This is a genomic window from Clostridium sp. K04 (assembly GCF_019734375.1).
Classification (GTDB): domain Bacteria; phylum Bacillota; class Clostridia; order Clostridiales; family Clostridiaceae; genus Clostridium; species Clostridium saudiense.
In genome coordinates this window covers 1-57,671 of the sequence record NZ_JAASHD010000023.1, presented here as the reverse complement: position 1 = coordinate 57,671, position 57,671 = coordinate 1, and the positions used below count along the sequence as shown (strand labels likewise).

Annotated in this window: 49 protein-coding genes, 1 pseudogene and 2 riboswitches (1 of these 52 running past the window's edge); of the genes and pseudogenes, 46 read left to right on the top strand and 4 right to left on the bottom strand. The window is 26.8% G+C overall.

Annotation, left to right across the window (positions count from 1 at the left end):
- From HCG70_RS10900 to HCG70_RS10860, 10 genes are all read left to right on the top strand, one after another.
- A protein-coding gene (locus tag HCG70_RS10900) for a hypothetical protein (protein WP_042402994.1) crosses the window boundary here: on the top strand, nucleotides 1-291 show its 3' portion. It extends 138 nt beyond the left edge of the window; the window shows 291 of its 429 coding nt (coding positions 139-429); its start codon lies off the left edge, out of view; it ends in the stop codon at nucleotides 289-291.
- Nucleotides 288-893, top strand: a complete 606-nt coding sequence (locus tag HCG70_RS10895; protein ID WP_042402996.1) for an EFR1 family ferrodoxin — start codon at nucleotides 288-290, stop codon at nucleotides 891-893. Before HCG70_RS10900 ends, HCG70_RS10895 begins: the two co-directional genes overlap by 4 nt.
- A 420-nt stretch (nucleotides 894-1,313) precedes the next feature.
- Nucleotides 1,314-1,820: a GNAT family N-acetyltransferase gene (locus tag HCG70_RS10890; protein WP_042400186.1), complete on the top strand. Its 507-nt coding sequence runs from the start codon at nucleotides 1,314-1,316 to the stop codon at nucleotides 1,818-1,820.
- Nucleotides 1,821-2,186: 366 nt separating this feature from the next.
- Nucleotides 2,187-2,294 carry a CarD family transcriptional regulator gene (locus tag HCG70_RS17785; RefSeq protein ID WP_341349578.1) on the top strand — a complete coding sequence of 36 codons (108 nt, stop codon included), beginning with the start codon at nucleotides 2,187-2,189 and terminating at the stop codon, nucleotides 2,292-2,294.
- Nucleotides 2,275-2,586 carry a hypothetical protein gene (locus HCG70_RS10885; RefSeq protein ID WP_242833260.1) on the top strand — a complete coding sequence of 104 codons (312 nt, stop codon included), beginning with the start codon at nucleotides 2,275-2,277 and terminating at the stop codon, nucleotides 2,584-2,586. The genes HCG70_RS17785 and HCG70_RS10885 overlap by 20 nt, the downstream gene beginning before the upstream one ends.
- Nucleotides 2,587-2,849: 263 nt before the next feature.
- On the top strand, nucleotides 2,850-3,833 hold the full coding sequence (locus tag HCG70_RS10880; protein WP_042400188.1) for a LacI family DNA-binding transcriptional regulator: 984 nt from the start codon (nucleotides 2,850-2,852) through the stop codon (nucleotides 3,831-3,833).
- 168 nt (nucleotides 3,834-4,001) lie between these two features.
- The gene (locus tag HCG70_RS10875; RefSeq protein WP_042400191.1) at nucleotides 4,002-5,240 is read left to right on the top strand and encodes an MFS transporter; all 1,239 of its coding nucleotides are present in this window, start codon (nucleotides 4,002-4,004) and stop codon (nucleotides 5,238-5,240) included.
- An 18-nt stretch (nucleotides 5,241-5,258) separates the two neighbouring features.
- Complete coding sequence (locus HCG70_RS10870; RefSeq protein ID WP_042400194.1) at nucleotides 5,259-6,737, top strand: glycoside hydrolase family 32 protein; 1,479 nt, start codon at nucleotides 5,259-5,261, stop codon at nucleotides 6,735-6,737.
- A gap of 430 nt (nucleotides 6,738-7,167) precedes the next feature.
- The gene (locus tag HCG70_RS10865) at nucleotides 7,168-7,476 is read left to right on the top strand and encodes an MGMT family protein (RefSeq protein WP_042400197.1); all 309 of its coding nucleotides are present in this window, start codon (nucleotides 7,168-7,170) and stop codon (nucleotides 7,474-7,476) included.
- Between the two features lie 9 nt (nucleotides 7,477-7,485).
- Nucleotides 7,486-8,568 carry an HRDC domain-containing protein gene (locus tag HCG70_RS10860; RefSeq protein WP_042400200.1) on the top strand — a complete coding sequence of 361 codons (1,083 nt, stop codon included), beginning with the start codon at nucleotides 7,486-7,488 and terminating at the stop codon, nucleotides 8,566-8,568.
- 281 nt (nucleotides 8,569-8,849) lie between these two features.
- On the opposite strand, the gene HCG70_RS10855 is transcribed toward HCG70_RS10860, so the two are convergent.
- Nucleotides 8,850-9,728 carry an AraC family transcriptional regulator gene (locus HCG70_RS10855; RefSeq protein ID WP_052330715.1) on the bottom strand — a complete coding sequence of 293 codons (879 nt, stop codon included), beginning with the start codon at nucleotides 9,726-9,728 and terminating at the stop codon, nucleotides 8,850-8,852.
- Nucleotides 9,729-9,893: 165 nt separating this feature from the next.
- On the opposite strand from HCG70_RS10855, the gene HCG70_RS10850 reads away from it, so the two are divergent.
- From HCG70_RS10850 to HCG70_RS10780, 15 genes and pseudogenes are all read left to right on the top strand, one after another.
- On the top strand, nucleotides 9,894-11,531 hold the full coding sequence (locus HCG70_RS10850; protein WP_042400203.1) for an alpha-glucosidase: 1,638 nt from the start codon (nucleotides 9,894-9,896) through the stop codon (nucleotides 11,529-11,531).
- Nucleotides 11,532-11,645: 114 nt separating this feature from the next.
- On the top strand, nucleotides 11,646-13,082 hold the full coding sequence (locus tag HCG70_RS10845) for a sucrose-specific PTS transporter subunit IIBC (RefSeq protein WP_042400207.1): 1,437 nt from the start codon (nucleotides 11,646-11,648) through the stop codon (nucleotides 13,080-13,082).
- Nucleotides 13,083-14,573: 1,491 nt separating this feature from the next.
- Nucleotides 14,574-17,744, top strand: coding sequence for a DEAD/DEAH box helicase (locus tag HCG70_RS10840; RefSeq protein ID WP_042400210.1), 3,171 nt, complete (start codon nucleotides 14,574-14,576; stop codon nucleotides 17,742-17,744).
- Between the two features lie 11 nt (nucleotides 17,745-17,755).
- Nucleotides 17,756-18,160, top strand: coding sequence for an 8-oxo-dGTP diphosphatase MutT (gene mutT, locus HCG70_RS10835; RefSeq protein ID WP_055276185.1), 405 nt, complete (start codon nucleotides 17,756-17,758; stop codon nucleotides 18,158-18,160).
- A 78-nt stretch (nucleotides 18,161-18,238) separates the two neighbouring features.
- Nucleotides 18,239-18,613, top strand: a complete 375-nt coding sequence (locus HCG70_RS10830) for a DUF2809 domain-containing protein (protein WP_042400217.1) — start codon at nucleotides 18,239-18,241, stop codon at nucleotides 18,611-18,613.
- A 20-nt stretch (nucleotides 18,614-18,633) separates the two neighbouring features.
- Entirely contained in the window at nucleotides 18,634-19,083 is a 450-nt protein-coding gene (locus HCG70_RS10825) for a metallophosphoesterase family protein (protein ID WP_055276187.1), read from the top strand.
- A gap of 164 nt (nucleotides 19,084-19,247) precedes the next feature.
- A pseudogene (locus tag HCG70_RS10820) lies at nucleotides 19,248-19,934 on the top strand (manganese catalase family protein).
- An 82-nt stretch (nucleotides 19,935-20,016) separates the two neighbouring features.
- Nucleotides 20,017-20,718, top strand: coding sequence for a hypothetical protein (locus HCG70_RS10815; RefSeq protein ID WP_055276190.1), 702 nt, complete (start codon nucleotides 20,017-20,019; stop codon nucleotides 20,716-20,718).
- A 239-nt stretch (nucleotides 20,719-20,957) separates the two neighbouring features.
- Complete coding sequence (locus tag HCG70_RS10810) at nucleotides 20,958-22,019, top strand: AEC family transporter (protein WP_042400224.1); 1,062 nt, start codon at nucleotides 20,958-20,960, stop codon at nucleotides 22,017-22,019.
- A 114-nt stretch (nucleotides 22,020-22,133) separates the two neighbouring features.
- Nucleotides 22,134-23,132: a 2-hydroxyacid dehydrogenase gene (locus HCG70_RS10805; protein WP_042400226.1), complete on the top strand. Its 999-nt coding sequence runs from the start codon at nucleotides 22,134-22,136 to the stop codon at nucleotides 23,130-23,132.
- 100 nt (nucleotides 23,133-23,232) lie between these two features.
- Complete coding sequence (locus HCG70_RS10800) at nucleotides 23,233-24,783, top strand: ATP-binding protein (protein ID WP_055276192.1); 1,551 nt, start codon at nucleotides 23,233-23,235, stop codon at nucleotides 24,781-24,783.
- A gap of 2 nt (nucleotides 24,784-24,785) precedes the next feature.
- A complete protein-coding gene (locus tag HCG70_RS17675; RefSeq protein ID WP_242833261.1) occupies nucleotides 24,786-25,457 on the top strand; it encodes a response regulator in 672 nt (223 codons plus the stop codon).
- A gap of 68 nt (nucleotides 25,458-25,525) precedes the next feature.
- Nucleotides 25,526-25,699 (top strand): DUF3796 domain-containing protein, encoded by a 174-nt coding sequence (locus HCG70_RS10790; protein WP_144266752.1) that lies wholly within the window; start codon nucleotides 25,526-25,528, stop codon nucleotides 25,697-25,699.
- 231 nt (nucleotides 25,700-25,930) lie between these two features.
- Nucleotides 25,931-28,018, top strand: coding sequence for a diguanylate cyclase (locus HCG70_RS10785; protein WP_221697718.1), 2,088 nt, complete (start codon nucleotides 25,931-25,933; stop codon nucleotides 28,016-28,018).
- 161 nt (nucleotides 28,019-28,179) lie between these two features.
- Nucleotides 28,180-29,007 carry an alpha/beta hydrolase gene (locus tag HCG70_RS10780; protein ID WP_078061362.1) on the top strand — a complete coding sequence of 276 codons (828 nt, stop codon included), beginning with the start codon at nucleotides 28,180-28,182 and terminating at the stop codon, nucleotides 29,005-29,007.
- A 66-nt stretch (nucleotides 29,008-29,073) separates the two neighbouring features.
- On the opposite strand, the gene HCG70_RS10775 is transcribed toward HCG70_RS10780, so the two are convergent.
- Nucleotides 29,074-30,588 (bottom strand): bifunctional UDP-sugar hydrolase/5'-nucleotidase, encoded by a 1,515-nt coding sequence (locus HCG70_RS10775; protein ID WP_042400231.1) that lies wholly within the window; start codon nucleotides 30,586-30,588, stop codon nucleotides 29,074-29,076.
- A gap of 176 nt (nucleotides 30,589-30,764) precedes the next feature.
- Here HCG70_RS10775 and trxA point away from each other — a divergent pair, with 176 nt between their 5' ends.
- Together trxA and HCG70_RS10765 are read left to right on the top strand one after the other, a co-directional pair.
- Nucleotides 30,765-31,070, top strand: coding sequence for a thioredoxin (trxA, locus tag HCG70_RS10770; RefSeq protein ID WP_042400232.1), 306 nt, complete (start codon nucleotides 30,765-30,767; stop codon nucleotides 31,068-31,070).
- Nucleotides 31,071-31,147: 77 nt separating this feature from the next.
- Nucleotides 31,148-31,552 carry a hypothetical protein gene (locus HCG70_RS10765; RefSeq protein ID WP_042400236.1) on the top strand — a complete coding sequence of 135 codons (405 nt, stop codon included), beginning with the start codon at nucleotides 31,148-31,150 and terminating at the stop codon, nucleotides 31,550-31,552.
- A gap of 51 nt (nucleotides 31,553-31,603) precedes the next feature.
- Here HCG70_RS10765 and HCG70_RS10760 read toward each other — a convergent pair whose 3' ends face one another.
- Entirely contained in the window at nucleotides 31,604-31,837 is a 234-nt protein-coding gene (locus tag HCG70_RS10760; protein WP_042400237.1) for a hypothetical protein, read from the bottom strand.
- A 713-nt stretch (nucleotides 31,838-32,550) separates the two neighbouring features.
- On the opposite strand from HCG70_RS10760, the gene HCG70_RS10755 reads away from it, so the two are divergent.
- Nucleotides 32,551-33,219 carry a response regulator transcription factor gene (locus tag HCG70_RS10755; protein ID WP_055276197.1) on the top strand — a complete coding sequence of 223 codons (669 nt, stop codon included), beginning with the start codon at nucleotides 32,551-32,553 and terminating at the stop codon, nucleotides 33,217-33,219.
- Nucleotides 33,209-34,729 carry a cell wall metabolism sensor histidine kinase WalK gene (locus HCG70_RS10750; protein WP_070098829.1) on the top strand — a complete coding sequence of 507 codons (1,521 nt, stop codon included), beginning with the start codon at nucleotides 33,209-33,211 and terminating at the stop codon, nucleotides 34,727-34,729. The genes HCG70_RS10755 and HCG70_RS10750 overlap by 11 nt, the downstream gene beginning before the upstream one ends.
- A 96-nt stretch (nucleotides 34,730-34,825) precedes the next feature.
- Here the strand turns inward: HCG70_RS10750 and HCG70_RS10745 are convergent, their stop codons facing one another.
- Entirely contained in the window at nucleotides 34,826-35,971 is a 1,146-nt protein-coding gene (locus HCG70_RS10745; protein WP_154820806.1) for a DEAD/DEAH box helicase, read from the bottom strand.
- 360 nt (nucleotides 35,972-36,331) lie between these two features.
- Between HCG70_RS10745 and HCG70_RS10740 the strand changes: the two genes are divergently transcribed.
- From HCG70_RS10740 to HCG70_RS10665, 17 genes are all read left to right on the top strand, one after another.
- Complete coding sequence (locus HCG70_RS10740; protein ID WP_154820805.1) at nucleotides 36,332-38,479, top strand: YhgE/Pip domain-containing protein; 2,148 nt, start codon at nucleotides 36,332-36,334, stop codon at nucleotides 38,477-38,479.
- 169 nt (nucleotides 38,480-38,648) lie between these two features.
- On the top strand, nucleotides 38,649-39,740 hold the full coding sequence (locus tag HCG70_RS10735; protein ID WP_052330718.1) for an acyltransferase family protein: 1,092 nt from the start codon (nucleotides 38,649-38,651) through the stop codon (nucleotides 39,738-39,740).
- Between the two features lie 191 nt (nucleotides 39,741-39,931).
- Nucleotides 39,932-40,831, top strand: coding sequence for a 3'-5' exoribonuclease YhaM family protein (locus HCG70_RS10730; protein ID WP_154820804.1), 900 nt, complete (start codon nucleotides 39,932-39,934; stop codon nucleotides 40,829-40,831).
- Nucleotides 40,832-40,867: 36 nt separating this feature from the next.
- Nucleotides 40,868-41,044: a hypothetical protein gene (locus HCG70_RS10725; RefSeq protein WP_156327403.1), complete on the top strand. Its 177-nt coding sequence runs from the start codon at nucleotides 40,868-40,870 to the stop codon at nucleotides 41,042-41,044.
- 119 nt (nucleotides 41,045-41,163) lie between these two features.
- On the top strand, nucleotides 41,164-41,415 hold the full coding sequence (locus HCG70_RS10720; RefSeq protein ID WP_154820803.1) for a hypothetical protein: 252 nt from the start codon (nucleotides 41,164-41,166) through the stop codon (nucleotides 41,413-41,415).
- A gap of 241 nt (nucleotides 41,416-41,656) precedes the next feature.
- The gene (gene scfA / locus HCG70_RS10715) at nucleotides 41,657-41,794 is read left to right on the top strand and encodes a six-cysteine ranthipeptide SCIFF (protein ID WP_003371542.1); all 138 of its coding nucleotides are present in this window, start codon (nucleotides 41,657-41,659) and stop codon (nucleotides 41,792-41,794) included.
- A gap of 376 nt (nucleotides 41,795-42,170) precedes the next feature.
- The gene (gene scfB, locus HCG70_RS10710; protein WP_042400256.1) at nucleotides 42,171-43,523 is read left to right on the top strand and encodes a thioether cross-link-forming SCIFF peptide maturase; all 1,353 of its coding nucleotides are present in this window, start codon (nucleotides 42,171-42,173) and stop codon (nucleotides 43,521-43,523) included.
- 142 nt (nucleotides 43,524-43,665) lie between these two features.
- On the top strand, nucleotides 43,666-44,877 hold the full coding sequence (locus HCG70_RS10705) for a pitrilysin family protein (protein ID WP_042400259.1): 1,212 nt from the start codon (nucleotides 43,666-43,668) through the stop codon (nucleotides 44,875-44,877).
- A gap of 12 nt (nucleotides 44,878-44,889) precedes the next feature.
- Nucleotides 44,890-46,296 carry an aminotransferase class I/II-fold pyridoxal phosphate-dependent enzyme gene (locus tag HCG70_RS10700; protein ID WP_042400263.1) on the top strand — a complete coding sequence of 469 codons (1,407 nt, stop codon included), beginning with the start codon at nucleotides 44,890-44,892 and terminating at the stop codon, nucleotides 46,294-46,296.
- 84 nt (nucleotides 46,297-46,380) lie between these two features.
- The gene (locus tag HCG70_RS17410) at nucleotides 46,381-46,503 is read left to right on the top strand and encodes a hypothetical protein (protein WP_260457808.1); all 123 of its coding nucleotides are present in this window, start codon (nucleotides 46,381-46,383) and stop codon (nucleotides 46,501-46,503) included.
- 174 nt (nucleotides 46,504-46,677) lie between these two features.
- The gene (locus HCG70_RS10695) at nucleotides 46,678-49,401 is read left to right on the top strand and encodes an SH3 domain-containing protein (protein WP_221697717.1); all 2,724 of its coding nucleotides are present in this window, start codon (nucleotides 46,678-46,680) and stop codon (nucleotides 49,399-49,401) included.
- A 163-nt stretch (nucleotides 49,402-49,564) separates the two neighbouring features.
- Nucleotides 49,565-50,386 carry a Cof-type HAD-IIB family hydrolase gene (locus HCG70_RS10690; RefSeq protein WP_042402104.1) on the top strand — a complete coding sequence of 274 codons (822 nt, stop codon included), beginning with the start codon at nucleotides 49,565-49,567 and terminating at the stop codon, nucleotides 50,384-50,386.
- A 399-nt stretch (nucleotides 50,387-50,785) separates the two neighbouring features.
- Nucleotides 50,786-52,315, top strand: a complete 1,530-nt coding sequence (locus HCG70_RS10685) for a sodium-dependent transporter (RefSeq protein ID WP_042402107.1) — start codon at nucleotides 50,786-50,788, stop codon at nucleotides 52,313-52,315.
- Nucleotides 52,316-52,317: 2 nt separating this feature from the next.
- Nucleotides 52,318-52,416: a MetS family NSS transporter small subunit gene (locus HCG70_RS10680; RefSeq protein WP_154821263.1), complete on the top strand. Its 99-nt coding sequence runs from the start codon at nucleotides 52,318-52,320 to the stop codon at nucleotides 52,414-52,416.
- Nucleotides 52,417-52,739: 323 nt separating this feature from the next.
- Complete coding sequence (asnB, locus tag HCG70_RS10675; protein WP_042402108.1) at nucleotides 52,740-54,581, top strand: asparagine synthase (glutamine-hydrolyzing); 1,842 nt, start codon at nucleotides 52,740-52,742, stop codon at nucleotides 54,579-54,581.
- A 198-nt stretch (nucleotides 54,582-54,779) separates the two neighbouring features.
- Nucleotides 54,780-54,877, top strand: a riboswitch (purine riboswitch).
- A 123-nt stretch (nucleotides 54,878-55,000) separates the two neighbouring features.
- Nucleotides 55,001-56,071, top strand: coding sequence for a BMP family protein (locus HCG70_RS10670; RefSeq protein ID WP_042402110.1), 1,071 nt, complete (start codon nucleotides 55,001-55,003; stop codon nucleotides 56,069-56,071).
- 214 nt (nucleotides 56,072-56,285) lie between these two features.
- Nucleotides 56,286-56,383: riboswitch (purine riboswitch) on the top strand.
- A 120-nt stretch (nucleotides 56,384-56,503) separates the two neighbouring features.
- Nucleotides 56,504-57,577, top strand: a complete 1,074-nt coding sequence (locus HCG70_RS10665) for a BMP family protein (RefSeq protein ID WP_042402112.1) — start codon at nucleotides 56,504-56,506, stop codon at nucleotides 57,575-57,577.
- The last annotated feature ends 94 nt before the right edge of the window (nucleotides 57,578-57,671 follow it).

Genomic DNA, 57,671 nt, shown 5'->3' with positions numbered 1-57,671 from the left:
AAGGAAAAAGATATTGTAAATCGCATTATGATGCACAATGAAATAGATGGTAAAATGGCAGAATTGTTGAAACGCTTCATGCTTTTAAAAATAAGAGAAATAATATCTTCATGCGAATGTGTTGAAAAGCATAGTATGCAATTAGAAATTATAATAATGCATTACAGTAATACTTTACAAATGGTTTTAGAATTTTGCTTTTTAAGGAAAGATTCAATTTCAAAAGAAGAAGCTAGAATAAGTATTGATTATTTATTAGGATCATTAGAAAAGAAAGGAAAGTTATTATGATACTATATTTTTCAGCAACAGGAAATTCTAAATATGTAGCAGAAAGAATTGCAAAAGCAACAAATGATGAATGTATATTTATACTGGATATTATGAAAGATGAAAAATGCTTTTTATCTATCAAGGAAAATGAAAATGTAGGAATAGTTTCACCAACATATGCATGGGGATGTCCTTCTGTAATTATAGATTTTTTGAATAAAGTTTCTTTTAGTGGAAAAAAGAAGAGTTATTTTTACTATATAGCAACTTATGGAACAACACCAGGTAATAATGGCTATTTGGCTGATAAAAATCTATCGCAAAATACAGGTATAAAATTTTATGCTTTTTTTAGTGTGAAAATGCCGGATACATGGACACCTATATTTGATTTATCTAATAAAGAAACGGTAGCTGTAATAAATAAGAATGCTGAACCGCAGATAGATGAAATAATTCAAAAGATACAACAGAAATCTTCTGGAAATTTCATGAGAAATAAACTACCTAAATTTGTAGCACCATCTTATAAGCCATATTATGAAAATATGAGAAAAACTAAGCATTTCACTGTGGATGATAGCTGTATTGGATGCAGATTGTGTGAGAAAATGGGATAAATAGATGATTTATTAAAAGGATATTAAGGGATAGATTTATAAAGTAGTTAATTTTAAAGGGCGTGATTAGATACCAACATAAAACAATAAGTGTTAAATTCAATAGAGCATAAAGCATTTTAAACATAGTTCTTAGATTTCTTTATAAAGTTTTCTTAATAACGTATATATACTTAAAAATGTAATAAAAATCCTTTTAATAACTTTAAGTGGAAATTAAATGCTAAAAGTGGAAAATATAACTTGTTAAGAAAAAGAGTCAAAAGTTAAGATAAACACTTAAAAGATAAGTTAAACTTAAATAATTAAAGATATAGCTTTTTACTTATATTCACATTAGTAGTAATATTTATAGCAAGACTAGTCAAAAAATAATTTTTAAATTTTAAAATTAACAATAAAAGTTAAGGAGTGTAACTAGTGGAAACTATTGGTATAAAACTAAGCCGAGAAGTATATAAATCAGATGCAGAAAAAATGGCTGATTGGCTTAGCGATAAAGAAATATCAAGTAATTTAAATGAAGGAGTAAATGCAAAGGAAAATCTAATCAATATTATAAATAGAATAGATATGCCTATATTAACTCATTTATTTAATAATAATTGTAGTTTTTTTACTATTAAAAGCGCATATGAAACAATAGTTTTTTTAAGGTTAATACCAAAGAATGATGGAGTTGAGATAGTAATTGCTGTTGGAGAAAAAGAGTTGTGGGGGAAAGGTATAGGGCATAAAGCTGTGCTAGAAGCCTTAAAAAAAGCTTTTTTTGATATGAGAACAGAGAAGGTAGTTGCAAAAATAAAAAAGACAAATAAAAGATCAAGAAATTTATTTAAAGGAATTGGATTTATGGAAGTTAAAGAGTTAGAAAGAGAAATTGAATATAAAATAACTAAAGAAACTTTTTTTAAAATAGCTTCATAATATTATAAATTATAGGTATGACTTTGATGACACATATAGTAACTTCTGAATAAGTATCATTACTATGTAAATACTAATATGTGTTTATAAATATAAATATAAAACTTTTGAATACTTAAATTAATTAATGATAACGATTTAAACCATATCGAATGAGAAGATATTACCATTAGATGGGAGTGGCGAAAGCCACCTTTTTTTATAAGTAAAGAAAATGTGATACATCTAATGCTAGTAATTAAAAAGAAGATTTTATTAAGGATAGATTTTTAAATCTATACCTGAACACTAATATAAATTATATATAACATTAAAAAGTGTAGGAAAATCTACACTTTTTAATATTATTGAGGAGGATGATTTTTCATGTTTAAGATTGATGATTATATAATGTACGGTATGACAGGGGTATGTAAAGTTATAGATATAACTAATGAGAAATTTTTAAATTCCAATGCGAAAGATAATTTCTAAAGGATATATGACTTCATTAATAAATGATATGACTAATATGGAGACGTTATGGATAGATGATGAAAAAACAAGAAATAAGCAATTCAAAACAATGCTTAAAAGTGGTAAATGTGAGGATTTAATTAAATTAATATTTAATAAAAGGTATTCAAAATCTATTAGTAAAAAATTAAATAAGGCTGACAAGGAGATTATAAAAGAAGCAGAAAGATTATTAAATGAAGAGTTTGCAGTTATTTTAAATATTTCTCCTAATGAAGTAAACTCATATATATCAAGTCAAATATCTTAATAAGGTATTTTTATACTATGTTGGTATGTGTTTTGAGAATTATCTTCACCATAAAATTTACGATAGAAATATCGTGTATTTTTTAATTGTTAAAATATATTACTTTCACAACTTCATTTTATACCCAATATTATGTAAGAAAATATTTAAAAATATTATAAAGCAGGTTTTGAATAAGAGAAAATAAGAGAATTATAAATGATAAAAGAATCTGTATATGTGATATAATTTATTTAATGTTAGTAATTAAGAAGGGAAAGTATATGAAAGTTAAAATACAAGATGTAGCTAAAAAGGCAGGGGTTTCACCAACTACTGTATCAAGGGTTCTTAATAATAGAGGATATATAAGTGAGGAAACAAGGGAAAAGGTTAATAGAGCAATGAAGGAACTTAATTATGTTCCAAATGATGTTGCACGTTCATTATTTAATAAAAGAACTAATTTAATAGGATTAATTATACCTACTGTAAGTAATCCTTTTTTCGGAGAACTCACTTTTTATATAGAGACTATTTGTAATTCTATTGGATATAAAGTTTTGATTTGTAACAGTCTTAATAATATTGAAAATGAAAAAAAATATTTAGAAATGCTTATGAGAAACCAAGTTGATGGAATTATAGTTGGAACACATAATCAGGGGATATTAGATTATAAAAATGATAATTTAGCTGTTGTATCTATTGATACATATTTATCAGAAAATATACCAATCATAGGATCGGATAATTATAATGGAGGAAAGATAGCAACAGAACTTTTATTAGATAAAGGATGTAGGAATATAATTAATATAGATGGAGAAGTTAATTTAAGAACACAAGCAAGATTAAGAAAAATTGCATATGAAGATGTAATGAGGGCAAGTAATCAATTACCTATAACTTATGAAGTTATGGGGGCATTTGATAGTAAAAATCAAATTGAGATTGCAAAGCAAATCTTAAATGAACATCCAGAAGTAGATGGAATTTTTGCAACAAATGATTTATTTGCAGCAGCCTTTATAAATGAAGCTAGAAAGCGTGGCAGAAAAATACCAGAAGATATAAAAGTGGTGGGGTATGATGGAACTGAGACAAGTAGAAGCTTGTTGCCAGATTTAACAACTATAAAACAACCAATAGAGCTCATAGCAAAAACATCAATTGATGTATTGATAAAGGAAATTGAAGGAGATTTCTCCTGTAAAAAGTCTCAGATAGCACTTCCAGTATCACTTTTAAAGGGTAAAACCACATAAAATTATAAAAAATTTATATTTATGGATAACATACTAAAAGATATTAATAGGTTTTAGTATGTTATTTTTTTACAAAAAAATATATGAAACCGGTTGACATATGAAAGCGGTTGACATATAATTTATTTAACAAATAAAAATGTTTACAAAAAGAGGGGGATTTTAAAAATGTCAAAATCAAAAGTAGTGTATTTAAAATTGAGTGCTTATTTCTTTTTCTTCTTTGTAACTTGGTCAGCAAGTTATTCATTATTCTCTATTTGGCTTGGACAAGAAATAAATTTAAGTGGAGCAGATACTGGTATTGTATTTTCTGTAAACGCTATCTTTGCTTTATGCATGCAACCTTTATATGGTTATATTTCTGATAAGATAGGATTAAGAAAAAGTATACTTACATTTATAAGTGTATTATTAATTTTTGTGGGACCATTTTATATATATGTTTATGGACCTTTATTAAAATACAATACAATTTTAGGTGCAGTAGTTGGTGGAATTTATTTAGGAACAGCATTTTTAGCTGGTGTTGGAGCAATTGAATCTTATGTAGAAAAAATAGGGCGTAAGTATAATTTTGAATATGGACGTTCTAGAATGTGGGGGTCATTAGGATGGGCTGCTGCTACTTTTTTTGCTGGACAGTTATTCAATATCAATCCTAATATTAATTTTTGGATTGCATCTATTTCAGCTATCATATTATTCTTTATAATCTTATCTATATCAATAGAAATGAGTGATGAAGATTTAGAAAAAGCTCAATCTGTCAAAATAAAAGATGTGTGTTTGCTTTTCAAATTAAAAGAGTTTTGGCTTTTTATACTTTATGTAATCGGTGTAACTTGTTTCTATAATGTTTATGATCAACAATTTCCGTTATATTATTCATCTATGTTTAGTTCAAAAGAAATAGGTAATCAGATATTTGGTTACTTGAATTCATTGCAAGTATTTTTAGAAGCAGGAATGATGTTCATGGCACCATTTATAGTAAATAAAATTGGTGCTAAAAAGGGATTAATTCTTGCAGGATTGTTAATGAGCTTTAGAATTATAGGTTCAGGATTAGCAACAGAGCCAATATTAATATCATGCATGAAATTACTACATTCAGTTGAATTACCAATAATGCTCATTGCAGTATTTAAATATTTAGCAGCTAATTTTGATACTCGTTTATCTTCAATACTATATTTAGTTGGTTATCAGTTTGCTTCTCAAGTAGGTGCAACAGTATTATCACCAGTAATAGGTAGATTTTATGATACTGTAGGTTTCAGCAGTACTTATATTATAATGGGATGTATAGTTTTAGTATTTACAATAATATCAATGTTTACTTTAGCTAGTACAAAAAAAGAAAATCTAGATACGACAAAAGTAGGAAACGTAAATAGTTTATAAAGTGGAGGGAAAATAATAATGTTAGATAAAAGAATTTTAAAAGCAGAAGAAGTTTTAAAAAAGGAAAAAGAAAATGTAAATAAGGAATATAGACTTGGATATCATATTATGGCACCAGCTAATTGGATTAATGATCCTAATGGACTTATTCAATATAAAGGAGAATATCATGCGTTTTATCAACATCATCCTTATGATGAAAACTGGGGGCCTATGCATTGGGGACATGTTAAAAGTAAGGATTTAGTAAATTGGGAACATTGCCCTGTTGCATTAGCACCAGGAGATGAATTTGATAAGGGAGGGTGTTTTTCAGGAAGTGCAGTAGAGGATGATGGAAATCTTGTTTTAATTTATACAGGACATAATTATATAGATAAAGAAAAAGATATATTTTTCGAAAATCAAAATATTGCAGTAAGTAAAGATGGTGGAATTACTTTTGAAAAATATGAAAACAATCCTGTTATAGCTAAACCACCTGTAGATAGTATACATCACTTTAGGGATCCTAAAGTTTGGAAACATGAGGACAAGTGGTACATGGTTGTTGGAAATTCTACAAAGGATAATATAGGAAGAGTAATATTATATACTTCTTCAGATTTATATAAATGGGATTATGTTGGAACACTTGCAACAAGCAAAGGTGAGCTAGGGTATATGTGGGAGTGTCCTGATTTCTTTAAGCTGGGAGATAAGTATGTATTGAGTTTTTCACCACAAGGAATTGAAAAGAAAGATGGCAAATATCCTAATTTATTTCAAACTGGATATATAGTTGGAGATTATGATTATTCTAATAATAAATTTGAACATGGAACATTTAATGAATTTGATAATGGACATGATTTTTATGCTGTTCAAACATTTTTAGATGATAAAGGACGCAGAATTGCAATAGGATGGATGGATATGTGGGAATCTGATATGCCTACTAAAAAAGATGGATGGTGTGGAGCATTAACCCTTCCACGTGAATTAACATTAAGCTCTGATAATAAGATAATGATGAATCCAGTTGAGGAATTAAAAACACTAAGAGAAGAGTGTATTTTACAAGAAGAAAATATAGATGTATATGAAAATAAGAGTTATGAATTAAAAACAAATGAAAGAATGATGGAACTTAACATTACATTTGATTTATCTGAATTTGATGCAGATAAAGTTGGAGTTAAGATAAAAGGAAGTGAGGAAGAAGAATTAAGTTTAAATTATAATAAAGATATTTCAGAGTTAATTCTTGAATGCTCTAAATGTGGTAAAAATAAGGATGGGGCTAGAAAGGCTATTTTAAATAAGCAAGAAGAATTTTCATTAAGAATATTTATAGATAGATCATCAGTTGAAGTATTTGTTAATAATGGAGAGGCTACAATGACAAGTAGAATTTATCCTAAGAATAAATTTGATGAACTTGAAATTTACTCAAATGGTAATGGAGCAAAAATTAAATGCATAGAAGTATGGAAATTAAGAGATGTATGGAAATAATTTTATAATTGCTTTTATTAAAGGATGTTTATTTTAATTAAGAATTAATAGATAATGTTATAAGTAAATTTAATACAATAAAAAGAGCAACCAAGTTGATATGATCTCTTTATAGTAGACAGTTTAAATAATAAAACTGTAACTATAGAGGGAGCATATCACAAAGTAGTTGCTCTTTTATTTTACATTATAAAAATTAAATTAGTTATTAATATTATCTATTTTTATAGGATTAAAACATACTTCAAAGTCTTTACAATGGAATAGGATATACTTAGAGAATATAACATGGTAAAAGAGTTACCAGTAAGTGAACATGGTGGAGTGATGCTTTATTTATAATAATGAAATGATAGAAGAAGTAATTATTAAAAAACAGTGCAAAATATAATAATATCTTAAAGTAAGGAGTTGTATCATAGGTGAATATATGAAAAAGGTTATTAATGAACAATTAATTTATGAAATACTTTCTGTTGTAGAAGAAATCCCTGAAGGGAAAGTAGCTACATATGGACAAATTGCTAAACTTATTGGCAGAGACAAAAATGCACGTCTTGTTGGGAAGGTTCTTAGCCAGGCAGAATTTTATGGGAAATATCCATGCCATCGTGTGGTAAATTATGCTGGCAGACTAGCCCCGGGGTGGAAGGAACAACGATTTTTACTATTAGGAGAAGGTGTATCTTTTAAGGATGAGAATCATGTTGATATGAAGAAAAATCAGTGGGATTATTAGGAGTTAGGTATGGCGATATTTAAAAATTTACTAGGAATAAGGGAAATTAAATCTCCTATATTTTATAAAGAATTTAAAGAAGAAAATAGACAATTATTTGATTTAATAGAGTTAAGGGATAAAGTTAAATCAAATAAAAAAGAATATATAGAAAGGGATATAACATTTTTAAAAGCAGGAATTCAGGGAGAAAGGAATGTATATTTTGAGATTAAGAATTCCTTTATTCCTATGATATGTCTACATGATATAAGGATACAAGATGGAGATTATGTTGCGCAATTAGATTTTATACTAATAACAGCACAGTTTATTATGATTTTAGAAACTAAAAAGCTTAATGGTGATATATACGTAAATCAATCAGGAGACTTTATTAGATACATAAAAAATAGAAATGGAGAAGTTATTAAGAAAGAAGGAATTTATAGTCCTATAGCGCAAAATGGTAGGCATGTAAGAATAGTGAAGAATATGCTTATTAAAAATGGCATTATTAAGAATTTACCTGTTATATCTGGTGTAGTTATAGCTAATCCAAAGAGTATAGTTAATAAATCGAAGGCTCCAAGTAAAATTAAGTATGAAATCTTTAGATATGATCAATTGACTGATGTAATAAGTAATAAAATTAATTATTATAAGAAGGATTATAATATATTTGAGGATATAATGAAGAATATAGGTGAGTTTTTCATTAAAAATAATAAATCAATAACATTTGATTATAATAAAAAGTATTCTTTAACAGAAGAGGATTTTATTAAACAAGGTGTTGAAGAAACATTTAAGGAAAGTGTTAAAGAGGAGATTGTGGAAAGTGTTATTGAGAAAGTAGTAGAAGCTAAAATAGAAGTGGGAGTTAAAAAAGAAAAATCATATGAAGAATTGGTTGATGAATTAAAGCAGTATAGGTTAAATAAAGCAAAGGAAGAAAAAGTGAAACCGTATTTTGTTTATAATAATGAAATGATGGAAGAAATAATTAAGATGAAACCTAAAAATGAGGAAGAACTTATTGCTATTAGAGGTTTTGGACCAGTTAAAATTGAAAAATATGGACAGGATATAATAGATATAATTAAATTATAAGTTTGGATAGAAAATATTTTGAGAATGTATAATGAAATAAGGGATAGGGGTAAGGAACGCATTGACTACACCATTAAACCAATGAAAATAATTTCAGTGTATTATATAATGATTTAGAATTGGTAATAATGAACCGTATCATAAATAAGTGAGGTTTTTACTGAAATTGGATTATTAATATAGGTGAGAGCTTATTTATGATTCGCATCAACAATAAAATCCACTAAAATATAAGAAATGTTTTAGTGGATTTTTTAATTTGTAGTATAAATATATTATTGTTATAAAGATTTTCTGTATTGGGAAGGTGTACAGTTTTTATACTTTTTGAATTGCTTTACAAAATAACTAAAGTTATCTATTCCAACACTTAATGCAATATTAGAAATTGAGAGTGTTTCAGTTTGCAGAAGTTCTGTAGCTTTTTCGATTCTATAACTATTAATATATTCTACAGGTGTTTTTCCAATTACACTTTTAAAAAACCTACAAAAATATTGAACATTCATATTTGCTTCTAAAGCTAAATCTTCAATATATATTTTATCATTGTAATTTTCATGAATATAGTTAAGTATTTTTTTTATTAAATCTATCTTATAATCTTTTTTTATAGATTTAATATTTTTCTTATTTAATAACATATCTTCAGAAATTAATAGTGAAATTATCTTGTATAAAGATGATTTGATATTTAACTGCCATCCATTATTAGAAGTTTTATATATATTTATCATATCTAAAATCTCTTTAAGTATTTTTTTTTTAACTTTACTGTTTTTCGGAAGTGATGTTGGAAAACTAATTATATTATTTAATATAGGTATAATATAATTTATTTCACAATAGTCGAAATATGAACTACTTAATATTTGGGGTGAAAAAACAATAGCATGATGTAAAGATGCTTTATTATCTACTGAATTAATAAGATGTAATTGTTCTGAATTTATAAAGAAATAATCTCCAGGTTTTGCAATTATAGTAACCATATCAATATCAATTTTTAATTCACCCTTTTCTATATATATAATTTCAATTTCATTGTGCCAGTGAAAAGGGACAGAATAATTTCCTATTGAATCTAAGTGACTGTATATGTGAAAAGGAAACATAGCAGTTCCATGATTGGATTTTTCTTTTAAGTTTATATTTGCCATAAAAATAAACCTCCTTAAAAAAGTCAAAATAATGTTATTTTAGGATAAAATAGAGCAAGTTTAAAAAAAAAATAGTATGTATAATACAATTATAGATTGATATAAATGAAAATCAATATATATTTTTAGCATAAAAGAAAAAGTTATAAATAGGTAGGTGATTTTATGGAGCGCAAGTGGTGGCATGACTCAATAGTATATCAAATTTATCCACGTAGTTATATGGATAGTAATAATGATGGAATTGGAGATTTGAGAGGAATAATATCAAAGTTAGGTTATTTAAGAGATTTAGGTATAGATGTAATTTGGCTTAGTCCAGTATATAAATCTCCTAATGTAGATAATGGTTATGACATAAGCGATTACTATGACATAATGGATGAATTTGGAACAATGGATGATATGAAGGAATTAATTAATAAGGCTAAAGAATTTAATATTAAAATTCTTATGGATTTAGTTGTTAATCATACATCTGATAAACATAAGTGGTTCATTGAGGCAATAAAAGGAAAGGATAATCCTTATAGAGATTTTTATATTTGGAGAGACCCAGTAGATGGGGGTGTTCCAAATGAACTTCAATCAAATTTTGGAGGACCAGCATGGACTTATGATGAGGCATCGGGTCAATATTATTTCCATTTACATGATAAGAGACAACCAGACTTAAATTGGGAAAATCCCTTAGTAAGAGAAAAAATATATGAAATGATTAATTTTTGGTTAGAACTTGGAGTAGGTGGATTTAGATTAGATGTTATAGATTTAATAGGTAAAGATGTAGATAAACTAATAACTAAAAATGGACCTAAGTTACATGAATATTTACAAGAGATGAATAAAAGAACTTTTGGAGGATATGACTCATTAACTGTTGGAGAAACATGGGGAGCAACACCAGAAATAGCTAAGTTATATAGTTCACCAAATAGAAAAGAATTAAGTATGGTATTCCAGTTTGAAGTTATTTCATTAGATAAACAAGAAGGTAAAAGTAGATGGGATTTAGCACCTTTAGATTTCATAAAGTTTAAAGAAACTTTTAAGAAATGGCAAGTAGAATTATACGAAGAAGGTTGGAATAGTTTATTTGGAAATAATCATGATCTTCCAAGAATGGTTTCAAGGTGGGGAAATGATAAAGAATTTAGAGTTGAAAGTGCAAAAATGTTAGCTACTATGTTGCATATGCAAAAGGGGACGCCTTACATTTATCAAGGTGAAGAAATAGGAATGACTAATATAAGACTTAATTCTATAAAAGATTACAATGATATAGAAACTTTAAATGTTTATAAAGCGCGAAGAGCTTTAGGATATAGCGAGCAAGATGTTATGAATTCTATTTATGCAAAGAGTAGAGATAATGGAAGAACTCCAATGCAATGGAGCAAAGAAAAAAATGCAGGTTTTACAGAAGGAAAAGCATGGTTACATATAAATGATAATTATCGTTATATAAATGTAGAAGATTCAATTAATGATGAAAATTCAATATTAAATTATTATAAGAAACTAATAAAACTAAGAAGAGAGAATGATGTAATTAAATATGGGACTTTTGAATTGATTTTAGATAATCATAAAGAGGTATTTGCATATATAAGGAAGTATAAAAATATAGAACTTTTAGTAATATGCAATTTCTATAGTAATAATATAGAAATTGAATTACCAAATGAATATAGTGAGTATTCCTATGAAACTTTATTAACAAATTATACTGATAGTGCAAAGTTTAGCAATGTTATAAGTTTAAGACCATATGAAACAATAGTTTATAAGTTTAAAAAATAATTTTGGAGCGGCTATTGATAATACATCAATTAAAGATTTATTATCAAAGCCAATCTATAAAATAAATTTATATAATTAATGAAAACGATTTTTAAGAAAGGTGGAGAGAAAAATATGGCTACAGAGCAAAAAATAAAAACTAGCTCAAAAGAAATTTTAGACATAATTGGTGGAAAGGATAATATTATAAGTGCAGCTCACTGTGCAACCAGATTAAGATTAGTTTTAAAAGATGAAAGTATAGTTGATTTAGATAGGTTATCAGATGTTGAAATAGTAAAAGGTTATTTTTCAAATTCAGGTCAATTTCAGATAATAATTGGTAGTGGAACTGTTGATGAAGTATATAAAGAAATAATTGCTTTAGCAGGAATAACAGAATCTAGCAAAGAGGAGATTAAAAAGAAAGCAGATGAGAAATTGAATCCTCTTCAAGCATTAGTTAAGACATTATCTAATTTATTCGTTCCAATATTACCAGCATTAATTGCTAGTGGTTTATTAATGGGAATAAATAATGTGCTAACATCGCAAGATTTGTTTATTCAAGGTAAATCTATAGTAGAAGCATATCCTCAAATTGCAGATTTAGCTAGGCTAATAAATACTTTTGCAAATGCAGCATATGTATTTTTACCAATATTAATAGCATTTTCAGCTACTAAGTTATTTGGAGGAAATCCGTATTTAGGAGCAGTTATTGGAATGATAATGGTTCATCCAGATTTATTAAATGGATATAGTTATGGGGCTGCAGTTGTTGATGGAACAATTCCAACTTGGAATATATTTGGATTAAGTATAGAAAGTGTAGGTTATCAAGGTACAGTATTACCTGTAATTGCATCTTCGTATATTTTAGCTAAGATTGAAAAGCTTTTAAGAAAGGTAATTCCAGAATTCTTAGATAACTTATTAACTCCGTTATTTACAGTATTTATTACAGGACTTGCAACATTTATGGTAGTAGGACCAATAATGCGAGGCGCTGGTGAAATCATAACAAATGCTCTTATGTGGCTTTATAATACTTTGGGATTCCTTGGAGGAGCAGTATTAGGATTTATATATGCACCTCTTACAATGACTGGAATGCATCATAGTATACTTCCAGTAGAAATGCAATTATTCGCTAATATAGCAGTAACTGGAGGTTCATTTTTCTTAGCAATTGCATCTTGTAACAATGTAGCACAAGGTGCAGCGTCATTAGCATCAATTATTACATCAAAAAATAAAAAATTAAGAAGCATAGCATTAACATCAGGTATATCAGCATTATTAGGGATTACTGAACCAGCTATGTTTGGTGTTAATTTAAAGTTAAAAACACCCTTCTATTCTGCTATGATAGGTAGTGCTTTGGGTTCTGCATATTCGGTATTTACAAATGTATTAAATGTATCTCCAGGGCCAACAGGGATTATAGGTTTTGTAACAATAAGACCTCAAAATATAGTAAACTTCTTTATCTCGCTTGGAATAGCTTTTGTGGTTACATTTATATTAACATTAGTTTTATCTAAAAAAAATAAAAGTATAACTATTTAGAGAGATATTCAAGGAGAAAGAGTTAAAATATATCTACAAATTTAGTATAAAAATTAAAATTAAAAATAATAAACAAGGTGAAATACAATGGTAAAGTCTTGAAATGCAAAGATTTTTCCGTTGTATTTTATTATATTTTGAATAATACATGTTAGATTTGTGATTCTAAAAAGATTCTTTAATGGTGAGTAGAAATAAAAAATCTATTAAATATACGATAAAGATAATTTATAACGATAACACTATATTTAGTAAATAAAACAAAAGATATGTATAGAGTTGTTAAAATTATAATCATTTAGTATAAGGAAGTATGTTGGAAAATAGAATTATAGTTTTATCTGAATTAAAGCTAATTATAAATATATATTATATATAAAATAAGAGTTTTTACATATTTTCCAATGTGTAGCACACTTTTTTGAGAAGAGGAGTTTAAAATGGAAAAATTTATTTAAAAGAACAATTAAAGCAATTAAAAAAGTATAAAATTGAAGTTATTAAAAGTATACATGATACTGTTAATATACTAGAGAAAAATTATGGTATTAGGGATGTAGAGCAAGATTTAGGTGGATATGTAGTTATAGCAGAAAATATCGTAGATATCGAAATAATGAAACAAGATAAATTACAGGTTTAATACCAGAATATACCAATGTAATTAAAATACTCAATAGAGAAAATTTATATCAAGGAGCTAAAGAGAGATGAAGTAAGGTTCTGTGTCTACAAGGCCACTAGAGAGGTGATGAAACATACATTCCAAGAAGTCTTGATGTAACAGAACTAGAATTAATAGAGCTAATAAAAGAAAAAACTAAGTTAAGAGAAAGATTGAAAAAGCAAGCTAATTTAATTACACAGATTGAAGCTTTACAGTATAAATCATAATATAGTAGTCTAGAGGAAATAAAAAATGAAAACTTTACTAAATATAAAGAATATTCGTTAGTAGCTTATAATTTTGATACTATAGGTTTTGAAAAAAATTAAAGAGTATCTACTAGATGAAATAAAGCAAATAAAGGATAATGGAGAGATAACTGTAGAGACGAGTTTAAGAAGATTAGCATTAATATATGATTGAAAGAATTTTGAAAATTATTAAAAAAATAAACCTCACTTAATACTGATACGGAGAACCGTATCATAAGTAAATGTTAACTTTACTAAAGTTGTATAAGTAATTAATAGAAGATACCTTACAAAGACGGTAGATTAAAATCCATGCATAATTTTATGGGAAATATCCATACCATCGTGTGGTAAATTATGCTGGTAGACTAGAGCTAAGGGGAAGAACAACGATTTTTACTCTCAAAGGAGTGATAAGATAATAATGGTTGATAAAATATAGTGTACTGCAAAGGTGAAGCTTCGATTTTATCAAATAAATAAAAAGCTACATAAAACTGTAGCTTTTTATTATATTCAAATATGCTAAAATTAAATAATAAACTAATTTTCATTATATTGGAGGGAGCAATATTGAAAGAAGGACTCTATGAGCAAGTAATAAACAAAGAAATACTACAACAATTAGAAAACATAGAACAAGAAAACTTCATTATAGATAAAGATAAAATAGATAAAGAAGAAGCTAAAGCAATACTTTCACAATACATATCACAAGTAATAAGAAAATCCCTTAACTACATTAGAGACAAAGAAAAAGAAGATAGCGAAAAATTAATAAAACAAATACAAGCCTGTAATGACATAATTAACATATTAAGCCAAGTGTCAAATGAAGAAGATATTAAAAAATATGAAATAGATAAAAATGGAGAAATGCTTAATGCTCTATACTCAAAAATAAATAATAAAAGAGCAATTAATAACAAAGCAGCAATAAGACCAATAACTCCATTATCACAAAGTTCGCTATTTACAGGTTCAGGTCAAGAACCCAATATGTTAGGTGAATTAAATAAGGAAATACTATCATGTGATTCAATTGATTTGCTAGTTTCATTCGTAAAATGGAGTGGTATTAGATGTATAATGGACAGTCTTACAGAAGCAACTAGAGAGCAGAATAAAAAGTTAAGAATAATTACAACATCTTACATGGGAGCAACGGATGAAAAGGCTATACAAGAATTAAGTAAGTTGCCTAACACTGAAATAAAGATTTCATATGATACAAAAAGGACAAGACTTCATGCAAAGGCTTATATGTTTAAAAGAGATACAGGATTTACTACTGCATACATAGGATCATCAAATTTATCAAATGCAGCATTAACTTCAGGGTTAGAATGGAACTTAAAGGTTACAGAGCAAGATTCATTTGATATTATTAAAAAGTTTGAAGCTACTTTTGAAAGTTATTGGAATGATTCAGAATTTGTATCTTATACTGGAACAGAAGAAGATAAAAAGCAATTAAGAATTTCTTTAAAATTAGAGAAAAATTATAATGATGAAGATACGTCATTTGGATTTGATATTAGACCTTATGCATATCAAAAGGAAATATTAGAAACTCTTAAAGTTGAAAGAAAGATACATAATAAATATAGAAATTTAGTAGTTGCAGCTACTGGTGTAGGTAAAACAGTTATTTCAGCATTTGATTATAGAGATTTTTGTATAGAAAATAGGGGAAAAGCCAATAGACTTTTATTTGTGGTTCATAGAGAAGAAATATTAAAGCAAGCTAGATCAACATTTAGAGCGATATTAAAAAATAATAACTTTGGAGAATTAATGGTTGGTGGAAGAAAACCAGAAAGCTTAGATCATTTATTTGTTTCTATTCAAAGTTTAAATAGTAAAGATTTATGTGAAATAACATCAGAAGATTATTATGACTTCATAATAATAGATGAATTCCACCATGCTGCGGCACCATCTTATCAAAGGTTATTAAGTTATTATAAGCCTAAGGTATTATTAGGATTAACAGCAACACCAGAAAGAAATGATAATCAAGATATATTTAAATTTTTTGAAGATAGAATATCAGGAGAAATAAGATTACCAGAAGCTATAGATAGAAAGTTATTAAGTCCATTCCAATACTTTGCAGTATCAGATACAGTTGACTTATCAAAGCTAAAATGGCAAAGAAGAGGATATAGCATAAGTGACTTAAATAATGTTTATACTGGTAATGATAAAAGAGTTAGTGATATTTTAGTTGCTTTAAATAAATATGTTACTGATATAGATGAAGTAGTAGGTTTAGGATTTTGTGTTAGTAAAGAGCATGCTAAATTTATGGCAAACAAATTTAATGAGGCAGGAATAGAATCAATAGCATTAACTTCTGAAAGTAAAAAGGAAGAAAGAGATAATGCTAAAGAAAGGCTTGTTAAAGGAGAAATAAAGTTTATTTTTGTAGTTGATATTTATAATGAGGGTGTGGACATTCCTGAGATTAATACAATATTATTTTTAAGACCAACTGAAAGTTTAACAGTGTTCTTGCAGCAATTAGGAAGAGGATTAAGATTACATGATAAAAAAGAATGCTTAACGGTTCTTGATTTTGTAGGTCAAGCACATAAAAACTATAATTTTGAGGATAAGTTTAGGGCGTTAATAGGAAAAACAAATAAGCCTGTAAAAGATTATATTGAAAATGGATTTTTAACACTACCAAAAGGATGTTATATTCAACTAGAAAAGGAAGCAAAGGAATATATATTAAGAAATATTAAATCAGCTAGTAATACAAAAGCAAATTTGTTAAGTAAGTTAAGAAGTTTTAAAAATGATACAGATTTAGAGTTAACATTAGAAAATTTCTTAAAATATCATAACTTATCATTAGTAGATTTCTATGGTAAAACTAAAGATAGAAGTTTTTCAAGAATGTGTGTAATAGCAGAGCAAAGAGATGATTTTACAGAAGAAAATGAAGTAGAAATAACTAAAAAGTTATACAACTTGTTGTTTGTAAATTCAAGAAGGTTTATTGAATTTGTTATAGGATTAATAAAAAATAATGATGATATTTCTAATGTAGAATTTACAAATGAAGAGTCTTTAATGCTAAATATGATGTATTATATATTCTATAATGATGCACCAGAAAAGATAGGATTAACTTCAATAAAAGAAGGTATTAATAAGCTATTAAATAATAAAGTAATGATGAATGAAGCTTGTGAAATATTAAAATATAACTTTGATCATCTTAACTTTGTAGATAAGAAAGTAAACTTAGGATTTGATTGCCCTTTAGATTTACATTGTGATTATTCAACAGATGTTATTATGGCTGCCTTTGGATATTATAATGAAGAAAAGAAACCAGCCTTTAGGGAAGGAGTTAAGTACTTTGAGGATAAAGGAATTGATATATTTTTTATTACATTAAATAAAAGTGATAAGGATTTTTCACCATCAACTTTATATGAAGATTATGCAATCAATGAAAGGTTATTTCACTGGCAAACTCAAAGTAAAACTTCAACAGAAAGTGCAACGGGGAAAAGATATATTAATCATTTAAAAACAGGAAATAAGATTGCTCTTTTTGTTAGAGAATATAAAACTAGAGATGGACTTACATCACCATTTACTTATTTAGGAACTTGTGAGTATAGAAGTCATAGTGGAAATAAACCTATTAGTTTTATATGGGAACTTAATGAAGAAATTCCACCAAGTATGATTAATAAGGCAAACAAGACAATAATTATTTAGGAGAAAAACATATGAAGACAATAGAAGTAGTTGCAGCAATAATAAAAAAACAAGATAAAATATTCATTACAAGAAGAAGCTATGGAGAATTTGCAGATATGTGGGAATTTCCAGGTGGAAAAATAGAATTAGGAGAAAGTAGAGAAGAGGCATTAATTCGAGAAGTAAAAGAAGAACTTGAACTAGATATAAATAATTTAGAATATCTAACAACAGTAGAGTACGATTATCCAAACTTTCACTTAACAATGCATTGTTTTATTTGTGAAATATGTGGTGGAGAGTTAGTGTTAAATGCCCATAATGATGCTAAATGGGTTTCCTTAGAAGAACTATCAACACAAAAATGGGTACCAGCAGATGTTGAAGTAGTTGAAAAGATACTAAATGATTTTAAAATTAATAAAATAGATTAAATAAGTGAGAGTTTGGTAGAAATTTCTATTAAGCTCTTATTTATTTTAGTATAATATTGGTATAAGAGAGGAAAGATTATGAGAAGAAATAGAATTTTATATTTAATTTTAACGATAATTACAATAATACTAGGTTTGTTATCAAGAAAGGTTCAGGGATTACCACAAATAATATCATCTTATTCAGGAGATGCTTTATGGGCACTTATGGTATTTTTCTTATTTTCTTTTTTATTTAACAAAAAATCTACTATATTCATTTTAGTAATATCAATAATATTTTCCTATGGAATAGAAATAAGTCAGCTTTATCATGCACCTTGGATTGATTCAATAAGAGCTACAACTTTAGGTGGGCTAATATTAGGATTTGGATTCCTATGGAGTGATTTAATTTGTTATACAGTAGGAATTGTAATTGGAGCAATAATAGATAAGATTATAAATAATTAATTATAGAGAGGAGAAGTTATATGAAATTAGGAGTTATTTCAGATACACATGGAGTATTAAGAGAAGAAGTAGTTGAACGTCTTCAAGAATGTGATTACATAATTCATGCAGGAGATATAGGGAATAAGGATATAATCGATAAATTAGAGAGTATAACAAAAACTTTTGTTGTAAGAGGAAATAATGATGACGATGAGTGGGGTCTTACTCTTCCAGAATATAGAGAAATAGAAATGGATGAAATATTAATTTATCTTGTTCATGATAAAGCAGATATTCCAAAAGATTTAAGGGAAGTAGATTTAGTTATTTATGGTCATTCACATAAGTTTAGCAATGAAAAGATTGATAATATTATATATCTAAATCCGGGTTCATGTGGAAGAAAAAGATTTTCACTACCTTTATCTATGGCAATAGCTGAAGTAAATTTAGATGATATAAGAATTGAAAAAATAGATTTAAATTAAAGTTTATTGAAATAAGAGTATACATAACAAAATATAAATTAATTAAATGATACCTAAGGTATTTGAATAAAAAAATTAATAAATTAGCATAAGATTAATGAACTAAGAAAAACTAATAAAGAACATTTAAAATAAGTTTAATATTAGTGAAAGAAGGAGAGAATATGTTTAAGCATGAGAAACATTTAATACGTGAAGTAAAGGTTGAGAAGCCTAATTAAACATATGCTAATTTAATGTAGGAGCAATTAGGTGGAGCTAATGGAGAGTTAACAGCAGCATTAACTTATTTTATTCAAAGCTTTAGAGTTGATAATAAAGAAATAAAGGATTTATTTTTAGATATTGCTGCTGAAGAATTTGGTCATGCAGAAATGGTAGCAGAAACTATTAATTTATTAAATGGTAAAGATGTAACAGCACCACCAGCACAAGTTGGAGCAGTTGAAGCAACTACTACTTCAAGATTAACACCAATGCTTGCTAATTCTTCAGGATATTTATGGACAGCTGCATATGTAAATGAAACAGGTGACTTAGCAGCAGATTTATTGACTAATATAGGTAATGAGCAAAGAACTAAAACAACTTATGAAAATCTTTATAGACAAATAAAAGATAAGTATGTTAGAGAAACTATTCAATATTTATTACAACGTGAAGAAGCACATAACACAATGTTTAGAGAAGCATTTAATAAAATGCTTGGAACAGGTTCATTAAAGGATTGGGGAGATACAAAAGATGCTAAGATTTATCTAAATTTATCTACACCAGGTCAGTATTTTGGTGATTTAAAAGATCCAAAAGCACCAGCATTTGAAGAACCAGATCCAGGTGAAAATAAGTAAACTACTACTTTATTAAAAATTTACTAATGATATACCTATTTGTGATATAATTAACATATAAATCAAAATTGGGGTATTAGTAATGAAAATTAAGATAATTAGTCTAGAAGATGAAAAAAGTATTAGTTTTAAGAATTCTTCATTAGGATTCGAAATAGTAGATAATAATAGTAAATATTATAAAGTCGAACAAGATATAGTTGAAATTTCTTATTTACTAGAAAAGGATGTAAATATTGAAAATTATAATTTGAAAAATAATTCAGATATAATTTTAATAGTAGCAAAAAGTTTTGAAGGTAAAAATATAGAAATTATAAAAAAAATAAAAAGTAAATATAATATTATAGTTGCAATTGGTGATGTAAATTTATCAGATAAATATACAAGAGATGAATTTAATAAATTAAATAATGTATTAATTGTAGCTGAATTAAAAAAAGAAAATAAAATAGATTTAAAATTATTAAGTTTAATTCTTAAAAACAAAGAAATATTTAACAAATCAAGTATTGAGAAACAAAGAAGTACTATTTTAATAGATAGCAATGAAAGTATTGGCAAAGTAGTATTATCTTTATTAGAACAGTTTAATTATATTCAAAATAATAAAGAATATAATTTATATCTATATTCAAAAGACGAGATTGGATTGCAAGAGCTAGCATATTTAGAAGATCCTATAAGAGAATATATTTATGATGAAGCCACATTGAAAATAGATACATTTACTAATGAAGATATTACTGATAAAAATTATTTTGTAGTATTTGAAGCTAAATAAATTAAATAAAGTAAGTAGTTATAGGTGAAAGTCTAGTTAATTTATACAAAAATGTATAATTAACTGGACTTTTTAATGTTTAAATAAATTAATTGTTAAATTTATAACTTAAATAACTTAAATAATTATTTAAAAAGTTAAATAAATTGTAGGAAAAAGTCGAAGCTTGTACAATAATTCTTGTGAAAGAGATTAAACATAAAAATGAATGTTAAAAAATATACAAGGAGAAAAGTTATATGTTAGAAATAATTAAAAACACATTAACAGACAATGCGATTTTAGGAGCTATATTTTCATCAGTAGCAATAATTCTTTTAGGATTTTATTTAAGAAAAAAGGAAATTTTAAATTCAAATGCTTCTAAAATGTTAACAAAGCTTGTTCTTACAATTTCATTACCTGCATTAGCATTTACATCATTTATGAAAGATATAAACGGAGAGCAGTTAAAACAAGGTATGAGTATATTAGTTTGGGGATTTGCAATTTATATTGTATTAATACCAATAACTAAAATAATGTATGCAAAAGTAAAAGGCGATAAACAAGATGTTTATAGAGTACTTACTATATTTGGTTCAACTACATTCTTTGGTACACCGATAGTTACTGCAGTATATGGTGCAGTAGGTACTATGTACTCAAACATATTTAACATTGCATATAGAGTATTTTTATATTCATATGCCTTTGTAAAAATGTCAGGCACAAAAATGGATAAAGATAATTTTAAAAAGAATATGAAAGAAATTTTCTTAAATCCAATAATAATAGCCACATTCTTAGGATTATTTATATGGTTATTCCAAGAAAAATTACCTCAAATAGCAGTAGCTACAGCAGATGGTACTACTAACTATGCATTTTTGAGAATTGACCAAACATTACCTTGGTTCTATAAACCACTTACTTATTTAAGTAGTTTAGCTTCACCACTTGCTTGGATTTCAATTGGTGCAACATTAGCGGAAGTTCCATTTAAAAAAGCAGTATCACAAAAAGATGCTTGGGGATATAGCTTAATTAAAGTATTATGTGTTCCAGCTATAAACTTTGTTTTATTATTAGCTGTTAGCAAATTAGGAATATTACCAGTTTCTTTTGAAGGAATGGCAACAACAGTAATAATGATGGCTGCACCAACAGCAACAGTTGCAGCAGCATATGCAATTAGTTATGATAGAGAATCATTATTTACATCAAACTGTTCTTTATTATCAACAGTTGTAGCAGTAGCAGCAATGCCAATACTTATAGTTATATTAGAAGTAATAAGAAACATAGGATTATTTGCATAGAATAATCAATAGAAAATATAAATACAGCAAAAGATTAGGACAAGCCATTCTAAAAATAGAGTGGTTATTGTTCTTAATCATATTATTTAGTGTTATTTAGAGGAGATAAAAATTATGATAAAATTAGTTTGTTATGGTGTTAGAGAAACAGAAGTTAAATATTTTGAAGAAATAAATAAAAAATTTGGATATGATATTAAGTTAGTAACTTTAGGTCTTAATCACGAAAATGTAAAAGAAGCAATTGGAGCAGAAGCAGTAATGGTTAGAGGAAACTGTAAAGCTGATAGACAAAACTTAGAACTATTAAAAGCTAATGGATTAAAATATCTTTTAACTAGAACAGTTGGATTTGATCACGTTGATTTACAAGCAGTTAAAGATTTAGATTTAAAATGTGCTAGAGTTCCAGGATATTCTCCAAATGCAATAGGTGAATTAGCACTTTCTTTATCAATGATGTTATTAAGACACACTGCTTATACTGTAAATAGAACAAGAGAAAAGAATTTTGTTGTTGACCCATTTATGTTCAGCAAAGAAGTAAGAAATTGTACAGTTGCAGTTTTAGGTGCAGGTAAAATTGGATTAACTACAGCTAAGTTATTCAAAGGACTAGGGGCTAGAGTAATAGCTTATGATGTATTCCAAAGTGATGCAGCTAAAGAAATAGTTGAATTTATGGAATTAGATGAAGTATTAGCACAAGCAGATATAATATCAGTACATATGCCATATATAAAAGATGTAAATTATCATATGATAAACGATGAATTTATATCAAAAATGAAAGATGGAGCTATATTAGTTAATACTGCTAGAGGTGAAGTTCAAGATATTGAAGCTATAATAAGAGGTATCGAAAGTGGTAAATTAGGTGGATTTGGTACTGATGTTTTAGAAGGGGAATCTGTAACATTCTTTAAAGATTTAAGAGAAAAAGAATTGGAAAATGATTTACATCAAAGATTAGTAGATCTTTATCCAAGAGTATTAGTAACTCCTCATATAGGATCTTACACAGATGAAGCATTAATAAACATGATAGAGTTTTCTTATGAAAATTTAAGAGATTTCTTAAATGAAGGAACTTGCAAGAACAGTATAGCATAGTTAATATTAAATTTAATATTATATAGGGGTGTTTAATAAACACCCCATTTTTATGTATTAAAATACTTTATAAAGAAAAAAACAATATTGGTGATATAATATGAAGATGAAGTTTAAAAATAAAATAATTCTTTGGGCTGTTACAATCACATTTATTCCATTACTGTTATCTTATATTATTTTTATAACAGCAAAGATATCAGATACAGAGGATAGTATAAAAGTAACCTTGAAGAATGTAGGGAATGTTATAAGTCAAAGTGATTTAGTTAGAGAAAAGCTTTACAAAAGAGAAAGTGATAAAAGTATTCAAGAATATACAAAAGAATTTATAGAAAGTTTTAATGATGTTGATATTATAGTTGTTGGGGATATGACAGGTGAGAAATATTCACATTTAGATGAATCACAAATAGGAGAAATATATGTAAATGAAGATAATAAAGATGTTCTTCAAAAAGGAATAAGTTATTATTCAATAATGGAAGGTTCAATGGGAACAACATTGAGGTGGTTCGAACCAATATTTTATAATAATAAACAAGTTGGGTTTATTATGGTAGGTAAATATGAAAAAGATATTACTGTAATTAATTCAAAGACTAAAACTACATATACCTTATTGTTTCTTTTTTCTATAATATTATCAATAATAGGTGCAAAAATATTAGCAGATAACTTAAAAAAATTAATATTGGATATGGAACCAGTTGAAATTGCAACTTTATATAGAGAGAAAAATATAATTATAGATAGTGTTAAAGATGGAATAATATCATTAAATAAAAATAAAGAAATTATAGAAATAAACAAAAGTTGTTATGAGTTGTTTGAAAATTTTAAAGCAGAAGACATACTAGATAAGCTTAATGTTTACATAGATAATAGAGAAGAATTTGAAATGAAGGAATTTATAATTCAAGGTAAAAAAATATTTGTAACAATTAAAAATATTAAATTAGGTGATAATTGTCTTAGAACAATAATTACTTTAGTTGATAAAAATCCTATTAATAAAATAGCAAAAGAGATAACTGGTGTAGATGAAATAATTAAAAATTTAAGAGCAAATGTTCATGAATTTAAAAATAGTTTATATGTAATTTTAGGGTTGCTTGAAATAAAGGCTTATGATGATGCAAAAAAATATATTTTAAAAACACAAGAGATTCATGAAGAAGTAATAAGTAAGTTTGTTAGTATTGAAGATAAATATGTTAGAGGATTATTAATTAGTAGGGAGTCAGTTGCTAAAGAAAGAAAAATAGAGTTTTTATTAACAGAAGAATCGTTTTTAGAAGAAGAACATGGAATTATAGATTCAAATGATATAGTAACAATACTAGGAAATTTAATTGAAAATGCATTTGAAGCATGTGCTTTATGTGGTGATATAAAAAAGAAGGTTGAGGTATCATTATATGAAGATGATTTAGTAATAGAAATGCAAGTAAGAGATAATGGAAAAAGTATTGATAATAAAATAAGAGATATAATGTTTACGGAAGGTATATCATCAAAAGGAGAAGATAGAGGAACAGGCTTATACTTAGTTAAAAATAGAGTTGAAATTTATAATGGAAGTATAGATATTGAAGAGTTTGATGATGAAAAAATATTTGTTGTAACAATTTTAAAAGGTGGTATATAAAAGTGAATGTATTAATAGTTGAAGATGATCCAATGGTGGCTTTAATAAATAAGCGATACTTAGAGCAAATTACAGATATAAAAACATTTGGTCCGGTAATGTATGAAAATGATATTATTAAAAGTTTAAAAGAAAATGATATTGATTTGATATTAATGGACGTATTTTTACCAGAAAAAAGTGGAATAGATATTTTAAAGGCTATTAGAGAAAAAAACTTTTTTACAGATGTAATAATGATAACAGCTGCAAATAGTACAAATGAAATAAAAAGAGCATTTGCATATGGAGTAGTAGATTATTTAGTTAAACCATTTGAATTTGAGAGATTTAAGGAAGCTATAAATAAATATAAAGCTAGAAAGAAAGTATTGCTTAATGAAGAGGTAGTGAGCCAAAGTGATATAGATAGCTTGATAATGAATAATTCATCAGAAAATGAAGTTAAGTTACCTAAAGGATTAAATGCAAGAACATTAGATAGAATAATAGATTTTTTAAATGAAAAATCTAATGAGGTTTGGACATTAAGGGAAATTGCATATGAGATAAAAATTAGTAATGTAACTATTAAAAAATATATGGACTATTTAGAAAGTATAGGGAAAGTTGATTTAGAAATGAATTTTGGAAATGTGGGTAGACCAGAATATAAGTATTTTGTAAAAAAATAACTCATAAATGCTAAATATATCCGTGATTATATGGTATAATTTAAATAAATTATATTAGGGGGTATAGCATGAGTTACGAAAAATATAAATATTTAGGATTTTTGGGGCTATTATCTTTAATAGGTCTTAAAGGATTTGTAACACATAATTATTTATGGTTCATTTTATTTATAAATTATTTATGGTTTACATTTTTTTATGATAATAGTATAGTGTATAAATTACAATTTAATAAAAAATAGTATCAAATGAAAACAACAACTATTGATTAAATACAATAATTGTTGTTTTTTTATATTTAATGTTTTTATTTAAGTATTGTTTGAAATACAAATAATTAATTTAGTATTAGTAAAATATTTTTTTAATAATCCATTTATAGTATAATTAGAAGATGAATAACTAATTGGAGTAAATAAATATTATTATAAACTTACAAGAAATCAATAACTAGTAAGGGAGTATTAACGTATATGATTACTGATAATAGGGTATCTAAGGAAGAGTTTGAAAGGTTAAGAAATGATCAGAGTTATGTAAAAGTTATAATTAATAAGATAAACTTTTTTAATAATAAAGTAGCTAAAGAGGTATTAAATGAATTAATTATATTTTCTAAAAAAAACAATCTTGAAGATGTTTATTCATGGACTTTATATAAATTAGGAAAAATATATGTTGTAGAAGATTTATATCAAAATGCTGATGAGTTATTTAATGAAGCATATGAAATTTTTGCGAAGAATAATAATATAAATGGAATGATATCGGTAATTACTGGATTCATAGGTAGTAAGTGTATGCAACATAAATATGCAGAGGCAATACAATGGGGAGTTAAGGCAATGGAATTAGCTGAAGAAGCTAATAATATTGAATTATTAATTACCATTAAAGGTAATTTAGCAGGTGTATATATTGTAATAGAAGAATACGAAAAAGCAATTGAAATTTTAGAGCAAATAGAGCAGCTTCCATGGATTGGAACTGATATAAATAAAGTAGCCATATATTTAAATAGAGCAATTTGTGAGCAAAGTATCAATAATTTAGACAACGCCTTATACTATATTGATCATATTGAAAAATTAGCATTACAACATCCTCATTATAGTTTAAATTGGCTATTAGAAAAAGCTAAGATTTACATAAAGAAGGGTTTAACTAAAAAAGCTGAAGAAATGTTATTAGAGGTTAGCAAAAAACGTCAAGAGATTGAAGATGTTGAGTTTGATAGTGAATCATTAATTTATTTAAGCAAAATAGATGTAATTAATGAAAAATATCAATCAGCAATAGAAAGATTAAATAACATTGAAAAAAAGGTATTAGAAGATAGAGAATTAACTAATATTAAAATTATGTATAATATTTATAATTTAGCTTATAAAGGATTAAAAGAATATGAAAAAGCATATTGCTATTTAGAAAAGTGGATTGAAATTGAAAAGCAATTAAGGAAAATTCAAGAAAAAGCAATTTTTACTGTTTTAGATGAACAGAAAAAAAATATGCTAGATAAAAATTATAAAATGTTATATGAACAAAATCAGCTTATTTATAAAATAGGACAAAATATAATATCAAATCTTAATAAAAAAGATATATTTAAGGTTATTGCCGAGGAAATAAAAAATATTTTAAATTATGATATTATTCAAATTATAGTTTATAATGAAGAAACAAAAACATATCAATATCAATTAGTAATAGAAGAAGATGAAATAATTAACCTTAATAGTGTTGATATATGTGATGGTGGATTTGCAAGTTATAGTATTAAACGTAAAGAAGATATACTTATTAATGATGTAGAAAATCAATATTATAGATATATAGATGATCATGACAAATATCTTAAAGAAAAATTTAATTGGAGAGCTGAAAAATTTACAAAATCATTGATGTTTGTTCCAATGATAATAAAAGATAAAGTTGTTGGTGATTTATGTATTCAAAAGTATGAAAAAAATGAATTTGATTTAAGTGACTTAAGTACTTTTAAAATATTATCTACATATATTGCAATAGCTTTAGATAATTCTTCTTTATATAAGAAAGTTCATTATAATGCAAATTATGATTCACTAACAGGTATTTATAATAGACGTAAGATTATAGAAAATATAAATAAGTTAAAAGAAAGATCAGATTATGAATGTGAAAATTATTACATTGCTATGATGGATATTGATAATTTTAAAAAGATAAATGATGTTTATGGACATATCATAGGAGATAAAGTTTTAGTTGAGAGTGCAAGTTTAATAAGAAATCTAATTGGACCTGAAGATATTGTTGGAAGATATGGAGGGGAAGAGTTTATTATTATTCTTAAAAATAGAAACAATAATTTCAAAGATACTCTAGAAAGGGTTAGAAGAGGAATAGAGCAGTTGAGTATTGAAATTAATAATGATGAATACATTAATATAACTGTTAGTATTGGGGTTGCAAAGTTTGATGTTAAAAACATGACTTTAGAAGAAAATATAGCGCTAGCAGATAAGTCTTTATATAAAGCAAAAAATTTAGGGAAAAATATAGTTGTTTATTGGTAATACATAAAAAAGGAATAGTGATTATACTATTCCTTTTTATTATATTATTGAAGAGGTAAGTAGATAAATAAAGGTATTTTATCACTAATATAGAATGTTGTATATGTAAATTATTACTAGTAGAATAATATAGAGAAATTATATTTTTAAGGAGAAGAGAAATGATATATGAGAAGTTAAGAATAAAGGATATTAGTAGAAAATTAAAAAATAGTGAAGCTATTATAAGTGCATATATACCTGAAAATAGTGAAGAAATAAATATAAATAAAAAAAGGGAAACAATTATAATTTGTCCTGGTGGGGGATATGAATTTACTTCAGATAGAGAAGCAGAGCCAATTGCATTAAAATTTGTAGCACAAGGCTTCAATGCTGTAGTAATAAGATATAGTATAGCACCAGTAAGATATCCTACTGCATTATTAGAATTAGCAGAAACAGTTAGATATGTGCGTGAAAAAGAAAAAGAGTGGAATGTAGATACTGAAAAAGTTATAGTTTGTGGTTTTTCGGCAGGAGGACATTTAGCAGGTAGTTTAGGAGTATTGTGGAATAATGAAATTATTGAAAAATATTTAGATATAAAAAATGAAGAGGTTAAACCTAATGCAATGATCTTATGTTATCCAGTTATATCAAGTGGTGAATTTGCTCATAAGGGTTCATTTGATAGTTTATTAGGGGAAAAAGAAGCTGAAATAAGTAGAGAAAACCTTTCTTTAGAGAAGTTAGTATCTATTGAAACTCCAAAAACATTCTTATGGCATACATTTGATGATGGAACAGTTCCAGTTCAAAACTCATTATTATTTTCAAATGCTTTAGCATCTAATAAAGTTCAATTTGAACTTCATATTTATCCAAGTGGAGTACATGGGTTAGGTCTTTGTGAAGAAATTACAGCTATGAATGGTAGAAGTGAACATATAAATAGTCATATAGCAAGTTGGTTTAATTTGGCATGTCAATGGATTAAAACATTATAAGAATATAATAAAAACTACTACAGATATATATGTAGTAGTTTTTATTGTATTTAAGAAAATTTATTATTAGTATTTAACAGTGATATATTTAGTAGTATCAACAGTTACATTAGGATTATTTTTAAAGTAATTAATAATAATTTCAGGCATTTCAAGCACTATTTCTTTCACTACTTTACATTTGTCGTAGCACTCATATCCACCAGCACCACTTGCTCTATAGTTATTCATAACTAAAGTTAATTTTTTAGTATAGTTAAGTTCTTCACCTTTATATTTTATAGAAACAACTCTATTTCCAACTTCTTTATTTAAATCGAAAGTATATTCAATATTAGCAAAATAGTCATAATTATAATGTTCTAGTTTTGGTTTTAAGAAACTTTGTGATATTGAAATGTTGCCATTATCATTGTTAAAATAGCTTGCACTTCTTTCAAGTGCTAATTTTAATATTTCTCTATTAACCTCTAAAACAACTAATGTGTTAGGGTATGGGTAAGTAGATAAAATGTTTCTAACTGATATATTTTTATTAAATCCATGTATAACATTGGCAAAAGCAGTACAAGAAATATCAGCATCACTTGTTTCTAGTTGAATTTGATTTATAAAGTTAGCTAAATGTGAACCATTTAATGCCATTTCAAGGCGATCACCAGGTTGAAGTTCTGTACTTAAAAAACCAACAGGTGTATCTAACCATTCTTGAACCTTATTTTCTAAAGGTAAGAATTTATTAAACATTTCTTTATTTGGGTTAAGCTTAATTTCCTCTAATGAAGATGTAATATTTATTGAACCATTATCATCAATTGTAAGATTAAGTTTTACAAACTTGCTTCCATTGTGAGGAGTTTGGACTATATGAGTACCAAAAATAGTTTTGTTACTTATTGGAATATGTTGATGACCTGTAAGTAAAATATCAAAATCAAATTCTTTACAAAGTTTAAATGCAATATTTTCTTTAGTAGTGCTTAATAACTCATGAGATTCTAAATCATTTTCAAAGCCACCATGGTAAACACCAATAATTAAATCACACTTAGTTTTTACTTCATCAAAGTATTTTGCTACAGCATCAAAGGTATCTGTAATATTAATATTTTCAATGTTTTCTGGACGTTCCCATCTATTTATAAAATCTGTAGTAATTCCTAAAATTCCAACTTCTAAACCATTTGCCATAGTTTTTATTTGATAAGGTTGGATAGGTAGTTCGCCAGTATTATCTATAACATTTGCACAAACGCATTTTGCATTTAAATTATCTAAATATTTTTTTAAATATTTTTTACCATAATTAAAATCATGATTTCCTAAAGTTACAAAGTCATATTGTCCTTCATTAAAAATTGTTGCAATAGGATGTACATCAAAATCAGTATTGCTTAAATAGTTAGTGAATGGAGAACCTTGAATAGTATCGCCACCATCAATTATTAAAGTATTGTCATCTTTTTCGAAAGAATTAATTATGTTTAATATTCCAATATTTTTTTCGGTTGTATTTACATAATCCGTTGGATAAACATATCCGTGAAGGTCAGATGTAAAATAAATTTTTAAATCTTTCATTAATAAGCACCTCTTCTTTAGTAAGTATATAATTATTATGATTATAGCATATTTTTATATTTTAGATAGTAGCTTTAAATTATAAAAGAATTAGTATATTAAAATTAACATTATTTAGTGACTTGAATATAATTAATTAAGGACAAATAATGAAATAGCAATAGGGGCGAGTTTAAATGAAGGTTATAAATGAAGCAGAGTTTGCAAATGAGGTTAAAGATGGACTAGTATTAGTAGATTTTTATGCAGATTGGTGTGGACCATGTAAAATGCTTTCACCATTATTAGAAGAAATTAATAGTGAAGATGAAAATATAAAGATTGTAAAGGTTAATGTGGATAATTCACAGTTTTTAGCTAATTATTTTGATATTAAGTCAATTCCAACATTAGTATTATTAAAAGATGGACAATTTATACATCGATTAACAGGTTTTAGACCTAAAAGTGTTATTAAAAAATTAATATCACAAGGGAAATAAATAATAAATTAGATAATTCCTAAAAGTTATCTTTTACTATTATATAGAAAGTATAATTCAAGAGGAGTATATTTAGTATGGAAATAACTGATTTTTTGACGCAGAATTTCCTTTCATCTTTTACAGGAACATTAGTAGCAGTTGAATTAATAGTATTTACCACAAAAGATTTTCCATTAATAAAAAAGATGCCTACTAAGCTGTATACATTTATATTAGCAGTAGCTCATTTAGTAATTGTAAAAACAACTACAGGAAGTATAGAAATGAGTGTTGAATGTTATTATAGGCTATTTATAAATGCATTGGTAGTAGTGTTAATATTATGTGGTGGATATGATACAATTATGGAAAAGTTTAAGTCTATAAAAGATATTACAGGTAATTTAATAAGTGAAGCTAATGATAATGAGAAAAACAAAAGTAATACAAGCAATGAAGAACAAAAACAGATAGAAGATAAAAATGAAGCGAATAAATGATAAGTAAAAGGTGCTTAAGTAAGTTATGTAAGCACCTTTTATTATATCTAATTATGAGTGTTTTTTTATTGCTTTTTTATTTTTACCAAGAAATGAGCCTAGGCCTAATCCTAAAAATAAAAATATTATAGGACATAATGCAATCCAGAACATGTTATCTGTTATGAAAAATATAATACTACCTATTAATACTCCTAATATTAAACCTATGATAGTACCCCAGTATAAAAATTTATCTGCTCTCTTTTGAGCTGGGCTAATTTTAACCTTCTTTTTATTACTCATTTTATAATCACCTCATAAAATTAAAATATTTATATTAAGTGAAACTCACTATTCACTTTCGTTCATAGAAATAAGTTAATTTACTTAAAACAAAATTTGGAAATTAACTTATAGGAAAATTATATAATAAAGATAATTATATTAACAGAGAATTTTATTATGTATAAGCTACTTTTATTATTTTGTAATAAAGCTAATTATAATTATAATAAATTGCTTTTGAAATTTGAGCTATTTTTTCCTCAGCGTCAGTAAGTTCATTAGTATAAATAACTAAAATATAAGGGGTATCACTAAGGATTATTCCAACATCATGAATAGCTAACAAGACATTCAGAAGGTATTAAAAATGAGTATGAGTTACTTTTAGTTAAATTTTCTGACGTAGACAAGGCAAAGGTAGTTTCTTCATTATCAAAATCAGTAAAATCAAATTCTATTGTAATAATGCTTAAAAAACATAAAGAAGATAATAATATGCTTAATAATATAAATTTATATTTAAATATGAAAAATGTTTTTTTAGGTTTTCTTTTGTGAAACATAAATAGATATCTCCTTAATTGCTATTATATATATTTATATTAAATCTCGAACCTTAAAATAACCTGAAATATATGGATTAATAATTGAAATTTGAATGAATTTAAGAAGATTTTAAGGGTAGTATGCTAAAATTATAAAGAATAAGTGAAAAAGATATGGAGGAAAATATGAGTTATAAAATATTAGTTGTAGAAGACGATAATCAAATACAGGAATTAATAGTAGAGTTTTTATCTTCACAAGATTATGATGTTGATGTAGCAAATGATGGTGTTGAAGGTTATGAAAAGTTCAAAGAAAATAAATATGATTTAGTAATTTTAGATGTGATGATGCCAAGACTTGATGGGCATGCATTATGTAAAATGATAAGAAATTTAGATAAAGAAGTATCAATAATTTTTTTAACAGCATTAGGGGATGAAGAAAGTGAGATAAAAGGATTTGATTTAAAAGCTGATGATTATATTAGCAAGCCTTTTTCATTTAATATATTGATTAAAAGAGTAGAAGCTGTTTTACGAAGAAAACAAAAAGAAGAAAAAGAGGATACAATATTAGAGTTCGAGGGATTAAAATTAGATTTACAAACTTTTAAATCTTATATTGATAATGAAGAAATTGAACTTACTTTAAAGGAGTTTAATATATTAAAGCTAATGATAAATAGTTATCCGACGGTAGTTTCAAGAGAAAAATTAATTGAAAAAATATGGGGTTATGAATATTTTGGTGATACTAGAGTTATTGATGCTCACATGAAAAATATTAGAAAGAAAATAAAGAAGGATTATATAAAAACTATCAAGGGTGTAGGATATGTTCTTGAAAAGTAAATGGAGAAATTTAAGCATAAAGAAAAAGATATTTTTATGGAGTAGTCTTATTATAATAATTTCATTTACTTTACTATACATATGTATGTATTTTTTTATGCCGAGAGTTTATGAGGTTTATAAAGTAAATAATATAAATGAAAAAATAAGAGAACTAAAATCTCAATTAGAAAAAGATGAAAATATAGATATTAATGAGCTTCTTGATGAGTTTTCTTATAAAAATAATTTGGATATTTTGCTTGTAAGTAAAGATGAGAATAATTTAATAAATAAAATTATTTATTCATCATTTAGAGAAGGAGCAAATGAACCCAATAAAATTCCATTTTTATATAGTCATGTACAATATGAACGATTTAAAAGTTTTCAGAAATATAGTAATGATATTAATTTGGGTGGTAGTATTGCAACAGATAAATTTGTGTATGGATTAATTAGTAAGAATGAAAGTTTGAATATTGATGAGATTGTTTATGTTAAAAGTTTAAATAATGCATATCATATGATTGTACATTTCCCAGTTAGTCCAGAAAATGAAGCAAGTGATAGTATTGCGCTATTTTTACCATTTGCTATTTTTGCAATAGTGATCATAGCATTTACTATTTCAAGTTTTTATTCAATATTAATAAGTAGACCTTTGATAAAGATTAATAAAGTTGCTAAAAAAATGGCTAATTTAGATTTTGATAATATTATAGAAGTTAATGGTGAGGATGAAATAGGAGAACTTTCAAATAGTTTAAATTTAATGAATAAGAATTTAAAAGAATCCTTTGAAGAGTTAGAAAGAATGAACTCTAAGCTTACTGAGGAAATTGAGATAGAAAGAAAACTAGAAAAAGAAAGAAGAGAATTCGTTGCTACTATTTCTCATGAGTTAAAATCGCCTATAACTATAATAAGTGGGCAATTAGAAGGAATGCTTTATAATATTGGAAAATATAAAGATAGAGATAAATATTTAAAAGAATCATATGAAGTTACACAAAAAATGAGTGAATTAGTTCAAGAAATTTTACATTTAAGTGAAAGGGAAAATGGTGAATTTAAATATAACTTTTCAAATGTTAATTTAAGTAATGTTATCAAAAGTATATTAAGAGAGTTAAGATATTTTATTGATGAAAAGAAATTAAACTTGATTACTAAAATAGATGAAGACATTTTTATAATTGCTGATGAAAAGCTTATTAAAAAGGTAATAATGAATATTATTAAAAATGCAATAATATACTCCCCAACCAATGAATGTATAAAAATAAATTTATCTAAAGAGGAACTAAGTGTTGAAAATACAGGTGTTTCAATACCAAAGAATCAAATTAATGAAATTTTTAATGCATTTTATAGAGTTGATAAATCTAGAAATAGAAAAACTGGTGGAACTGGATTAGGGCTTTATATAGTAAAAACTATTTTAGATAAACATGAAAATATTGATTATACTATAGAAAGTGGAGAAAATTCAGTAATTTTTAAAATGAAATTTATTTACAAGGAATAAAAATTAAAAAAATAGATATTATATTAAACAAAATATAATATCTATTTTTTTATGATTAAAGAAAGTAATATTAATTACAGTAAAAATAAATTTGTATTATTTTACAGGAATTAAGTTACCACCATATAGTCTCATTTCTTTAAATTTTATTTTAAAGGCTTTTTGGTAAGCTTTGATAGCTTCTAAGTCACGTCTAGTACCAATACATACTGAATTTCCTGAAAGTGTACCACGTGCAGTTCTTCCAGCTCTATGTAAATATTCATCTGGATTTGCAGGGAAATCCATGCTTATAATATGAGTAACCTCTGGAATATCAAGACCACGAGCTGATACATCAGATGAAACTAAAACATTGAATTTACCATTTCTAAAAGCTTCGATAGATCTTTGTCTTTCTTCTTTAGAAGCATTTCCATAAATTCCAGTAGATTTAACCTTATGATAATCTAATTTTTCATTTATATTTTGAAGTTCAGTACTATTATTTACAAATACTATAGCTCTTTCTGGGTTTTCAGCAGCTAAGAATTTTCTTAGTGTTTCAAATCTATCCCTAAATTCACAAGCTATATACATATGTGAAATATTAGGATTTAATACAGAAGTTCCTGCTGATTTAACAATCTCAACATCCTTAACTAGTGATTTAGCTATATCTAAAGATGTAGGATTTATGCTTGCAGAGAAGAACATAAGTTGTCTATCTCTCATAGTAGCTTTAATAATATCTTTAATTATTGTAGATTTATTTTTGGCTAAAAGACTGTCAGCTTCATCCATAACTATAGTTTTAATAGTATGTGCAGTTATTTTTTTCTTTTTAATTAAGTCTAAGACTCTTCCTGCAGAACCTACTATTATATGTGGCTTTACTTCTTTAAGTTTTTTTATTTGTTTTTCAATATTTGATTCACCCATTATTGTTAATGAAGTTATATTCATATTGGAGTTTTTTGCAAGTAATTTAATTTGTGCATCTATTTGCATAACTAATTCATGAGTAGGAGCTAAAACTATAGCTTGCATTTCTTTTTTATCAGCATTTATTTTTTGAAAAATAGGGCATAAATAAGCTAATGTCTTACCACTTCCAGTATGAGATTCTGCTATTATATCTATATTTTCTAAAGCTTTTGGAATAGTAAGCTTTTGAACCTCTGTAGGTGAAGTTATCCCTTGAAGCTTTAATCCTTCTATTATGTTTGTATTTAAATTAAGTTCATTAAATGACATATTCATTTTATTCTCCTCGGTTATTAATAATTATCTATTTTAGTATACACTAAAAATAATTTAAGTATAGAAATTTATTTTTTAAATATAAAATGATTTTTAAATAATTAGTACATAATAATAATATATTAAAATTAATAAGGTAAAAAATGGATCAAAAATGAATAAAATGTTAAGATAATGTTTAATTTTTGTTAAAAAAATTAAAAAGATTTTTGGGAGTATACGTATACTTACAACTATATAGCCATTTTTAATTAAAAAACAGTATTAATATATTTAGAAAACTAAAACTTGAATTTTAGTACCAAAGTGATAATATAATAATAAAGTAAGTGAAAGTCAAATACAAAGGAGAAAAAAGAGATGAAGGATGCATTTAAAATTTATAAGAATGATATGAAAAATATCCTTAAAAATTATGGTGCACTAATTGTTGTTATAGCATTATGTATACTACCATCTTTATATGCTTGGTTTAATATCAAAGCATCTTGGGATCCATATGCTGAATCGGCTACTAGTGGAATTAAGATAGGAGTTGTAAACAAAGATTTAGGGGCAACTTTAAATGGTAAAGAAGTTAATTTGGGAAATGATGTTGTAGATGAATTGAAAAATAATAAGCAGATGGGATGGCAGTTTGTAAGTGAAGAAGAAGCAACTAAAAATGTTGAAGAAGGCAAATATTATGCCATGATTACAATTCCAGAGGATTTTTCAAAGAGTCTTACATCTATAATTACACAAGATATTGAAAAAGGAAATATAATATATACAGTAAATGAGAAGATAAATGCAATTGCGCCTAAGCTTACAGATAAGGGAGCAAGTGCTATACAAGAAAAGGTAAGTAAAGCAGTTGTAGAAACTGCAAGTGATGCAATCTTTGGAGTAGGAAAAGATTTAGGAACTGAATTAGAAAATCAGCTTCCTAGATTAAATAATATTTATAATCAATTATTAGAGGTTCAAAGTCAGTTTTCTAATATAAATGATGTTGTAAATTTAGCTGGAGATGGAGCTGATAAATTAAAAACATTAATTTCAGATATTCAAAATGATATTCCTTTAATAACTGAAACATTAGAAAATTCACAAAAGTTAGGTACAAATTTAGAAGAATTTTTAAGTACTTCAAAAAGTAATTTAAATAATATTGCACCTGTAATAAAGAATGATATAAAAATATTAAATGAAATTGCAAATGAAATTTCTACAAATACAAGTGCATTAGTTGATGCAATTAATTCAGGATCAGCATATGCACCAGAAATAGTTGATAGTATTTTAGAAAAGTTAAATAGCATAAATAAGAGTGCTGAATCATTAATTGGAATATTAGAAACTATGAATAAATTTAATCCAGGAAAATTTGATGATATTATTAATACCTTAACAAACGTTCAAGGAGCAATAAATAAATCAATTACTGCGTTAAATACAGTTAAAGATAGTATAGCTAATGGTGGAACACCAGATTTAAGTTTATTAAATAACGTTATATCATTTACTAATGATGTAAGTAATATTACAAATGATTTATATAATAACTTTGATTCAAATATTACTAATAAAATTAATACTATTTTTGATGATGCATATACTGTAGCAGATAATGTAGTATCAGTATTAAAAGAAGCACAAGATAAATTACCACAAGTAACAGATATTATGAATACTGTTTATGAAGGTGCTGATAAGGGTATCGAGGGAATTGATTTTGTAAAATCAAAACTTCCAGAAGCTGAAAATTTGCTTAATGATTTAATAAGTAAAATAGGAAGTGTTAATGATAGTACAGATATTAAAGAGCTTATAAATTATTTAAAGAGTGATGTAGATACAAGAAGTGACTTTTTATCAAATCCTGTTAATATTATAGAAAATAAATTATTCCCAATGGGTAACTATGGAACAGGAATGACACCTTTCTATACAGTATTATCATTATGGGTAGGATTATTATTATTGGCATCTATGCTAACTGTTGAAGCAGAGGGTGAATACTCTGCAGCATCACAATATTTTGGAAAAATGTTGTTATTTATGACAATAGCAATAATTCAAGCGATAATAGTATCATTAGGGGATTTATATGTTTTAAAAATATATTGTGTAAATCCGGCTTTATTTGTATTAAGTAGTGTATTTACTAGCATTATATTTACATTTATATTATATTCACTATGCTCAGTGCTTGGAAATGTAGGTAAAGTATTAGGAATTGTACTATTAGTTTTACAAATAGGTGGTTCAGGAGGAACATTCCCAATTCAATTAACACCAAAGTTCTTCCAAGCAATTAATCCATTTTTACCTTTCACTTATGCGATTTCACTTGCAAGAGAATCTATAGGTGGAGTAGTTCAAAGTGTATTGGTTAAGGATATAGTTGTTCTGTTAATATTTGGAGCAATCTTTATATTAATTTCATTATTCTTAAAGAAACCAATTAATAAATTATTACATGGATTTGCTGAAAGTATTGAAAAGAGCGGTATTGGAGAATAAGTTAATAAGTATTTTATATAATAATGGGCGATGTATTTGATTTTAATACATTGCCTATTATTATATAAGTACAAAGTAAGCAAAAAAAATTAGTAGTAAATAGTTAAAAAGTATGATAAAAGTAGTATATATTACGTTTACAAAATATTCATAAAATTAAGGAGAATTTATGAGAAGAAAAGAAATCGATTGGATAAGAAACATATGCATATTAATGTTGTTTATTTATCATACATCAGCAATATTTACAGACTTTGGAGATTTTTATATTAAAACAGAAAAAAGTAATATTTTTTCTAACATATTTATACTATTAACTTTTTCTTGGTATATGCCTTTATTATTCTTTTTAGCTGGGGCATCAACATATTTTGCTCTTAAAAGAAGAAGTGAATTTGAATACATAAAAGAAAGAACTAAAAAGCTATTACTTCCATTTATATTTGGAATAATAGTAATAGTACCTCCTCAAACTTATTTAGCTAGACTTTGGAGAGGTGAAAGTAATATAAACTATTTTAGTCATATGAAAATGTTCTTTACGAATGTAAGTGATTTCATGGGGTTTGATGGAGGTTTCACACCTGCACACCTTTGGTTCATATTATTTTTATTTGTGATTTCATTAATTGGTGTTAGTATTATTAAATGCTTTAAGCTTATTGGTGGAAAGAAAGTAATGAACAAAATTAAAAATGTTATTTTAAGTAAATACGGTTTATTTATAGTTATTGCATTAACTTTTATTGCAGAAATGGTACCAGGGGTTGGTGGAAAGGGATTAATTTTAAATCTTTTAATGTTCTTATTTGGATATATTACTTATAGTGATATTGATTATATAAATGCTATTTTTAAATATAGAAGAACATTTGCAATATCAAATGGAATTATTATTATATTAGGACTTGGATATTTTTTAAGCTTAAGAAACATGGAAATAGGTATCTTAAAGAATATAGCTGAAAATGGAATTAAATGTTCTATGATAATTACGGCTATCATAACTATAGTTGGTTATGGAATAAAATATATGAATAAAGAAAATAAATTATTAAGGTATTTAAATAAAGCTTCATTTCCAGTATATATTATGCATCAAACTATTTTATTAACATTAGCATTTTTTATATTACCATTAATGTTTCCACAATGGTTTTCTATAATTATAATAAACTTGTTATCGGTTTTAATAACATTTGGATTATATGAAATAATTAAAAGAACAAGATATATAGGAATATTACTTGGAATGAAATAACTACTTTAGATGAATATAAAAATAAAATTACCCATATAGATTAGGCAAATAGGAGTGTCTAATCTATATGGGTTTCTATTATATAAAAAAATAACTTTATGAATATTAGATGATAAGTTAGGAAAATATTTTAGTATTTTTTAGGTTAAACTAAGTTATAGGATGAGTATAGTCTTTGGAGGAATTAACAAATGAAGAAGGAAGTATTTTTGAAAGATATCAAAAATGGTACAGAAATAAAAATATCATTGATGGTAATGAGGGTAATATTTAGGGATACAAGTAAAGTAGTATGTATTTTAGCAGATAAAACAGGTGAAATAAAAGCAACTATACCAAATAAAACAGGAGATATTATTGAAGGAAAGGTTATAGAAATAGAGGGTAAGAGAGATGTTAACTTAGAAGTTAAAAAATATGAATTGGTAAAAGAGTATAATGCTATAGATTACTTGCCTACAGTAAAAAGGGATATAGAGGATATAATGACTGAAATTGAATTGTATACAGATGAATATATAATTTCAAGAGAAGGAAAGGCTTTAAATGATTATTTCTTTAAAGATGAAAGTTTCTTAGAAAAATTTAAAAGAGCCATTGGAGGAGTTTCAATGCATCATAACTATATAGGGGGATTAGCAGAGCATACATTAGGAGTAATGTATTTAACAATTATGCTTTGTGAAAGGTATAATTGTAGAAATAAAGAAATTGCAATTTTGGCAGCAAAGTTACATGATATAGGGAAAATATATGAATTATATTATGATGGACCATTTAAGTATACATTAAGAGGTGAAATGGAAGGTCATATAGTAATAGGAATACAGATGATAGAAAAAGCATTTAATGATAATCCTGGTTTTTATAGTGAGGATTTTATTACAAGAATAAAAGGATGTATAGTACAGCATCATGGAAAACTTGAGTATGGATCACCTAGGGAAATGAGAATGGAGGAATCTTTTATTCTTAATTCTGCCGATTCTATTGATGCAACTATGAATAAGATAGAACAAATAAAGGAAAAAACAGAAGCTGGAAGTTGGTCAGAATATGATAGAAGGATTGAAACAAAGTTATATTTATAGTGATATAGAATTATTATAAGGAAAGGAGATGGTAACATGAATGGATTTAAGGATAAATTAAATGAAGAGGATATATTTGTAGAAAGTGAAAGTAGCAATACTTCCATTGTAAATGTTGAAAGTATAGTTAAGTCTAATAATAAAAATAATTTTAATGATTTAAAGGATAATATAGATATAGAAAGAGAGAAGTTTGGGCAAAATAATAAGTAGATATTAGATAAAAAATGTATTTTTGCAGTTTTAATTATGTAACGAAAAATTAACTAATTTATAAATTGACTTGGATAATTAATATGGATATAATCTTTTATAATAGTGAGGTGGAGAGTATGAGTATAAGAAACAATAAGAAGATTATTTTTGGAGCACTATCAGCAGTTGTGGCATCAGTTGCAGCTGGGGTATTAGTTAAAAATAATATTGATAAAAAAGCTAGTAATCAAGGCGAAAAGAAGAAAGAAAAGAAAAGTAAAAATGTATATTACACAGTACATTTAAATGATATTTATAATCCATATGATGATAAAACTATGTCAGAAGATGATATGATAGAAGAAATAAAAAAAGAAACATCATTATAGAAAATAAAAGAGTGTTTACTATTAATTTACTTTTGTTTATTATAATGTAAGTAAATTAATAGTAAATGCTTTTTTATTATTTAAATTTAATAAAAAATATTATTTGGTATTTTTTTAAAGTTGCTATATTATAATAAGAAAGTGAGATAGTTGCATTTTTGAATGGGAAAATAATAGCTTTATTACCATAGAAAATTGTGCTATAATTACCACGGTATATTTTTTTATTGGAGGATTCGACATGAAACACATAAAAACAATCAATAAGACAAACATCAAAAACAGTCTTTGCAAACCAGGTTGCAAAGAATGTGCAAACTCATGCCAATCAGCTTGCAAAACTTCTTGCACAGTTGCTAACTTAGAGTGTGAAAACTAATTAAGGACAAGCAGTAACTATTTACTAGTTACTGCTTAACTTTATAAATGAGGTTCTAAATCTGTGATTTAGTTAACCGAATTTACTCATTCGACCGTAGGGAGCAGGAGTTTCCTTTGAATTGGAATCTGTGATTTAGTTAACCGAATTTACTCATTCGACTGGAGGGAGAAGGAGTTTCTTTTAAAAGGAATCTGTGATTTAGTTTAGTAGAAATTACACAAGATGTACTTATCTAGTTAAGAGGATAAGGAGTTTTATTATAATTATGTGGAAGTTGAGTTTATCTAATTGATATTAGGATTAAATGAATTATTAGGTTGTAATCGCGAGAAAGAGCGTATTAATAAAAAAGAATACTAGGAGGAATTGTGAAATGGCTTTAATACACAAATTTAAACAAGGAGATAACTTCTTTGTTTTAGACGTTAATACAGGGGCTGTACATATTGTAGACGAATTAGTTTACGATTTAGTAGATGATAATAAACTAAGAGATAAAGAAGAACTTATAAAAGAATTTGGAGCTAAATATGGTGAAGAAACTATATCAGAAGCTTATGAAGAATTATTAGAGCTTATAGATGAAGATATATTATATTCAAGAGATCAATATGAAGATATAGCACATTCATCAATGGATGATAGAGATTATATTAAAGCAGTATGTTTAAATATAATTCATGGATGTAATTTAAGATGTAAATATTGTTTTGCTGATGAAGGTGAGTATAATGGACATAAAGGTGTAATGTCTGTTGAAACAGCAAAAAAGGCGATAGATTACGTAGTAAAGAGAAGTGGTCCAAGAAGAAACATTGAAATTGATTTATTTGGTGGAGAACCAACAATGATCATGGACAAAGTTAAAGAAATAATAGCTTATGCTAGAGAAAATGAAAAGGCTTGGAACAAGAATATCAGATTTACTATGACTACAAATGCAACTCTTTTAACTGAAGAAATGATGGATTTCATGGATAAAGAAATGGGTAACATAATCCTTTCATTAGATGGTAGAAAAGAAGTTAATGATAATGTAAGAATTAAAGTTGATGGAAGTGGTTCTTATGATGATATACTTCCAAATATTAAGAGAATGATTGAAAAGAGAGATAAATCTAAGCATTACTATGTAAGAGGAACATTTACAGGAGCTAATACTGACTTCTATGAAGATGTTAAGGCTATGGTAAATGAAGGATTTAGAGAAATTTCAATTGAACCAGTAGTTTTAGAAAAAGGACATTTCTTAGAGCTTAAAGAAGAGCACTTACCAGAAATATTTGAAAACTATGATAAACTATATAATGAAATGGCTAGAAGAAAGAAAGAAGGAGATGAATTCAACTTCTATCACTTTAACATTGATTTAAATGGTGGACCATGTGTTTATAAAAGAATTTCAGGATGCGGTGCAGGATTTGAATATGTTGCAATAACTCCACAAGGAGAAGTTTATCCATGTCACCAATTTGTAGGTAAGGAAGAATTTAAGCTAGGAAGCATTTATGATGATACTTATGATGCTGAATTAGGTAAGAAATTTAAGAAGGCTCACATCTATAACAAGCCAAAATGTAGAGAATGTTGGGCAAGATTCTACTGTAGTGGTGGATGTCAATCAAATAACTTTGCATTTAATGGAGATATGAATATTCCTTATGAAATAGGATGTAAAATGCAAAAGAAGAGAATTGAATGTGCAATAGCACTTAAAGCTGAATAAGATAACGAATAAGGACAGGCATTTGCTTGTCCTTATTGTTTATTATTAAAATATATTGGTTTATAATATTAATAAATATTATTGAATAAAGCCGTAGAGTTTATAGCTTGTGTTTAAGCAAAAAATAAGAGGTGATACATAAATGGAAGAGTATATTTTTGATAACGGATTAAAGTTGATTTATAAAAAAAGTAATAGTGAGTTAAGTTCTATATGCATATCATTAGATGCAGGAGCTTCAAGAGATGGTGAAAAGCTTGGAGTAGCACATGTAACAGAGCATATGGTTTATAAAGGAACAGAAACAAGAAGTGAAAAACAAATAAACACAGAATTAAGCAATATATTTGGATTCCAAAATGCTATGACTAATTATCCTTATGTTGTGTTTTATGGAACATTATTAAGTGAAGATTTAAAAAAAGGATTAGATTTATTTTCAGATATTCTTTTACAACCAGTATTTACTGAAGAAGGTTTTAAAGAAGAAATGGAAGTAATAAAGCAAGAACTTAAGGAATGGGATGAAGATTTAGAGCAATACACAGAGGATAAGCTTTATTATAATTGTATGGATAATAGAAGACTTAAGTATCCTATTATAGGAACTGAAGAATCATTAAATAACATGACAATAGATGATACAATAGACTTCTTTAATGATTATTATTGTGCAAATAATGCAACAATTACTATTATTTCAGATTTAGAATTTGAAGATATTAGAGATATGGTAGAAGATTGCTTTATTGACTGGAGAAGTGAAAAGCTTCCTGAAGATGAAGAAGTAATTAATTATCCTAAGACTGGAGTATTTATAAATAAAAAGGAAGATATAAATAGTGCAAAGGTACAAATTATATTTCCAATTAATGAATTAAATCAATGGGAAATAAAAGCATTAAGAGTTTTTAATCAATACTTTGGAGAAGGTGTAAACTCAATTTTGTTTGATACATTAAGAACAAAGCATGGATTAGTTTATGATGTATTAACTAGAGTAGCAAACGAAGAATATATAAAAGTTTATAAAATAACTTATAGTACTGCACATGAAAATGTGGATAAATCAATAGAAATTGTGAAAGAGTTAATAAAAGATGTTGATTCTTATAGAGAAAAATTAAAAAAAGAAGATATTGAGAAATTAATAAAGAGCTTTAGGCTAAAAAGATTATTTGCAAATGAGCAAAGTGTGAGATTAGCTATGGGAATATCAACATATGATACTATGTTTGGAGATGGTATGTTATATATTGATGAAACTGAAGATTTAGATAAGATGCCTATAGATTATATTATTGATACAGCTAATAAAGTATTGAATAATATGACAGTTCAAGTAATTAAGTAAGAAGAGGAAAATATGAGTAAAAAAGTACCTTTATTAGAAGAAGTATTAAAATATAAAAAAGAGAATAATCTTATTCTTTCAATGCCAGGAAATAAAAGTGGTATTGGATTTTTAAGAGATGATATAGGAAAAGAATTTGCATTAAATATGGGATTCTTGGATATTACAGAAGTTGATCCATTAGATAATCTTCATGCACCAGAAGGGATAATAAAAGAAGCTCAAGAATTATTAGCAGAAACATATGGGGTTAAAAAAGCATATTTTGTTGTTAATGGCAGCACAGCAGGAAATTTAGCTTCTATTTTTGATGCCTTTAATGAAGGGGATGAAGTTTTAGTAGAAAGAAATTGTCATAAGTCAGTTTATAACGGACTTATTTTAAGAAAATTAAAGGTAAAGTATATAGAACCTGTAATTCATGAAGATAAAGGGTTATTTTTACCACCAACAGAAAAGGAAATATATAAAGCATTAGATAGATGTAATAATGCAAGAGGAATAATATTAACTTATCCTAATTACTTTGGGATAGGATATGATATTTTTGACACATTAAAAGATTTGAAGGAAAGAGGATTGACTATAATTATAGATGGAGCACATGGAGCTCATTATGGAATAAGTGAAAGGTTGCCTAAATCTATAGTTTCATATGCGGATTATATTGTTTTAAGTGCACATAAGACTTTGCCTAGCTTAACTCAAGGTTCATATCTTTTAGTAAATAATGATAAGAATGTTGGTTTTTATTTAAAAGCTTTTATGACAACATCACCATCATATTTAATAATGTCATCATTAGATTATTCAAGATATTATTTAGATAATTATGGAGAAAAAGATTATGATAAATTAATAGGTTTGGCAAATAAGTGGAGTATTAAAATTAATACGTTAAATAAAGTAAGTATTTTAAAAGAAGAAGACTTACCACAGGGTTATAATTTAGATTTAAGTAGGTATATATTAACTTTGCCAAAAGGATATAGTGGACATAAATTGTTAGACTATTTACGAAAGATGAAAATACAATGTGAAATGAGTTTTGCATGTGGAGTAGTATTAATTTTATCACCTTTTAATTTAGAAAAAGATTTTGAAAAGATTTATAATTCAATTGAAAAATTAGATTTATCATTAATAGTAGATAATCAATATCAAAATTATTATAGTATAATTCCTGAAAAAGTATTAGAGCCATATGAAGTATTTGATAAAGATTTTGAGTATGTTGATATTAAGAAGAGTATAGGGAAAATTTCAAAAGAAGCATTAATTCCTTATCCACCAGGAATTCCATTAATTTGTGGCGGTGAAGTAATATCAAAAGAAGCTGTTGAAATCATGCTTGGATATATCAGAAATAATAAAACTGTGATTGGGATAGAGGAAGAGTTAGTAAAAGTAATAAAGTAGTAAAAAATAAATTCTTAAATTTAAATGAATACCTATAGTTAAAATTTCAAAAACTATAATATATCATTTAAAGGAGATGAGTTTATGGATTATAAAGTTGCAGATGTAACTAAAGAAGAAGTTGAAGCAATTAAAAGAGCTGAAAATTTAATTAAGTCTGAAACAGGTAAAGAGTTTGTGATGATAGCATGGGAAAAAATTAAATAATATTTTATATAAAATTACAATATAGATAAAAATATATTGTAATTTTTTATTATTTATAAATTAAAAATAAGAGAATTTCAATTAAAAATTGGATAATAGCAAAATATTAATAAAAGTTGGTTTATTTTGCCGTAAAAATATGTATAATAAATGTATATGTAAATAGAAAGCAAGGTGGTTACCATTAATAAATTAAAGATATTAAGCTTATTAATACTTTCGGGAATATTAATTACTCCATCTCATATAGCAAAAGCAGAAGGAATTTATAATGTATCTGAAAGTGATCTAATTAAATTATTAGAAAAATATAAAGATGAAGAAATTGTATTAGAAGATGGATTAGTTTTAACTGTAGGACAAGCTATTAATTTACCAATAGATGAAGGCTGGACTATATATAATGAAAATGTGGCTGAAATAGTAGATGGTGAGCTTGTTGGAAAATCAGTAGGTAGTACTTTTGTATCTCAACAAACAGAGGATACCGTATACATACTAGAAGTATGTATAACTGAAGAGGGTATAAGTACAGCTAGTTATGCTAGAAGTAATGTTAAAAATGTAGATAGAGATTACTACAAGGTATTTATTGATCCAGGACATGGTGGAGTTGATAATGGAGCTGTACAAAATGGAGTTCTTGAAGATGAAATTAACTTGCAAATATCTAAAAAAATAGAAGCTAAGTTAAAAGCTAAAGGTGTAGAAGTTAAGATGAGTAGGTATGATGATACATATTTATCTTTAACTGATAGAACTTATATGGCTAACAAAGAAGGTTCAGATGTATTTGTTTCTATACATCAAAATTCTGCTACAAATTCTAGCGCAAAAGGAATCGAAACTTATTATTATTCAACGAGACAAGATAGTAAGGAGTTAGCTACAGATATACAAAATGATTTAATCCAAGCTACAAATGCAACTGATAGAGGGGTAAAAACAGCAAATTATGCGGTTATTAAAACTGCATCAATGTCTTCAAGTCTTGTAGAATGTGGATTTATCTCTAATCCTACTGAAGCGCAAAATTTAAGTTCTAGTAGTTATCAAGATAAGGTTGCTGAAGGAATTGTTAATGGAATAATGGATTATTTAAATAATAATGTTATATTAAATAATTCAGGAACACAAAAGCCAGGAGATTCTACAACGACAGAAACTGTACAAACAGGTACTGTAAAAGTAAGTAATTCATTAAATGTAAGAAGTGGAGCTGGAACTAATTATTCTGTTTTAGGATCATTAAGTAATGGAGCTAAGGTTGAAATAGTAGGTACAAGTGGAAGCTGGTACAAAATAAAATATGGAAGCGGATATGGATATGTTAGTAAGGACTACGTTACAGTAAGTTCAAGTAGTAACAATTCAAGTTCAAACAGCGGAAGTAGCAATAGCGGAAGTTCAAACAATACTACAACAACACCATCTACAAGTACAACAGGAACAATAAAAGTTAATGATACATTGAATGTAAGAAGTGGAGCAGGAACAAGCTATTCAGTAATAGGATCATTAAAGAATGGAGCTAAGGTTGAAATAGTAGGTACAAGTGGAAGCTGGTACAAAATAAAATATGGAAGCGGATATGGATATGTTAGTAAGGACTACGTTACAGTAAGTTCAAGTAGTAACAATTCAAGTTCAAACAGCGGAAGTAGCAATAGCGGAAGTTCAAACAATACTATAACAACGCCATCTACAAGTACAACAGGAACAATAAAAGTTAATGATACATTGAATGTAAGAAGTGGAGCAGGAACAAGCTATTCAGTAATAGGATCATTAAAGAATGGTGCAACTGTTGAAATAGTAGAAACAAGTGGAAGTTGGTACAAAATAAAATATGGAAGCGGATATGGATATGTTAGTAAGGACTACGTTACAGTAAGTTCAAGTAGTAACAATTCAAGTTCAAACAGCGGAAGTAGCAATAGCGGAAGTTCAAACAATACTACAACAACACCATCTACAAGTACAACAGGAACAATAAAAGTTAATAATGCATTGAATGTAAGAAGTGGAGCAGGAACAAGCTATTCAGTAATAGGGTCATTAAAGAATGGTGCAACTGTTGAAATAGTAGAAACAAGTGGAAGTTGGTACAAAATAAAATATGGAAGCGGATATGGATATGTTAGTAAGGACTACGTTACAGTAAGTTCAAGTAGTAACAATTCAAGTTCAAACAGCGGAAGTAGCAATAGCGGAAGTTCAAACAATACTACAACAACGCCATCTACAAGTACAACAGGAACAATAAAAGTTAATGATACATTGAATGTAAGAAGTGGAGCAGGAACAAGCTATTCAGTAATAGGATCATTAAAGAATGGTGCAACTGTTGAAATAGTAGAAACAAGTGGAAGTTGGTACAAAATAAAATATGGAAGCGGATACGGATATGTTAGTAAGGACTACGTTACAGTAAGTTCAAGCAACAACAATTCAAGTTCAAATAATACTACAACAACACCATCTACAAGTACAACAGGAACAATAAAAGTTAATAATGCATTGAATGTAAGAAGTGGAGCAGGAACAAGCTATTCAGTAATAGGATCATTAAAGAATGGTGCAACTATTGAAATAGTAGAAACTGTTAATTCATGGTATAAAATTAAATTTAACAATGGATATGGTTATGTATCTAAAGATTATGTAGTATTACAAAATAGAAGTATAGCTGAAAATGTTGCTATGAAAGAAGGAACTGTAGTTACGGTTGCATTAAAAGTAAGAGAAAGTAATAATTTTGAATCAGACATAATTGGAACAATAGCTATGGGTGAAAAGATTTCTGTTTTAGAAGATAATGGTGAGTGGAGTAAAATAAGCTATAAACAATCAAATGGATATATTTTAAATGAATATGTAGATTTTAATATAGCGTAATTAAAACTAGATGTGAGGGGTTATGTAATAATATTTTGTGGATATAATAAATATATACATAAAATAAAGATTACATAACTCTTTTAATTTATTGCTAGTAAAAATTTAAAATATGTGTTAAACTGAATAACCAATTATAAATAAGCAAAAGAGGAGTGGGCAAATGGAACTGTTTGTTACAGATTTAGATGGAACATTAATAAATAAGGATAGGAAAGTGACCCAAAAATCAGTTAAAATTATAAATAATCTTATTTCTTTAGGAATGAATTTCACAGTTGCAACTGCTAGAACACCAGCTACAGCTGTTGAAATATTACAAGATTTAAAATTAAAATTACCTGTAGCATTGATGAATGGTGTTTTAATATATGATACAAAAGAGTTAAAATATATTGATATAAAAGATATAAATACAGAATCAACATATAAAGTGTTAGATATTTTTGAAAAGTATAATAAAAATCCATTAGTATATGGAATTTTGGAAAATCATTTATGGGTATATCATAAAGAATTTGAACATGCTTATGAATATAATTTTTATAAGGAAAGAGCAGATAAAAAATTAAAAACATTTGTAAAGGTAACAGATTATAAAGAATCTGTATTGAAGTCAAATATAATTAATTTTGTTGCTTTTGATGAATATGAAAAAATAAAAAGCATCGCAGAAGAAATAAGTAAGATAGATGGTATAAATGTTAATTATTATAGAGATGTTTATGAAGATTGTTATTTCTTAGAGGCATATAGTAGTGAAGCCTCTAAAGCAAATGGAATTAAATATCTATCAAAATATATAAATTATGATAAAGTTATATGTTTTGGAGATAATGTTAATGACATACCAATGTTTGAATTAGCAGATGAATCATACGCAACTTCTAATGCAGCAGATGAAATTAAGAAAATAGCAACAGATGTTATAGGAAGTTGTGAAGAAGATGGAGTTGCAGAATTTCTTAAAAGTAGATTTGAATAATAAAATAGAAAAATAATTTAATAAAATGATAAATTGAAACAGTAAACTTGTTTTTGTTGATAAAATAATAATAAGTTTACTGTTTTATTTATAAATTCATAAAAATTTTAACGGAAAATTCATATAAAGTTACAATGTAAACGTTGAATGAGATATAAAGCAATTAAATTCCTTAATTTAGGGAAAAAATAATTTTTGAATAAGGCTAGTAATATCAAGGGTTGAGGGTATATTTTATTTATAAAAAATAAAATGAAGAAAATATTGATAAATTGTTAAGTAAAATTAGATGGATATTGATAGATTTTCATAAAAAGATTGAAAAAAATATCAAAATAATATAACATTAATACAAGAGTAATTTCGGAAAAATAAAATATACCAAAAGGGGGAAATGATATGGATAACAAAAGAGACCAGTGGGGGACGAAATTAGGTTTTATTTTAGCTGCAGTAGGATCGGCAGTAGGTTTAGGGAATATATGGAGATTTCCGTATTTAGTATATGAAAATGGAGGAGGAGCATTTTTAGTTCCATATTTCTTTGCTATATTTACAGCAGGAATTCCTCTATTAATTTTAGAGTATGGAATGGGACATAAGTTTAGAGGGTCAACTCCATTAGCAATGGCAAGAGGAAATAAAAAGTGGGAATGGCTTGGATGGTGGCCAAGTATAACTGCTTTCTTCATACTTGGATATTATTCAATGATTTTAAGTTGGGCTATGAAGTATTTTACATTAAGCTTTAATAAAGGATGGGGAAGCGACCCAAATACTTATTTCTATGATGATTTCTTAAAGCTTACTGAATCACCATTTCAATTTGGTTCAGTAATATGGCCTGTATTAATTGGTATTTTATTAGTTTGGGCAATAAGTTGGTTTATATGCTATAGAGGTGTTAAAGGTGGTATAGAAAAATTAAATAAAGTATTACTACCTACATTAGTAGCTATAATGGTAATAATAGTAATCAGAGGTGTAACTTTAGAAGGTGCTACATTAGGTTTAAATAAATTATTTACTCCAGATTGGAGCAAGGTAATGGAACCTAAGGTTTGGATAGCTGCATATGGACAAGTATTTTATTCATTAAGTTTGGCTATGGGTATTATGATGACATATTCAAGTTATTTACCTAAAAAGACAGATATAAATAATAGTGCTTTTATGACTGGATTTGCAAACTGTGGATTTGAATTCTTATGTGCTATAGGGGTTTTTGCAATTTTAGGATTTATGGCAACAAGTCAAGGTGTTGGAATTGAAGAAGTTGTATCAAGTGGTATTGGATTAGCATTTATAGTTTTCCCAAAAGTATTTACTATTATGGGAACATGGGGAACAATATTAGGATGTTTATTCTTTGCTTGCTTAGTATTTGCAGGGTTAACTTCTTGTGTATCTTTAGTAGAAGCAGTTTCATCTGCAGTAATAGACAAAACTGGTTGGGAACGTAAAAAAGTAGTTTCTGGAATAGCATTAATAGGTGCAGTGGTAAGTGCTACATTTGCATCAGGTGCTGGATTATATATATTAGATATTATGGATAACTTCGTTAATTGTTATGGAATAGTAGTTGTTGGATTATTAGAAGCAATTGTTATTGGTTGGATAATAAAACCTTCAGTTATAAGAGAACATACAAATAAAACATCTTACTTTAGAATCGGTAAGTGGTGGGATTTCACTGTTAAATTTGTAACACCAACAATGTTAGCAATAATGTTAGTAAGTAACTTCGTAACTGAATTAAAAGCACCTTATGGCGGATATAATTTACCAGAATTATTTGCATATGGATGGTCAGTTATTGGTTTAGGTATTATAGGGGCATTATTATTCTCAAGAAGACCGTGGAATAATAAAGCAATAGAGAACTTTAAAGATGAAGATGAAGAAGAGATGAAAGAGGAGGTAGTTTAATTATGACAGCAACAGCAATAACTTACTTTGCTATTGGAGCAATTGTATTATGGGGTGGACTAATTACTACTTTAGTAATCTCAATAAAAAATGAAAAATAATTTATTAGGCAATCCAAATTAAACAATATACATTTAGCAAAGAAAGCGGAATCGCAAAAGCGATTCCGCTTTCTGGTTTGTCATATAGTTTAGGGTTTCACGTGTAAGTAACGAAAAAAAGAAGATATTATCTAATCCAAAATAAATTGCTAGGTAGCAGTGCAGTTGCTAATACAGAAAAAAATAAAAGTATTATAGGGGGAGGACCAATTATTGTATATAATCATTTTATTTTTGCGTTCCTACAATATAATAATGCAATTCACTTTTAGACAGGTTTCCTCATATTCTATAATATGAATTTAATGAGAAGGTGAAATTATATGTGTGGAATTGCTGGAATGGTAGACTTCAATAGAAATATACAAGAAATGAGAAATACTCTAACTAGGATGGTTAAAACATTGGAGAAAAGAGGACCTGATAGTGAGGGAGAGTATTATTCGAAGAATGTTTTGTTAGGACACAGAAGATTAATTGTTGTGGATCCAGAGGGCGGAAAACAACCTATGATAAAAATTGTAGGTGGTAAAAAGTATGTCATTGTTTATAATGGTGAACTTTATAATACAGAGGATTTGAGAAAGGAACTATTAAGTGAAAATTATACATTTGATGCATATTCAGATACTGAAGTATTATTAACAGCATATATTGCTTGGGGAATAGATGCTATTAATAAATTAAATGGAATATTTGCGTTTGCTATTTATGATGAGGATAAAAATCAAGTATTTTTAGCAAGAGATCCAATGGGGGTTAAACCTTTATTTTATTCAATTAAGGGGAGTGAAATAATCTTTGGTTCCGAAATAAAAACTATATTAGCACATCCTGAGGTAAAAGCAGAAGTTGATAGAGATGGATTAACAGAACTTTTTGCTTTAGGACCATCAGTGGCACCAGGAAGTGCAGTATATAAAGGAATAAAAGAAATAGCTCCAGCAAATTGTATGTTAATTACAAAGGGAAATGTTAAGGTTTGGGAGTATTTTAAGGTTAAAGCCGAAGAATTAAATGAAACTGTTGATGAATCAATTGAACATGCAAGAAGTTTATTAGTTGATGCTATAAAAAGACAATTAGTAGGTGATGTGCCAGTATGCACTTTCTTGTCAGGAGGGTTAGATTCATCTGCAATTTCAGCAATTGCAGCAGAAGAATTTAAGAATAGAGGTAAGCAATTAACAACTTATTCAATTGATTATGAAGGTAATGATAAATATTTTAAAGCATCATTATTTCAACCAACATCAGATCAACAATTTGCAGAATTTATGGCAAAAGAAATAAATAGTGATCATAGAACGGTTATTTTAAAACATGAGGATTTAGCAAAAGCTTTGAAAGAAGCAACTATTGCTCGTGATTTACCAGGGATGGCGGATATTGACTCATCATTATTACTATTTTGTAAGGAAATTAGAAAAGATTTTGTAGTTGGACTATCAGGTGAATGCGCAGATGAGCTATTTGCAGGATATCCATGGTTCACACATGATGAAATGATATATGCAAATACTTTCCCATGGTCAAGATCTGTTGGTGAAAGAAAGACAGTGTTAAATAAAAATCTACAAAATTTAAAAATTGAAGAACTTACTAATGAAGAATATTTAAAAACATTAAAAGAAGTACCACATTTAGATAATGAAGATAAAAGAACTTATAGAATGAGAGAGTTATTTTATTTGAATCTAAAATGGTTTATGGTAAATTTATTAAATAGAAAAGATAGAGTAAGTATGTATAATAGCCTAGAGGTTAGAGTTCCTTTTGCTGACTATAGAATAGTTAACTATGCTTTTAATTTACCACCAGAAGTTAAGCTTTTAGATGGAAGAGAAAAGGGACTATTAAGAAAGGCGCTTGTTGGAATATTACCTGATGAAATAGTATTTAGAAAAAAGAGTCCATATCCTAAGACTCATAATCCTATATATACAGAAATTGTTTGTAACATGATGAATGAAATACTAAAAGATAAAACTTCACCTATATTAGAAATAATAGATAAAGAAAAAGTGCAAGAAATAGTTGATACCGAAGGAAAGGCATATAAGACACCTTGGTATGGACAACTTATGACAGGTCCACAAATGATAGCATATTTAATTCAAGTAGATATGTGGTTAAGAGAATATAATGTTAATATACTAATATAGTTAGAAATGTTTATAGTATAGAAAGAATCATAAGGGGGAAGATTAGAACTAAAAGTGGTTTTAATCTTCTTTTTTATTATTTTAAGTAGCTGATTTAAATAGTTTTAAGTTAATGGTAAAGAAAAAAGATAAAGAATAGTTTGAATTTATTAAAAATAAAACATATATTGACAAAGAAAATTAGATAATTTATAATGAAACGCGAATAAAAAAAGGACTCATATAAATCTCTAATATGGTGGGATGTTTCTACGAAAAACCTTAAATTTTCAGCTATGAGTGAATTTAGTATATATTAACTCTATACGAATCATCTAAGAGTTATGGTGTATTAATTTCGCTATAGTAATTTATTGATTTTGAATATAGAGCAATATTATACTCATATAAAAATGTGATCATTTAGGAGGAGTAAACTTATGAAGAAAAAAGTTATGGCATTAGTACTTTTAGCACTAATGGTAACAGGTTTAGTTGGTTGTGGAAGCGATAACAACGCATCAAAATCAGAAGAAGGTAAATTAAAGGTTGGTATGGTTACTGACACAGGTACGATTGATGATAAATCGTTTAACCAAGGTACATGGGAAGGAATTAAGGAAGCAGAAAAGAGTTTTGGACTTGAAACAACTTTTATGCAACCTAATGGAGAATCAGAATCAAGTTATTTAACAGAAATACAAAACCTTTATGATTCAGGATATAAGTTTATAGTAACACCAGGTTACAAATTTGAAACAGCTATATATAAAGCTCAAAGTCAATATGAAGATGCAAAATTTGTTTTAATTGATGGAGAACCGAATGATGGTAATGATAATTATCTTGTAGCAGATAACACAGTTGCAGTATACTTTGCTGAAGAACAAAGTGGATTTATAGCTGGGGTTGCATCAGCAGTACAATTACAAGATGGTGATTTTGGATTTATTGGTGGAATGGAAATACCATCAGTTAAAAAGTTTAACTATGGATTCCAACAAGGTGTAGCATATGCTAACGAACATTATGGAACAAATGTTAGTTTAAAGGCTGAAAATATAGTTTACTCAGGATCATTCTCAGATACAGCTTTAGGACAACAATTATCAGCTCAAATGTATGATAATGGAGTTAAAGCAATCTTTACAGCAGCTGCTGGAGTTAATATAGGTGTAATTACAGAAGCTAAAACAAGAGTGGCTAATGGGCAAGAAGCATGGGTTATAGGTGTTGATTCAGATCAATATGATGATGGAATATATGAAGGTAATAAATCAGTAGTATTAACATCAGCTATTAAAAAGATTGATGAAGCAGCTTATCAAATAATAGAAGATGAAATAAATGGTGAATTCCCAGGTGGTCAAGTATTAAGATTTGATGCTAAAAATGATGCAGTTGGTATTCCAAGTGAAAATCCAAACTTAAGTGATGATACAATTGCAAAAGTTAATGAAGTAATAGATGCTATTAAAGCAGATAAAATTGAAGTTAAAACTGAATTATAGTATTGATATAAAATTAGGACTATGTAATAATGCATAGTCCTTTTTGATTATTATTATTATTATTATTATGGAGAAATATATATTAAATGTAAATTAATTCAATTAGAGTAAAATATATATAAATATAATTAATAGTATATTTTTAGTAAGATAAATCTTTAAAAATAAAAAATATAAATAATATTGACAGAGAAAAAATTTTTAAATATAATAGGACACGAACGATAAAACAACTCATATAGGTCCCAGATATGGTGGGATGTTTCTACCGAAAGCCGTGAATTTTCGACTATGAGTGAACTTAGTACAAAAAACTCGATACGAATATTAATAGAGTTAAGACGTATTATTTTCACTTTGAAAATAATACGTCTTTTTATATGGATTTAAGTAGATAGATTTTTGATATGAGTATTTAGGAGGAACGTACAAATGAAGAAAAAAGTTATGGCATTAGTACTTTCAGCACTAATGGTAACAGGTTTAGTTGGGTGTGGAAATAACAATGATAATTCAGCAGATTCTAAGGAGTCAACATTAAAGGTTGGTATGATTACTGACTCTGGTACAATTGATGATAAATCATTCAATCAAGGTACTTGGGAAGGAATAATAGAGGCTGAAGAAAAGTTAGGAATTGAAAAGAATTATTTAAAGCCTTCTGGAGAAACAGAAGCTGATTATTTAACAGAAATTCAAAATCTTTATGATTCAGGTTATAAATTTATAGTAGGGCCAGGTTTTAAGCTTGAAACAGCTATATATAAGGCACAAGAAAAATATCAAGATGCTAAATTTGTTATACTTGATGGAGCACCTATGGATGAAGATGGAAACTATGTTGTAGCAGATAATACAGTTGCAATACAGTTTGCTGAACACGAGGGTGGATTTGCAGCAGGTGTTGCAGCAGCAGTTGAATTACAAACTGGTGATTTTGGATTTATAGGTGGTATGGAATCTTCAGCAGTTAAGAAATTTAACTTTGGATTCCAACAAGGTGTAGCTTATGCAAATGAAAACCTTGGAACAAATGTTAGTTTAAAGGATGAAAATATTGTTTATTCAGGTTCATTTAGTGATTTAGCATTAGGTCAACAATTAGCAGCTCAAATGTATGATAGAGGTGTTAAAGTAATATTTACTGCAGCTGGTGGAACTGGTATGGGTGCTATAACAGAAGCTAAGACAAGAGCTGTTAATGGTGAAGAAGCATGGATTATTGGTGTTGATTCAGATCAATATGCTGATGGTATTTATGAAGGAAATAAGTCAGTAATTTTAACTTCAGCTATTAAGAAAGTTAATGTAGCGTCTTATAAAATGATAGAAGCTGAATTAAATAATGAATTCCCAGGTGGGCAATCATTAATATTTGATGCTAAAAATGATGCTGTTGGTATTCCAGAAGAAAATCCAAATTTAAGTGATGAAACAGTATCTAAAGTTAGTGAAGTATTAGAAGCTATAAAATCAGGTCAAATAGAAGTTAAAAGTGAATTATAATATTTATAATAAAAAATGGGGCTGTATCAAAATAAATTTTGATATTAGCCGATAAAAAAAGGAGGGTTCGAATTCGAATCCTCCTTTTTGCATA

Excerpts from the sequence above, each read along its gene's own strand:
- HCG70_RS10810 (WP_042400224.1), top strand. The coding sequence starts at position 20,958 with ATGTTAGAAATAATTAAAAACACATTAACAGACAATGCGATTTTAGGA.
- HCG70_RS10880 (WP_042400188.1), top strand. The coding sequence starts at position 2,850 with ATGAAAGTTAAAATACAAGATGTAGCTAAAAAGGCAGGGGTTTCACCA.
- HCG70_RS10845 (WP_042400207.1), top strand. The coding sequence starts at position 11,646 with ATGGCTACAGAGCAAAAAATAAAAACTAGCTCAAAAGAAATTTTAGAC.
- HCG70_RS17410 (WP_260457808.1), top strand. The coding sequence starts at position 46,381 with ATGGATTATAAAGTTGCAGATGTAACTAAAGAAGAAGTTGAAGCAATT.
- HCG70_RS10885 (WP_242833260.1), top strand. The coding sequence starts at position 2,275 with ATGCGAAAGATAATTTCTAAAGGATATATGACTTCATTAATAAATGAT.
- HCG70_RS10815 (WP_055276190.1), top strand. The coding sequence starts at position 20,017 with ATGAAAATTAAGATAATTAGTCTAGAAGATGAAAAAAGTATTAGTTTT.
- HCG70_RS10680 (WP_154821263.1), top strand. The coding sequence starts at position 52,318 with ATGACAGCAACAGCAATAACTTACTTTGCTATTGGAGCAATTGTATTA.
- HCG70_RS10800 (WP_055276192.1), top strand. The coding sequence starts at position 23,233 with ATGAAGATGAAGTTTAAAAATAAAATAATTCTTTGGGCTGTTACAATC.
- HCG70_RS10775 (WP_042400231.1), bottom strand. The coding sequence starts at position 30,588 with ATGAAAGATTTAAAAATTTATTTTACATCTGACCTTCACGGATATGTT.
- HCG70_RS10765 (WP_042400236.1), top strand. The coding sequence starts at position 31,148 with ATGGAAATAACTGATTTTTTGACGCAGAATTTCCTTTCATCTTTTACA.
- HCG70_RS10700 (WP_042400263.1), top strand. The coding sequence starts at position 44,890 with ATGAGTAAAAAAGTACCTTTATTAGAAGAAGTATTAAAATATAAAAAA.
- asnB (WP_042402108.1), top strand. The coding sequence starts at position 52,740 with ATGTGTGGAATTGCTGGAATGGTAGACTTCAATAGAAATATACAAGAA.
- HCG70_RS10745 (WP_154820806.1), bottom strand. The coding sequence starts at position 35,971 with ATGAATATGTCATTTAATGAACTTAATTTAAATACAAACATAATAGAA.
- HCG70_RS10740 (WP_154820805.1), top strand. The coding sequence starts at position 36,332 with ATGAAGGATGCATTTAAAATTTATAAGAATGATATGAAAAATATCCTT.
- HCG70_RS10850 (WP_042400203.1), top strand. The coding sequence starts at position 9,894 with ATGGAGCGCAAGTGGTGGCATGACTCAATAGTATATCAAATTTATCCA.
- HCG70_RS10805 (WP_042400226.1), top strand. The coding sequence starts at position 22,134 with ATGATAAAATTAGTTTGTTATGGTGTTAGAGAAACAGAAGTTAAATAT.
- HCG70_RS10685 (WP_042402107.1), top strand. The coding sequence starts at position 50,786 with ATGGATAACAAAAGAGACCAGTGGGGGACGAAATTAGGTTTTATTTTA.
- HCG70_RS10785 (WP_221697718.1), top strand. The coding sequence starts at position 25,931 with ATGATTACTGATAATAGGGTATCTAAGGAAGAGTTTGAAAGGTTAAGA.
- scfB (WP_042400256.1), top strand. The coding sequence starts at position 42,171 with ATGGCTTTAATACACAAATTTAAACAAGGAGATAACTTCTTTGTTTTA.
- HCG70_RS10855 (WP_052330715.1), bottom strand. The coding sequence starts at position 9,728 with ATGGCAAATATAAACTTAAAAGAAAAATCCAATCATGGAACTGCTATG.
- HCG70_RS10730 (WP_154820804.1), top strand. The coding sequence starts at position 39,932 with ATGAAGAAGGAAGTATTTTTGAAAGATATCAAAAATGGTACAGAAATA.
- HCG70_RS10720 (WP_154820803.1), top strand. The coding sequence starts at position 41,164 with ATGAGTATAAGAAACAATAAGAAGATTATTTTTGGAGCACTATCAGCA.
- HCG70_RS10780 (WP_078061362.1), top strand. The coding sequence starts at position 28,180 with ATGATATATGAGAAGTTAAGAATAAAGGATATTAGTAGAAAATTAAAA.
- HCG70_RS10875 (WP_042400191.1), top strand. The coding sequence starts at position 4,002 with ATGTCAAAATCAAAAGTAGTGTATTTAAAATTGAGTGCTTATTTCTTT.
- HCG70_RS10830 (WP_042400217.1), top strand. The coding sequence starts at position 18,239 with ATGAGAAGAAATAGAATTTTATATTTAATTTTAACGATAATTACAATA.
- HCG70_RS10790 (WP_144266752.1), top strand. The coding sequence starts at position 25,526 with ATGAGTTACGAAAAATATAAATATTTAGGATTTTTGGGGCTATTATCT.
- HCG70_RS10895 (WP_042402996.1), top strand. The coding sequence starts at position 288 with ATGATACTATATTTTTCAGCAACAGGAAATTCTAAATATGTAGCAGAA.
- scfA (WP_003371542.1), top strand. The coding sequence starts at position 41,657 with ATGAAACACATAAAAACAATCAATAAGACAAACATCAAAAACAGTCTT.
- HCG70_RS10690 (WP_042402104.1), top strand. The coding sequence starts at position 49,565 with ATGGAACTGTTTGTTACAGATTTAGATGGAACATTAATAAATAAGGAT.
- HCG70_RS10865 (WP_042400197.1), top strand. The coding sequence starts at position 7,168 with ATGAAAAAGGTTATTAATGAACAATTAATTTATGAAATACTTTCTGTT.
- HCG70_RS10755 (WP_055276197.1), top strand. The coding sequence starts at position 32,551 with ATGAGTTATAAAATATTAGTTGTAGAAGACGATAATCAAATACAGGAA.
- HCG70_RS10705 (WP_042400259.1), top strand. The coding sequence starts at position 43,666 with ATGGAAGAGTATATTTTTGATAACGGATTAAAGTTGATTTATAAAAAA.
- HCG70_RS10825 (WP_055276187.1), top strand. The coding sequence starts at position 18,634 with ATGAAATTAGGAGTTATTTCAGATACACATGGAGTATTAAGAGAAGAA.
- HCG70_RS10860 (WP_042400200.1), top strand. The coding sequence starts at position 7,486 with ATGGCGATATTTAAAAATTTACTAGGAATAAGGGAAATTAAATCTCCT.
- HCG70_RS10670 (WP_042402110.1), top strand. The coding sequence starts at position 55,001 with ATGAAGAAAAAAGTTATGGCATTAGTACTTTTAGCACTAATGGTAACA.
- HCG70_RS10760 (WP_042400237.1), bottom strand. The coding sequence starts at position 31,837 with ATGAGTAATAAAAAGAAGGTTAAAATTAGCCCAGCTCAAAAGAGAGCA.
- HCG70_RS17785 (WP_341349578.1), top strand. The coding sequence starts at position 2,187 with ATGTTTAAGATTGATGATTATATAATGTACGGTATGACAGGGGTATGT.
- HCG70_RS10735 (WP_052330718.1), top strand. The coding sequence starts at position 38,649 with ATGAGAAGAAAAGAAATCGATTGGATAAGAAACATATGCATATTAATG.
- HCG70_RS10725 (WP_156327403.1), top strand. The coding sequence starts at position 40,868 with ATGAATGGATTTAAGGATAAATTAAATGAAGAGGATATATTTGTAGAA.
- HCG70_RS10665 (WP_042402112.1), top strand. The coding sequence starts at position 56,504 with ATGAAGAAAAAAGTTATGGCATTAGTACTTTCAGCACTAATGGTAACA.
- trxA (WP_042400232.1), top strand. The coding sequence starts at position 30,765 with ATGAAGGTTATAAATGAAGCAGAGTTTGCAAATGAGGTTAAAGATGGA.
- HCG70_RS10870 (WP_042400194.1), top strand. The coding sequence starts at position 5,259 with ATGTTAGATAAAAGAATTTTAAAAGCAGAAGAAGTTTTAAAAAAGGAA.
- mutT (WP_055276185.1), top strand. The coding sequence starts at position 17,756 with ATGAAGACAATAGAAGTAGTTGCAGCAATAATAAAAAAACAAGATAAA.